Raw genomic sequence first — 55646 nt, 5'->3', positions numbered from 1 at the left:
TGGCGGCGCTCGCCGCGGTGAGCGCCTGCACCGTCCAGGCGGTGGGTACGCCCGCCGAGACGCCGGCCCGTACGTCGCCGGCGCCGAGCCGCGCCCCGGACGACGCCAAGCCCTCGGCGCCCGCGGTGCCCTCGAAGCCCGCCGAGACGCGCGCGCCCGTACCCACGCCCAAGGTGCTGTGGTCGAAGGGCGACAAAGGCAGGGACGTACGCGAGGTGCAGGCCCGGCTGCGTCAGGTCGCCTGGCTCTTCGAGGGGCCGACCGGGACGTACGACTCCTCGACGGTCACCGCGGTCAAGGGCTTTCAGGGGAAGCGGGGGCTGCCGAAGACCGGGAGAACGGACTCCGTGACCTGGCAGCGGCTGCTGAGGATGACGCGCGAACCGGGCAAGTGGGAGCTGTACGCGTCGGGCGGCCAGCAGGCAGCGAAGCCGGACCCGCGTTGTATGACGGGCCGGGTGCTGTGCGTCAGCAAGACGAGCCGCACCCTGCGCTGGATGGTCGACGGCCGGACGGTCTCGACGATGGACGTGCGCTTCGGCTCGCAGTACACGCCCACCCGGGAGGGTGTCTTCAACGTCAGCTTCAAGTCGCGCCACCATGTGTCGACGCTCTACGACACGCCCATGCCGTACGCGATGTTCTTCAGCGGCGGCCAGGCGGTCCACTACTCATCGGACTTCGCGGCCACGGGGTACAACGGCGCCTCGCACGGCTGCGTGAACGTACGGGACGAGGGGAAGATCGCGGCGCTGTTCTCCCAGGTGCGCAGCGGCGACAAGGTCGTCGTCTACTGGTGACGGCCGTGCGGCGCGGAGAGTTCGTGGGCGCGGGCGGGACCGGGGGAACGTGTCCCGCCCGCGCCACTGTGCACAGAGCCGCGAGTACGGGGGGAACCCCGGCTCCGTGCGTCGGCCGATGACCAGTCGGCTCGCTTAGTACTGCGTTGGGACGGCTGAAAACGTCACACCCGGACGGCAGGAGCTGAGCGACGGGCCGAACGATGGCACGAAGTCGCAGGTCAGGCAGGTGACGAAGACGTGGACTCGGCGGGCCGGGCGTTGGCGTCCGGGCCCGGTGCCGGAGCAGATGCCGGGGCTGGAGCAGGCGCCGGTGTCGCCCATGGCCGGGCCGGGGTGAAGGTCGTGCGGTCGGCACGCCCGCCGCCGTTGTGGCCCTTGCCGTCGCCGCCCCGGTGTGTGCCCGGGCCCGGGCGGACGTGGTGGCTGTCGCCGTCCTCGTCGTCGTTGCCCTGGCCGTCCTTGGCGGTGTTGTCCTGGCCGAACCCGTCCTGACCGGAGGAACCGTTCTGGCCGGTTCCCTGGCCCTCCCGGGCGTCCGCGGAGCCGCTGCCGCCCCCGTTCCCCAGGATGGCCGTGCAGTACTTGCTCATGTCGGCGCCGTTCGCCGCGTCCTCCAGATTGCGCCTGCGGCCGGAGTCCAGGTTCTTGCCGTCGCGGTAGTCGCGGCAGGCGGAGGTGACCCCGTTCCACCACTGCTCGGAGCGCTTCTGCGGCCGGGCGCCGTCGGAGCCGGGGCGCTTGCCCGGGCCCGTGCCGCCGCGCGCCTCGTCGCGTGAGGAGGAACCCTCGCCGCTCTGGCCTCCGGTGCCGCCGTCGGGCGTCGGAGCGTCGGCGCCGCCGTCCGGCGTCTCCTTGGGAGACGGCGAGAGGAGCGGGCGGTCCGGCGTGACGGCGGCCGTCGCGGTGGAGCCGGATTCCGGTTCGTCGCCTCCGAACGGCAGTACGCCGGAGGTCCCGGCCACGGAGACCCCGCCGATCATCCCGGCGGCCAGCGCGGCGGCCAGCCCGTAGCGCACCGGGCGGGCCCAGCGGGAGAGGCGGCGACGGCCCGCGGGGGAACGGCCGAGGTGGATGAGGTCCGCTTCGGAGGAGGAGGACACGGAGGACACGGAAGACGGGGAGGACGTGGCCGCGGAGCGCGTACGGGCCCGGCGGCCGACGTCGGCCTGCTCGCCGTACCCGCCGGTGCGCGCCTTGCGGAAGGCGGCCAAAGCGGCGGCCTCACCAGGGAGTTCGTCGTTGGTCGGCGTGGGTTCGCCGGTCAGCGCGCCCAGTACTTCGGCGAGTCGGTCGGCCTGGTCGCGGGTGTCGGCGTCGGCGGTTTCGAGCGCCTCACCTCGCAGCAGTCGTTCCGCCGCGTCGCGGTCCAACCACTTGTACTGCTCATCGGCCATCACATGTCCTTCTGCGTCCGCGAACACGTATGCGTCACACCGGCGGACGACACCGCGCGGGTGCGCGGTTCTCTGTGCGGGGGGCGTTGTGGGGGTACCGAGCTCAGGGAGCCGACTGATTCCGGATCCGCGCCGAGCAGCTCCGCGAGCCGCTTCAGACCGCGGTGCGCCGCCGTGCGGACGGCGCCCGGGCGCTTGCCCAGGGTCTCCGCGGCGGTCTTCGCGTCGAGGCCGACGACGACGCGCAGCACCACGGCCTCCGCCTGATCCTGCGGGAGCTGGGCGATGAGGGAGAGCGTGTCGCCGGTGGAGAGGGCCTCGATGGCCTCACCGGCGGTGTCGGACTCGGCCGCCTTGCCGGTGAGCTCGGCCTCGTCGCCGCCTATCGCCGGGCGGCGGCCGCGCATCCGTATGTGGTCGAGCGCGCGGTTGCGGGCGATCCGGGCGGCCCAGCCGCGGAACCGGTCGGCGTCCCCGCTGAACCGTTCGAGATCCCGGGCTATCTGCAGCCACGCCTCGGACGTGACGTCCTCGGCGTCCGGGTCGCCGACCAGCGTCCGTACGTACCCCAGAAGCCGTGGATGCACGGCTCGGTACACAGTCCGGAACGCGGTCTCGTCTCCGTCCTGCGCCGCAAGCACCGCGGTGGTCAGCTCCGCGTCGTCCCCCAGCACCGCGCCCCTCTTTGCGCCTAAACCGGCACCGCTCTCGCGGACCGGGTTCTCGCCGTCGTGGTTGCTCAATTGATGGTTGCGGTCGTGGAGCGTGGGTGTAGCGCTCCGCCGCAGTCCGGCGCGAATGGCACGTTACGGCCTGAAAGCGCTCCCCGTCCATGTCAGTAGAGCGGGCAACCATCTCGTTCCGGCCCCGGAAGCGGCGTGGGGTGTGACACAAAACGCACGCGTGACGCTGTAGGAAGTACGGGCCGCCGCGCGGCCCGTGCCGCGCGACGGCCGGGGCCTCTCCTGTGGGGGGTGGCGGCCTCGGCCGTTGCCATCGGCGGAGGTCAGCGGGATCAGCAGGGTCGGAGCGGCCGATGCCGCCGGCGCCGCCGGACTCGTCAACAGACGTTGTCAACAGGTGTTGCCAACGCGTGTTGTCAACGGGCGTTGTTCTGCGTGGAGCCCATGCCGGGAGCCTCCGACGGCTTGGCCGAAGCACTCGGCCTGGCAGACGCACTCGGCTTGGCCGAAGTGCTCGGCTTACCCACCTCGGGGTTACCTGCCTCGGGGTTACCCACCTCCGGGTTTCCCACCTCGGGGTCGGTCTGGCCCGGCTTCTCGGTCAACTGCTCGGCGCAGTACTTCTCGACGTTCTCCTCGCCGCCCGCGGCCCGCACCAGGCGCTGCCAGGCGGTCGCGTCGAGAGCCTGGCCGCGGCCCTTGACGGAGTCGTACGCGCGGCACTGCGCCTCGGTGTCCTGCGCGGACGAGGGCCGGTCGGAGGGGCCCTCACCCCGGCCCGAAGCGGACGAACCGGGCGCCGAGGTGGCCACGGCGTCCCGCGGGGCCCGATCCGGAGCACTGCTCGTCTGCTGCGGGCCTCGCCGCTCGTCCTCCGCCCCTCCGCCCGACCCGATGGCCGCGACCGCGACCCCGCCGAGCGTCACGCTGGCCAGCAACGCGGCCAGCGTCGCCCGCAACGACCACGCACTCCGCCGTGCCTTCTCCGGCCGCCAGTCGTCCCGCCGCCGGGTATGCGCCTGGGCCCCGAGCAGCCCTTCGTCCCGAGCCGCCCGAAAGGCGGCGAGGGCACGCCCTTCGGCCTCGGGGTCGATCGCGTCGGCACGTACGGCGGCGGCGAGGAGGGCGTCGAGGGCGGTCGGCTGCGGCGCACGACCGGAAGAAGCACCAGAAGGAGCACCAGGAGAGGCACCCGGGGCATGGCCGTTCGGCCGGCCGTCGGGGCCGTGTCGTTCAGGCATGTCCGAATCCACTCTCGCCGCCGCCCAGAGACTGCTTGCCGTTCATCTCGACTCCCCCAGCGTCCGGGGGCCGTCATCCGTCACACCCTCCACGCCGAGCTCGCGGGCCAGGCGCTTCAGACCCCGGTACGCGGCGGTACGTACCGCGCCGGGGCGCTTGCCGAGAACACGCGCGGCGGCGGGGCCGTCGAGGCCCACGACGACGCGCAGCAGCACGGCTTCGGCCTGGTCACGCGGGAGCCGTGCGACCAGTTCGAGGGCGTACTCCGTGGAGAGGGCCTCCAGGGCCTGTTCGTGCGTGTTGTGCGTGCCGGGCAGTTCGAGCATGTCCTGCTCGAGCGCCGACGCGCGCGGCCGTACTTTCTGCCGCCGCAGATGATCGAGCGCCCGGTGGCGGGCGATGGTCGCGGTCCAGCCGCGAAACCCCGCTCCGTCACCGCGGAACCGCCCCAGGTCCCGGGAGATCTCCAGCCACGCGTCCGACGCCACGTCCTCCGCCTCGTCGCCGACCAGCCCGCGCAGATACCCGAGCAACCCGGGCTGCACGATCCGGTACGCGACCGCGAAGGCGACCTCGTCCCCCTCCTGGGCCCGTCCGACGGCCACGCCCAGTTCGCCGTCGGACGCCTGTCCGCGGCGGGGTTCCCCTCGCTGGCCCAACACTGTCCTCGTTCGCACCGAGTTAGTTACCGAATCCGCACCACGCGCCACAGATTGCCGTGCACGCGTGTCCTCAAGCCGCTCTGCGCCGGACGCCACAGAAGTGTCACAGGCCGTCAGGGGTGACACCTTTCTCCGCACCCCCCGGCAGGCCCGCCCGCGCCCGCCCGTGCAGCTGCAGATAGAACGTCCGCAGGGACTCCCGCTCCCCCGCCTCGAACCGCTTCACGACCTTGCCCAACGGATTCCACACCCGACCGTCCGGCATCCGTACGCCCACCGGCTGCCCGAACAACTCACGCTGGCCCTCGTCGCATTCGACCCACACGGCACCGGCCCGCCGGACGAGCACCTCACCGGCGTAGACCCCGAGTCCGAACAGCGCGTGCCGTACGGTCGCGCGGTCCCGGCCGCCCTTGCGCAGGCCGTCGACGATGAAGTCGACGACCCGCAGGCTCGCGACGGAGTAGTCCAGCGGCAGTCGGTTGCGCGCCGTGACGTCCCGTACGAACTCCGCCGCGTGCCGCCGCATACGCAGTTCGGTCGCAGTTCGCAGTTCGGCGGGCGTCCCCAGCTGGGCAGGCATCCCCGGTTCGGCGGGCAAGCGCAGTTCGGTCCGCGGTCGTGATTCGGTCAGCGTTCGTGATTCGGCCCGCGCGGGAACCGTCCTGGCCGGGGCCGTCACACCCGCCCTCACACCCGCCCTCGCACTCGTCCTCGCCACCGCTTCCGCCCCCTCGTTCGGTCACGTCCGGACCGCGAGAGCACGGCCCGTCCGCTAGACCAAGCGGAGAGAGGGGCCGGAACATCACACGGCACCCGAGTGACAAAGGTCATGCACCGAGCCGCCGAAACCCGTACAACCATCTACGCTTCCCGCTCGTCTGACCGGCCCTGAAGTGACGTACAGCACACCTCTGTTGGGTGATGTTTGAATCCACCATGACGCTGAATTAGAAGCCACCCTGTGACGGGTGGGTTTTTTGTGAGGCTTTCCTAGGGGTGGGGTATTTGAGTCGCCGGACAACCCATGCGTACAAGCCGCTGAGTCTGAAGCGGAGAGCGTGGCTGACGATTGGGGCCGTGGTTCTGGGCGGGGCGGGCGCGGTGACGTACGCCGTCGCGAACCCGAGTGCGGACCCGGCCGTGGACACCGCGCGGAGCAAGCGGCCCGTGAAGGTGCACGAGCTCACGATGAAGAGCGACGGCACGGGCAGGCGTGAGGTCGAGCGGACCGGCACCGAGCCGTTCTCGCTGCTCGGCGTCTCCTGGACCGGCTCGAAGACCGTGCTGGACGGCACCGCCCAGGTGCGGACGCGCGACAGCGAGACGGGCAAGTGGACCGGCTGGCAGAACCTGGACCTGGAGGCGGAACCGGTCGACAAGGCCGAGCCGGACGCCAAGGAGGCCCGTGGCGCGTCCGATCCGCTGTGGGTGGGGCCGAGCGACGGCGTCGAGGCACGCGTCGTCGCCGCCGACGGTTCCGCGAGTGCCGGTCTGCCCAAGGGACTCGAGCTCAGCCTCGTCGACCCGGGCGTGACCGCCGCCGAGGCGAAGAACAAGGCGCTCGGTACGGTCACGGGCACCTCGATGGAGAACGCCGCCTTCGTCGCCGAGGACCCGACCGGTTCCGCGACTCCGACGGACTCCACGACCCCGGCCTCGGGTTCCCCTTCCCCGACGGAGTCCACGAGCACGGCCCCCGCGTCCAGCCCTCCGGCGGCCCCCACCGAGAGCACGTCGACATCCGCCTCCCCGCCGGCGCCGCCGGAACCGGACCCGGTCCCGACCGCGCCGCCGTCCACCGTGACGAAGCCGCCCGTCATCACCCGCGCCCAGTGGGGCGCCGCCGAGTCGACGGTCGAGGACCCGCCGGAGTACATCGAGAAGGTCAGCGCGGTCTTCGTCCACCACACGGTCGGTACGAACGACTACAGCTGCGCGGAGTCCCCGGCGCTGGTGCGCGGCATCATGGCGTTCCACGTGCAGTCCAAGGAGTGGAACGACCTCGGCTACAACTTCCTGGTCGACAAGTGCGGCCGGATCTTCGAGGGTCGCGCGGGCGGCATGGACCTGCCGGTGCGCGGCGCCCACACGTACGGCTTCAACGGCGACTCGGCGGGCATCGCCGTCCTCGGTGACTTCGAAGGCGCCGCCGCCACCGCCACCACTCCGGCGAAGCCCGCGGGCAGGCCGACCCGGGCCGCCCTGGAGTCCGTGGCGCGTGTCGCCGCGTGGAAGCTGGGCCAGTACGGGGGCGACCCGAGCGGCCAGGTCACGCTGACCGCCGGCGCCGACACGGGTGTGTGGAAGGCGGGCGAGCAGGCCACGCTCAACACGATCTCCGGCCACCGCGACGGCTTCGCCACCGTGTGCCCCGGCAAGAACCTCTACTCGAAGCTGAGCGAGGTCCGCCGGTACGCCTCCAGTCCCGGCAAGAACGCCGCGATCCCGACGGCCGACTTCAACCGTGACGGCATCGGCGACGTCGTCGCCGGCGTGCCCAAGGCGTCGAGCGGCGTCGGAAACGTCGTCATCGTGCCCGGCGGCCTGAACGGCCCCGTCTCGACGGGCAAGGTGCGGCTCACCCAGTCCAGCGCGGGCGTCCCGGGAGTCTCCGAGACGGGCGACAGCTGGGGCGCGGCCACGGCGTGGGGCGACATCAACGCCGACGGTTACGCGGACCTCGCGGTCGGCGCGCCCGGCGAGGACGACGGCTCCGGTCACGCGGACCGCGGCGCGGTGACGATCCTGTACGGCCCGAAGTTCGACGCCGACGCCGACACCATGGCGCTCGGTGACGACTACACCATGAGCGGCGCGAGGTTCGGCGCGACGGTCACGGTGGGCGACTTCAACGCCGACGGCAAGGCGGACGTCTTCACCGCCGCCACCGGAACCGGCGGCAACTGGGCGGCCCGATTCAACGACGGCCACGAGGTCGCGGGCGACATCACCACCACCTCCGGGGGCCTCGCGTACGCGGACGCCACGACCGGTGACTTCAACCGGGACGGCTACGCGGACGTGGCCCTCAACTACCGAGACCAGTCCGGCGTCGGCAAGGTCACCTGGTTCAAGGGCTCAAAGGCGCTGGGCCTGTCGAAGGTGTCCACGATCTCCGTGAAGGGCGGCCGCTCCATCGCCGCGGGCGACGTGAACGGCAACGGCTACGACGACATCGTCATCGGCCAGCCCTACACCTCGGAGTCCGGTGCCAAGGCGGGCGGTCAGGTCACCATGGTGCCGGGCACGTCGACCGGCTTCACCACCGCCGGGATGACGACCATCCACCAGGACACCACGGGTGTCGCCGGCGCCGCCGAGTCGGGCGACGCGCTGGGCTGGTCGGTCTCCGCCGGCGACCACAACGCCGACGGATACGCGGACGTCCTCGCCGGCGCTCCGAACGAGGACATCACCCGCAGCGGCGCCAACCAGGCCAACGCGGGCTCGGTCTGGCTCTTCAAGGGCACCTCGACCGGCCTCACCGGTACCGGTTCGCTGTCCTACTCCCAGGACACGACCGGCATCGCCGGCTCCACGGAGAAGGACGACAAGCTGGGCTCCGCCGTCTCCCTGGCGGACTACTCCGGCCATGGCCGCGCCCACCTGCTCATCGGCGCCGAGGGCGAGGACACGGGCAACGGCACGCTGCTGTATCTGCCGAGCACCGCCACGGGCGTCGCGGTCGCCAAGTCGGCGTACTACGGCGTCACCCAGCTGGGTACGCCGACCCGCGCGGGCCTGGGCCAGTTCCTGGCCCCGTAGCCACCGCAGCACGCTGTACGAAGGAGGCCGGGGCCCTGTGAGAACAGGGCCCCGGCCTCCTTCGTACTACCTTTCCCGCCTTTTCTGCCTTTCCCACCCTTCATGCCTCCGCGTCCGGACCGCCTCACCTCATCGCTTCGCGGCACAGCAGCCGCAGCGACCCGTCCCCCTCGAAGCAGCGCCGTGCCTCCGCCCGCGGGTCCCAGAGCCGGCCGTCGGGCGTACGCAGCACCAGTTCGCCGCCCGTCTCCAGCCACTCGGCGCCGGTGTGACGGGCGATCACCTCACCCGCGTACGCCCCGAAGCCGCGCAGCACGGTCTCGACGGCGGCGTACGGGGCTCCGTCCCGGCGTATCTGCTCGATCGTCCGGTCGACGCTCCACAGACTCTGCACCGAGTGGTCGAGCCGGAGCCGGGCTCCTTCCCGCATCGTCGTGATCGCGTCCGCCGCCCACCGGAGGGGCTTCGCCGCAGCCGGGGGCCTGGTTGTCCACTGTGCGTTCACACTCGCAAGAGCGCCGCCCTGACGGGATTCGTCACGCCGAAGCGGGTGGGTACGCCGGACCGGCGCAAGACTGTCGCAGGGCCCGCGCAGCGCACCCGCGGGACGCTCACCGCACGGTCACAGGGAAACGCTCAGACCCGCCCGCGCGCCCGTCGCGACACGACCGCGCGCAGGACGCGCCGCCCCTCGGTCGACAGGTCCAGTGCCTGGCGCAGGCCGGCCGGACCGTGGGCCGACAGCAGTTCCAGGATGGCGACCTGGCGACGCAACTCGGCGGCGACGAGGGGCGACATGTCCTGCGTACGGCCCTCGCGGCGGGACGTCACCGAGGAGGCGCCGTCGGCGGCGGCGTCGAGGAGCCGGTGGATCTGGAGCGCGGCGACCGAGCAGGCGTCGGCCCACTCGCGGAGCTTCGCGGCGGACCGCTCCACGGGGACCGCGCCGAGCATGCGGTGCGCGAGCACGGCGGCCTCGCCCTCGGCGGACGCGTCCCCCTCCGGAATCTCCGGCGTGGCGACCTTCGCGCGCGCCTGCTCGACGCGCTCGCCCCAGTCCGCGCCCCACTCGCCGTCTCTGTCGTCCTCGGCGAGGCTCGCCCACAGCGGCCGCAGGATCTCGTCGTCACCGCCCAACAGGGGCACGCACCGGTCCAGGCACGCCAGACCGCTGGCCGCCAGACCGCGCTCGTCGGCCTGAGCGATCAGTTCCACCAGGCTCATCACGCCTCCTTCGGTGGGGCTCCTCTGAATACGGAGCCCGCACTTCCCCTTACTGCGTGCACTGTGGCCGGAACGTCACACTGCGAGATGGCCGAAATCTACACGGGTACCTACCCGGGCGTCTCCGTGGTCATCTGACTGCCCTTCTGAGTGACTCTCTGTCTGGGCCTGCCTGGGCCCTCTGCATGGATCTCCGCCCGGGCCTCCGCGTGGATCCCCGCCCGGGCCTCTGCATGGATCTCCGCCCGGGCCTCCGCATGGATCTCGGTCCGGCCCTCTGCATGGACTTCTGCCTGACCCTCTACATGGGCACGACCCCGATCCGGTCCAGCAACCGGAAGAACAGCATCTCGGCGGAAGGGTCCGCGTCGGCGGTGAGCACTTCCAAAAGTGGTTCCTCGGTCACGGTGCGGCCCGACTCGGCGGCCCAGGCGATGGCCCGCTTGACGGCGTCGTGCGGCTCCAGGAAGAAGTCGTCGACGGTCAGCCCGTCCTCGTTCCCGCCGAGGTATCCAGCCATCGCGTCCCGTGCCAGGCACGTCGTCCACGCGCCGCTCTCCGGCGCGGCCGCCTCGACGACCACGCATTCGCTGTCCATGACGTACCCGAAGAGTGCCGGCGCGCCCGTCTCCTCCGCCAGGGCATTCATGTTCCCGACGTCACCCGTGGCGCCGTCGGGGGAGTTGGGGTACTCCCACACCTGCCAGCCGTCGTCCGCCCGCTCGTGCAGGGTCATGCCCGACGCTCCGGACAGCGCCTCCAGTTCCGCGAGAGGCAATTCGCTTTTCCCCACAACGAAATATCCCCAGTAGCCCATCCCGCTCCCCCCTGTGTATCGGTTCGGCCCGCGGCGAATACATCACAGTCGCACGGCAGTTCGCCACCGAAATGGTCAAGCCGCCCCAACTACGCGGGAACGGCGGGGGGCCCGCGACGGGCTTTTTCGTCCCGCCCGTCCTGCCCGCCCTGCCCGCCTGCCCGTCGTCACGCGGGAAACGTTCTGGCCCCGTCGGCGGCGCCCACCGTGTTCTCATTGATGACCTCGACGGCGCACTTCGCCCCGGCGACCCGGGCACCGTCCTTGATCCGGCCGTCACTGGTGACCAGCGGGACCGCGAACCCCTCGGCGACGGCCACGTACGTCGCGTCGTACGCGGTCAGGTTCGGCCTCAGCTCCCGGACCCGCGCCAGGAACGGGACGTGCTCCGACCGCCGGATCGGCAGTGCCGCGAACTCGGCGAGGGCATCATCCAGCTGGGCGTCGCTCAGCTTCCCTCCCCGGTGCCTGCCGAGCAGCGCCGAGGCGACCTCCACGTCGACCAGGTACGGAGCCAGAAGCCGCTCTCCGGTGACGCGTTCACGCACCCGTTCGCCGACCGGTCCCGCGTCGGCCACGAGCATGACCAGCGCTCCGGCATCGACGACGATCACTCGTGGCGCCGCCCTTCGTCGATGTCCCGCAGCACCTCAGCGGTGGACAGACGCGCGGTGGCACGCTCACGGATACGCTCCAGCACGTCCTCCAGCGACGGCGTGGCGGCCTCCTGCTCCAGCAGGGTTCGCGCATACGCCTGCAAGGACTGCCTGTTTCTGGCCGCCCTTATCTTCAGCTCGGTCAGCGCTTCCTCGGACAGATCCCTCACGTACAGAGTCGCCATGCAGCCATTTTAGTCGCAACGCCAGCATTCTGCTAGCACTCGCCTCAGCCCAGCCGCCCCGCAAGCTCCCTGAACTCGGCCCACGACGAGCCCGGCTTCCGCGGATCCCACAGCTTCTGCGTCAGCGCCCGCAGCGGCATCCGGATGCCCGCCGCCACCTGGTCCTGGGTCTGCGAGCCCGCGAGGTCGCACCAGACGGCGAAGGAGCCGCCGAGGATCTGGTCGTCGTACTCCCGGGACACCGGCGTCGTACCGCGGACGACGAGCGGGGTCCACTGCTCGTAGATGCGCTGCCCGGTCGGGTAGAAGAACTGGTTGGGCTGCCCGAGCACGTAGTAGAGGTACTCGTCGTTGTAGTTGACCAGCTCACGCCCCGACCGCAGATACTCGTCCGGCTGCCGCGCGCCGATCTCCTTGCCCGTCCAGTACGCGACCTCGATGTCGTCGTCGGCCTGGACGACACCTCCGCGGAAGAACCCGTCGTTCCAGGCCCGCAGCGTCCGGTCGGACCGGCGCAACACGTCGGCCCGGTCATTGAGCCACCCCGTCGCCAGATCAGCGATCCCGGCACCCGGTCCGTACGCGTTCGTCGCGGCGGTGGCCAGCTGCGGATACGAGGCCTCGGGGTTCGACACCGTAAGCGCCTGGTACTCGTCGCCACCGAGATGCCAGTGGCGCCCGGGGAAGAGGCCCGCGTACTCCTTCAGCAGGTCGTCCACGATGTCCGCCGCCGCGGGCTTGGAGATGTCGATCGCGCCCCTCGTGGCGACGCCCTGCGTGTTGCGCAGTTGGAGCTCCGGGTGCGCGGCGATCACCGCGCCGAGGTGGCCCGGCGAGTCGATCTCGGGCACGACGGTGATGTGCCGGCTCGCCGCGAGGTGGAGGATGCGGCGCACCTGTGCCTTTGTCAGCCGTTCCTTCGACACGACCTCGGGATGCGAGTCCGAGGCGATCCGGAAGCCCTGGTCGTCGGAGAAGTGCAGCCCGAGCTCGTTGAACTTCAGATCCCCCAGCTCGCGGATCCGGTCCTCGATCCACCCGGCCGTGAAGTGCTTGCGCGCGATGTCCAGCATGAACCCGCGCCGCGGCTTGGCGGGCGAGTCGCGTACGACTCCCTCGGGCGCCGTGTCGTCCCCGCGCACCTCCTGCTTGAGCGTGCGCGTCCCGTAGAAGACGCCCGCCTCGGCGGTACCGCTGATCCGCACCCGCCCGTCCTTCACGGTCAGCGTGTACGACTCCGCGTTCGCGTCCTCGCCGGTGAGGTCCAGCCGTACGTCACCGGCGCGCGCGTCGCCCGAGCCCGCGTACGTCAGCCCCAGTTCCCCGGCGAGCAGCCGCCCTTCGTCCGCCAGCTCCGCGTCGTCCACGAGCACGCGCCCGCCCTTCTGGGGGCGCCAGCCCGGCCCGCGGGCCGGCGTGTGGTCACGTACGGCCGGGATCGTCCGAGGCGCCTTCGACAGCGGGTACGTACGACTGGGTGACGGACTCGGGGACGGGGACACCCTCGATGACGCGGCGGTCGTCCCGTCCGAGGACCGACGGCCCGCCGGCGCGCCGTCGTCACCGCTCGGCCAGAGCCCGACCGCCAGCCCGACCCCCGCCGCGACCGCCAGACCCGCGCCGACCAGCAGGGACCGTCGGCCCGACCACCGCGGTTCCGACTCCGGCGCCCGGCGCCTACGTCCGTTCACCACAGACCACCCACCTGCATACGCTGCACCTCCGCTGTGAACCTACGGCCGCAGCGAACCTACGGCCCCGACGCTCCCTCCGCCGTCCACCACACGCTCCGAAACTCTCCCTTGCGGGTGAAATTCGGGCATCCGTCGGACAGGTCACGTCAAGTCTCGATAGCGTGACGACGCATCTTTCACTTGACCCCCCACCGAACCACGCGTGGCGCCCACTCGAGGCGTCACCGAACCGCCGAGGAACCCACGCTGCCAGCGCACCGCCCTTTCCGCCTCCCCGGCCAGGTCGTCGCCCTGCCGGAGCAGCCTGAGCCACCGGCACAGACCCGATCGGCATCGCGTCCCGCCGAATCCCGTCCCACCGGCCTGGAGCGGTTCAACACCCTGCCCGCCGACGAGGCCGAGCGCGCCCTGCTCACCTGCTGCGGCAGCTACCGCTGGGCCCGCCGGGTCGCCGCGCACCGCCCCTACCCGGACCTGGACTCACTCATCGCCGCGGCCGACGAGGCGGCGTACGACCTGACGTCCGGCGACCTCGCCGAGGCGCTGGCCTGCGAGTCCCTCACCCTCCTCCCGGACGGCGCGTACTCCGCGGCCCACACGGCCCTCAGCGCCGCCCACGCCGCGTACGAGAGTCGCTTCGGCCATGTATTCGTGATCTGCGTGGACGACTTCGCCCCGGCAGAGGCCCTGGACCAGGTCCTGGCAGGCATCCGATCACGATTGACAAACGATCCGGAGGAGGAGCGCGTCCTCACGGCGGAGGAACTCCGCCGCCTGGCAAGGGGCCGCCTGACCCGCCTGACCCACTCGGGCACCCCATAGGGGCGCGGGGAACCGCGCGACCAGCCACCGACAAACCCGCACCCGGCATACCAGACAAACCCTCACCCCAGTAGCCGCTCCCCTATAGCCCGTCCGAGCCTCATTGATTGCCTGTTTGATCACATCGGGTAGGCCCCCTGTAAACGTTCCGACAGCACGTCGCTACGATGGCCAGGGCCGGTGGACCGTACCCGGCCGGGCCCGACCGACACAGAAGCCGGCGCGGCCCCAATCCCCGCTCCCGGAGGGTTCTTCCGTGCCGGCTGGAACGCTGTACCGCGGCCGGGAAGGAATGTGGTCATGGGTGGCTCATCGAGTCACCGGCGTCCTCATCTTCTTCTTCCTGTTCGTACACGTGCTGGACACCGCTCTCGTGCGTGTCTCTCCCGAGGACTACGACGACGTCGTAGCCACCTACAAGACGCCGCTCGTCGCGCTGCTGGAGTACGGCCTCGTCGCCGCCATCCTCTTCCACGCGCTCAACGGGCTGCGTGTGATCGCCGTCGACTTCTGGTCGAAGGGCCCGCGCTACCAGAAGCAGATGCTCTGGACCGTGGTCGGCATCTGGGTCGTGCTGATGATCGGGGCCCTGTACCCCGTCCTCGGCCACGCCGCTCGTGAAGTATTCGGGAGCTGACGCAGATGTCCACCACTGAGAAGACCGCCGCCGGCATCGGCCCCGTCGAGGGCGAGTCCCTCTACGACGTCGACAACCCGGCGCCCCTGATCGAGGCCCCCCGGCAGCGGACGAAGAAGACCCCGAAGTCCACCCGCGGCAACTTCGAGCTGTACGGCTGGGTGTTCATGCGCCTGTCCGGCATCGTCCTGGTCGTCCTGGTCATCGGCCACCTGCTGATCCAGCTCGTCCTCGACGGCGGCGTCTCCAAGATCGGCTTCGCCTTCGTGGCGGGCCGCTGGGCGTCCCCGTTCTGGCAGACCTGGGACCTCGCCATGCTGTGGCTGGCGATGCTGCACGGCGCCAACGGACTGCGCACGGTCATCAACGACTACGCGGAGCGCGCGAACACCCGGCTGTGGCTCAAGGGCCTGCTCTACACGGCCACCGTGTTCACCATCCTGCTGGGCACGCTGGTGATCTTCACCTTCGACCCGAACATCCGCTAGATCCGGGGCTACGAGACTCATGAAGATCCACAAGTACGACACCGTCATCGTCGGCGCGGGCGGCGCCGGCATGCGCGCGGCCATCGAGTCGACGAAGCGCAGCCGTACCGCCGTACTGACGAAGCTCTACCCCACCCGCTCCCACACGGGCGCCGCGCAGGGCGGTATGGCCGCCGCGCTGGCCAACGTGGAGGAGGACAACTGGGAGTGGCACACCTTCGACACCGTCAAGGGCGGTGACTACCTGGTCGACCAGGACGCCGCCGAGATCCTGGCGAAGGAGGCCATCGACTCGGTCCTCGACCTGGAGAAGATGGGCCTTCCCTTCAACCGGACACCCAACGGGACGATCGACCAGCGCCGCTTCGGCGGTCACAGCCGGAACCACGGCGAGGCGCCCGTCCGCCGCTCCTGCTACGCGGCCGACCGCACCGGCCACATGATCCTCCAGACGCTGTACCAGAACTGCGTCAAGGAGGGCGTGGAGTTCTTCAACGAGTTCTACGTCCTCGACCAGCTGATCACCGAGGTCGACGGCGTCAAGCACTCGGCGGGCGTGGTCGCGTACGAGCTGGCGACCGGCGAGATCCACGTCTTCCAGGCGAAGGCCGTGATCTACGCGTCCGGCGGCACCGGCAAGTTCTTCAAGGTGACGTCCAACGCGCACACGCTGACGGGTGACGGCCAGGCGGCTGTCTACCGGCGCGGGCTGCCGCTGGAGGACATGGAGTTCTTCCAGTTCCACCCGACCGGCATCTGGCGCATGGGCATCCTGCTGACGGAGGGCGCCCGCGGTGAGGGCGGCATCCTCCGCAACAAGGACGGCGAGCGCTTCATGGAGAAGTACGCGCCGGTCATGAAGGACCTCGCGTCGCGAGACGTGGTGTCCCGCTCCATCTACACGGAGATCCGCGAGGGCCGTGGCTGCGGCCCCGAGGGCGACCACGTCTACCTCGACCTCACGCACCTCCCGCCGGAGCAGCTCGACGCCAAGCTCCCGGACATCACCGAGTTCGCCCGTACGTACCTCGGCATCGAGCCGTACACGGACCCGATCCCGATCCAGCCCACCGCGCACTACGCCATGGGCGGCATTCCGACGAACGTCCAGGGTGAGGTGCTGCGCGACAACACGACGGTCGTCCCGGGCCTGTACGCGGCCGGCGAGGTCGCCTGCGTGTCCGTGCACGGCGCGAACCGTCTCGGCACCAACTCGCTCCTCGACATCAACGTGTTCGGAAAGCGCGCGGGTATCGCCGCCGCGGAGTACTCGGCGACGGTCGCCTCGCATGTCGAGCTGCCCGAGGACCCGGCCTCGCTGGTCGTGGCCCAGGTCGAGCGGCTGCGCAGCTCCACGGGCAACGAGCGGGTGGCCGACATCCGCCGGGAACTGCAGGAGTGCATGGACGCCAACGTGATGGTGTTCCGCACCGAGCAGACGATCAAGACGGCGGTCGAGAAGATCGCCGAGCTGCGCGAGCGCTACCTGAACGTGTCCATCCAGGACAAGGGCCGGCGGTTCAACACCGACCTCCTGGAGGCCGTCGAGCTGGGCAACCTGCTCGACCTGGCCGAGGTCATGGCCGTGTCGGCGCTCGCCCGCAAGGAGTCGCGGGGCGGTCACTACCGCGAGGACTACCCGAACCGCGACGACATCAACTTCATGCGCCACACCATGGCGTACCGCGAGGTCGGCGACGACGGCACCGAGTCCATCCGACTCGACTACAAGCCGGTCGTCCAGACCCGCTACCAGCCGATGGAGCGTAAGTACTGATGGCAACTCCCACCCTGGACAAGGCGGACAGCGCCGGCGAGCCGGAGGCCGGCTTCGCCGACTCGCCGTACATCACCGCCACGTTCCGCATCCGCCGCTTCAACTCCGAGGTCTCGGCCGAGGCGACCTGGGAAGACTTCCAGCTGGAGATCGACCCCAAGGAGCGTGTCCTCGACGCCCTGCACAAGATCAAGTGGGACATGGACGGCTCGTTGACGTTCCGCCGGTCCTGCGCGCACGGCATCTGCGGCTCGGACGCCATGCGGATCAACGGCAGGAACCGTCTCGCCTGCAAGACGCTGATCAAGGACATCAACCCTGAGAAGCCCATCACGGTCGAGCCCATCAAGGGCCTGACGGTCCTGAAGGACCTGGTCGTGGACATGGAGCCGTTCTTCCAGGCGTACCGCGACGTGATGCCCTTCCTCATCACGAAGGACACCAACGAGCCGACGCGCGAGCGCTTCCAGACCGCCGAGGACCGCGAGCGCTTCGACGACACGACGAAGTGCATCCTCTGCGCCGCCTGCACGTCCTCGTGCCCGGTGTTCTGGAACGACGGCCAGTACTTCGGCCCGGCCGCGATCGTGAACGCCCACCGCTTCATCTTCGACTCGCGTGACGAGGCGGGCGAGCAGCGGCTGGAGATCCTCAACGACAAGGACGGCGTGTGGCGTTGCCGCACCACGTTCAACTGCACGGACGCCTGCCCGCGCGGTATCGAGGTCACGAAGGCGATCCAGGAAGTGAAGCGGGCGCTGATCACGCGCCGTTTCTGACGGACGTCTGGCGGGCTTCTGACGGACTTCCGGCGCACTTCCGGCGGACGTCTGACGGAAGGCACGAGGCTGTGTGAGAGGCCGTTCCTCCCGGTGGCGGGAGGGGCGGCCTCTCGCCATGAGGAGGCGGCCGCGGATTCGTCACCACCGACTCATCGCCACGTGTTCATCACCACGGGCCACTCACCACGGATCACCCTCACGGATCACCCTCATGGATCCTTCACACCGGCCGACGCGAGAGCTGGCAGGATGAGGTGCCTGATCCAACACAGGCGGCAAACGGGGGACGACAGCATGACCGAGCCGAATCCGTACGCGAGCGGAGCCGGGGGCCCGGAGAACCATTGGGGCCCCACGCAGCCCTCGGGGGCGCCGGGAGCCTCCGGCTACGGATACCCCAACTCCGGCCAGGGATACGGCTTCCCGCAACAGCCGGGAGCTCCGGCCCCCATTGGCGGGGCCCCGCTGATAGCCATCGGGGACATCATGGTGATGAACGACCAGATCATCACCCCGGCCGGCAACCTCCCCCTGCGCGGCGCGGTGTGGAACGCCACCGATATGTCGCACACCGAGGAGAAGATGCCGACGCATGCCATCGTGCTCGCGATCGTCTTCTTCATCTTCTGCCTTCTCGGCCTGCTCTTCCTCCTGATGAAGGAGAAGAAGACCACGGGCTATATCCAGGTCACCGTGACGAGCGCGGGCCGACACCACCAGACGATGATCCCGGCCCACGGCCCGCAGACATTCCCTGCAGTCATGGGTCAGATCAACTACGCACGGTCGCTGAGCAGCATGTGACGAAGAGTCACTGTGCAGGGCTCCCGGTCGTCCGCTTTACCGGCGGCACTGGCGTGCCCGGCCATCGGTGCCGTCGTGACTGACTCAACTCGGGCTGATCGAGACATGGTTGAGGAGTTGATCAGCCCAGATGGTGTGTGACCACTGTGACTGATGGGACTCACGTTGCAGACTGATCGCATGCCCCTCCTGAGGAAAGCCGCCGCCGCACTGTCCGCCACGGCGGCCGTGCTGCTCGCGATACCCCCCACCGCCTCGGCGACGCCCGCCCCGCAGGGAACGGCGCCCCACGGAACGGCGCCCTACGGAACCGCCCCACACGGAACGTTCGTACGAGAGAGCTTCGACCGGCTCCCCCTCGGTGCGATCAGCGCGGGCCGCGGCTGGACCACCGACACCTCCAACGGCACGCTGACCGTCGAGCCCAGCACCTCCGGCGAACCCGGCCGCGAACTCCGCGTCCACACCGAGGGCAACGGCCGCGCCTTCCTCGCCTTCTCGGACCTCGCGCCGCCCGGCAACAGCTACTGGGCCCGTATGCGCCTGCGCGTCGACGCCTTCCCGACCGCCCCCGACTGGGCACACTGGACCATCGCGGAGGCCTCCGGCTCCGACTCCCCCACGCTGGTCCGTCCGCTGGGCGGCCAGTACGCCCCGACCGACAAGGGCAACTTCTGGGGCGTCGGCTCCGACCTGGGCCCCACCGGCGACTGGACCGCCTGGAAGACCTCCGCCCCGGCCGCCGCCGCGAAGTGGCAGTGCGTCGAGTTCCACCTCGACGCCACCGACAACCGGGTCACCGTCTACCTGGACGGCGTCGAGCAGTCCGACCTGACCGTCTCCACGAAGCAGCACGGCGGCACGGCGGACGACTTCGTCTTCCCCACCTTCGACAAGCTCAAGCTGGGCTGGCAGCTCTACCAGTCCGACCCCACCCCTTCCTCCTACGACATGCGGCTGGACGACATCGCTCTGAGCACCCGGCGGGTGGGCGGCTGCGAGTCCTGACACCCTGACGTCCCCTACAGCTGGCTGAGGATCGTCGGGTCCGTGATCTCCGTGTCCTTGGCGAGCATCGTCGCCTTGCTCAGGATGACCGCGAGGGTGCGGTCGCCCTCGTAGGGGAGGTAGCCGCTCTGCGGGGTGGCGGGGTTCGCCTTCGGGACGATGCACAGGTACTGGTCGTTCGGGCTCATGAGGATGTTGCCCGAGCCGAGGTGGATCTTGTACGTGTGGCGCTCGCCCTTCACGTGCAGGAAGCGGCCCTCCAGGGTGCAGCGGTCGGCTATCGCCAGCCGAGGGATCAGCCGGTCGAGCAGCACCCGGCGGGTCTCGGCGCTCTGGTTCAGCTCCCCGAATCCGTACGACGTCCAGTACTCCTGGAAGCGGCCGCCGGGGCCTCCGTCCTGCCAGGTCGGGTCGTTGCCGACACTCGCGACGCCCACGAACAGGTCGACGTCACGCAGGACTTCGGAGAGGACGAGGGGCGGGATCTCGGTGAGGGGCAGCGGCTCGACGGGGTCCTCTCCATTCCGCAGCCACATTCTGTACTCGCCGCCGCAGCAGTGCGCGGAGTTCGGCGGGGCGTCGATCGGGTAGAAGCGGACCTGATCGGTGCGCAGCCGCAGATAGCTGCCGGAGTCGGTGGTGTCCTCGCCGTAGGCCTCCCCGTCGCCCTCGATCCAGTACTCGGCGCGCAACCCCCACCGCGGCAGCTCGCGGCTCGCGGGCGGGGCCTCGTCGTCGACGCACAGGCGAAGCTTGTTGCGCCAACCTCTGTTTGCGGCAAGGGAGTTGAACTGATGCTGGCGCAGGATGTGCGCCGCGAATCGGTTCGAGTACGTGCCAGTGGTGCGCTCGGCGTCGGTCAGCAGGTACACCTCGCGGTGGGCCTGCTTGAACGGCTGGGTGATCGCGTGCCGCTCCAGCCAGTCGCGCCAGGCCACGATCTCGGCGGGTTCGCGTCCGACGGGGTGCCAGAGCTCGACTTCGGAGCTGGTGCCCGTGTCGACCCGGTCGTCGCTGAGGGTGCGCAGCTCGCCGTCGGCGAACCCCACGGGCGTACCGCCGACGGTCCAGAGGAGCCGTCGAGCGAGGGTCCCCACCAGTGGGTGGTCGAGGTAGCGCTCGCGCCAGGCGTCGTACGTCCAGCTGCGCCGGGCGAGGAACTGCCGGTCGAGCCGCTCGCTCTGGGCCGACAGCATCTTGTCGATGTCCTTGGCCGCCGCCTTGAGCTCTCTGAGCTCGTCGGCGTGGTCCCGCTTCACGACGGCCGGCACGCTCTTGACGGCTGCGCCGGTTGCATTGCGCCAGCTCAGCACTGCTCTTGAGCCCTGAACGTCGAGGAGGGCGGTGACCTCGCCGAGCTGGTGGCGGGCGTGGCCGACCTCGGTGAGCCCGTACGCCGGGACGGCGAGCTCCTCGATCTCCTCGCGGCCCAGGCCGAGGGCGGTGGCGCGCGCCTCCAGCGCACCGTCCAGCAGCTTCGCCGTGTTCTTGTACGTGACCCGGGTGGCCAGCCGGGCGAGTTCGGCGAGGGCTGCCCCACTCTCGACCCTGGAGAGCGCGACGACTCCCGCGTTGGCGACTTTCGGGTTGCGGGGGCCAAGTCCCGAGACCTTCTTGAGGGAGGTCTCGACGAGCGCACCGAGTGCCCTGGCCGTGTCGGGGTGGGCCGGCAGAAGGGAGAGCAGCCAGGTGAGGCCGCGCAGGGCGTTGGCGTTGTAGGGGTCGTAGGCGTGGTTCACGTCCGGCTCGTACTCCCCCTGCTCCAACGGGAACGTACGGTCGCGGCCGACGAGGGCGAGCCAGGGCAGCACCGTGCCCCGGACCCGGTCCGCACCGATGGTGTCGATCAGGGCGCGGCCGGCCTTGTCCCACTTGGCCGTGGGTTTGGAGGCCGTGGCCGTCGTGGCGTGGGCGAGCAGGGCGCGCCAAGCACCGTCAGGACCGGTGGTCTCCGCGATGGCGCGCTCGGCCCACTCCTCGCCGACGTTGAGGACGGGTTCGGTGAGCTTCTTGGCCAGCGCGCTGAGGGAGTTGGAGCGGGAGACTTCCATGGCCGCTCGGCGGAAGACGGCCACGACGGGCGGCGCGAGAGGGCGGCCCGCCGCGAGTTCGGCCTCGGCCAGGACGTCGAACCGCGCCGCGTACCAGTAGGAGTGCTGTCTGCCGAGGGCGTCGAGCTCCTTCAGCCGCTCCTCGGCGAGCGGGTCGCCAGGGAGGTCCCGGGAAATGATGCCGATCAGCGTCAGCACATGGCGCCGGGTGACCGGCCCCGCCCCGGCGGAGTGATACCGCCCGGCCAGGGCATCCGCGAGGCGCCCGCGATCCTCCAGGGGAAGTTCGCTCAGGAAATCGACGATCCCGACCCAGGCACCGCCCCAGTAGTGATGATTGGTCGCGGCGGCCTTCAGCACCGGACCGGCGATCTCCGCCGCATCGCCTTCGGCGGCCAGGCGCCGGATCCGGTCCGCGAACGCGTAGATGTCCGGCACCGTCATCCCCCCACCAGCGCGACGAGCTTCAGAAACGTGACCTCGGTGCCCAGCACCAACTCGATCTCCTCGTCGGGATCGGTGACCTGCCGGTCCCCCACGAGCACCAGAAACCCGTTCCCGGCAAAGGCCTTGAGCGCCAGTTCGCTCTGCACCTCGGGATCTATCCGCCGCGGCGTCCGCAGCGCGTACCCGTTCAGCACCCGCTCGGCGTCCTCCGGCTGCACCAGCCCCTGGAACACCCGCGGCGTACGCGCGTTGTACTCGGCGACCTCCTGAAAGACCCGCCGCCGGATCAACTCACGCAACGCGAGCCGCTCCTCGGCGATCTCCAGCCCCCAGCCCGCACCGCGGTTCCCGCTTGTCGTCTCGTCGACGAACGTCACCATTCCCATGCCGTCGACAGTACGAGCCACCACTGACAATCAGTCATCGCACGAGACTCGACCGCGGCGCGGCCGCGACTCGACCTGACCGGCTCGGCAGGCTCCTCAAGGCCGGTCCGGAACCCGCCATTCCGCCCAGGCCTCCTTGCCACCGGTCGCACGCCGCCCGTTGACGAGGAGATAGTGCCCCCACTCGTCGGCACACCCACGCATGAGCCAGAGCCCACGTCCGTGCTCCTGGTCGACATCGGGGCCCTGGCCCTGACCTGACCCCAGCCACGGCCCCAGCCGTTCGGGCGGCATGTACGGGCTGCTGTCCCACACGCTGAGCCGCAGGCGGCCGTTGATTCGCGCGATCCGCACGGACACGGGATCCCGCGTACAGACAAGGGAGTTGGTTACCAGCTCGGAGGCGACGAGTTCGACGTTGTCCAGGACGGCATCGCGGACGCGGTATCTGGTGAGCACCGTGCGCACACCCTACTGACTTGAACATGTTCAAAAACAGGTCTACATTCCTCCTCAACAGCGTTTTGAACGCGTTCAAGAAGTTCGAGAAAGGGTGGGGACATGGACCTCACGGTGGTCGCGTACGTCATCTATCTGCTGGTCAGCGTCGCGCTGACGATCTGGGTGGCACGGACGCTCAGCCACAACGGGCGGATCTTTCTGGCCGATGTGCTGCAGGGGAACGAGAAGCTCGCCGACGCCGTCAACCACCTCCTGGTGGTGGGCTTCTACCTGGTCAACCTGGGCTTCGTGGCGCTCTATCTGAGCCAGGACGACGAGATCGCCGACGCCCGTGGGGTGTTCGAGGCCCTGTCGACGAAGATCGGTGTGGTGCTGCTGGTACTCGGCGCCATGCACCTGGGCAACGTGTACGTGCTCAACAAGATCCGGCGCCGGGGCATCATGGAGCGCGAGCAGCAGCCGCCCGTGGCGCCGCAGGACTGGGTCGCTCCGGCGGTCGGGGCGTGACGCCGATGGCCACCGCCACGGCCCAGGGCCGGGACGCCGTGCGCGTCCCGGTCCGACGGCTCACCGTCCTGTACGACGCGCGGTGCTCGCTCTGCGTCTTCCTGCGCGACTGGCTCGTACGGCAGCGGCAGTTGGTGCCCCTGGAGCTGGTGCCGGCCGGGTCGGAGGCGGCCCGGCACCACTTCCCCGGACTCGACCACGCGGCGACGCTCGACGAGATCACCGTGGTCGGCGACTCAGGCCAGGTCTACCGGGGCACCGCCGCCTGGATCGTCACCCTGTGGGCGCTCGCCGAGCACCGCCCGATGGCCCACCGGCTCAGCACCCCGGCCGGGGCCCGCCTCGCGCGGGGTGCGGTCCTCGCCGCCGCCAAGTTGCGCGAGGGGCAGTCAGCGTGGCAGCAGGGGCGTTGGCGTCGGGACGGGAATGCCTATTACGGAGCTCACGGGTGGGCGTACGACCCGGTCGCGGGCTGGACGTACAACGCGCCCGCCTGCGACGGCGACGCCTGCGCGCCTCGTTAGGCTCTGTCCCGTGCCAGCAGCGAAAGACAGTGCCAGTGGTCCGGCAGGCCCTGCGGAGTCCGAGGGCCCCGGACCCTCCCGTCCGCCCGCCAAGAGCGAGCAGACCCGGGCCCTGATCCTGGAGACGGCGATGCGCCTGTTCCAGGAACGGGGTTACGACAAGACGACGATGCGGGCCATCGCCAAGGAGGCCGGGGTCTCGGTCGGGAACGCGTACTACTACTTCGCCGGCAAGGAACACCTGATCCAGGGCTTCTACGACCGGATGGCCGCCGACCACCGGGTGGCCGTGCGGGAGGTCCTGGACCGGGAGACGGATCTGGAGGCCCGGATCGCCGGGGTCCTCAAGGCGTGGCTGGACGTGGCGACGCCGTACCACGAGTTCGCGGTGCAGTTCTTCAAGAACGCCGCCGACCCGGACAGCCCGCTCAGCCCGTTCTCGCCCGAGTCGGAGCACGCGCGCGTGGAGGCCATCGGCGTCTGCCGGGAGGTGCTCGCGGGCTCCAAGGCGAAGGTCCCGGCGGAACTGCGGGACGTACTCCCCGAACTGCTGTGGCTCTCCCAGATGGGCCTCGTCCTGTACTGGATCTTCGACCGCACGGAGGGCCGCGAGCGCAGCTACCGCCTCGCCGAACGCGGCGCCCGCCTCACCTCCCTGGGCGTCTCACTGGCCCGCTTCCGGGTGCTCCGGCCGCTGGTCCGTGAGGTGCACGGCCTGTTTACGGACTTCCTGCCGGGGATGACGAGGGCGATGCCCGATCCGGCGGTCAAGCGGCGCGCGGAATGATCACTATCGGGTGAAGCGGCTCGAACGGGACACCCTGCGGCCGGACCTGCCTACGATGATGCTCTCGACACCAGCCCACAGGAGGCACCTGATGTCCGCAGCAGCTGTCGAGCGGCCCCACGGGGATCGGCCGCAGATCGCCGAGGCGAACCTCATCATGGAGAGTCTTCCGGGCCGGCGCGTCGAGATCATCGGAGGCCAGCTTCTCGTGAGTCAAGTGCCGGACGGCCCTCACTCCGAGGCCCTGATGCTCTTCGCGGCCCCGTTCTTGCAGGTGGGATTGGTGCGGGCGCTGCCGGGCATCGGCCTCTGGCTGCCCAGCGGCCCAGAGGACTACGTGATCCCCGATCTGTCCGTGGTCGACGACGACTACCGCGATCACCTGGTGGAGAACAGCTGCTACGACCCGGCGTGCTTCCGGCTCGTCATGGAGGTCACGTCTTCCAACTGGAAGACGGATCTGCGTACCAAGGTCGGCTGCTACGCCAAAGCCAAGATCCCCGTCTACGTCATCATCGACCGTCAACACCAACGCCTCCACGTCCTCACCGACCCCGCCGGAGACGAGTACGCCAGCCACCGCGTCCACGCCCCCGGCGAGATCGTCACGCTGCCCGACTCCATCGGTGCCAAGGTCTCCCTCGACGTGGAGCAGATCCTCAAAGCCGGGCAGCCGCGGACTAGTTGACCGCGTCCACCTCGTCCTCCGTGAGCTCCACGTCATACACCAGCGGCTGCCCGTCAACGCTCACGTGCCGGGCGCGGGACGGGTGTCCGTCGGCCGTCACGGACAGCAGGTACGTCCCCGGAGCAGGCGCGGAGACGATGTACGAGCCGTCGGCGAGGGACGTGACCCGGTCCAGCTGACGGCCGCCGCCCGTGGAGAGCAGCGTCAGCGCGGCACCTTCGACGGGTTCGCCGTCCGGGGTGCGGACGAAGCCGTGGACGACCGTGGCACCGCCGTCACCATCCGGCACGCGCGCGTGGGGCACGTCCGGCTCCGACTCCTCCCTCGGCTCCACCGCCAGGTGCGGCAGCCGCTTCTCAAGGCCGGCCGGGAGCCACCAGTTGGAGTTCCCGAGCAGATGCATCGCGGCCGGCACCAGGGCCGTACGCAGGATGAACGCGTCGAGCGCGACCGCCGCGGCGAGGCCGATGCCCGCCATCGCGCCCTCCATGTCGCCACTGAGTACGAACGCGGAGAACACGCAGATCATGATCAGGGCCGCGGAGTTGATGACCCGGCTGGTCTCGGCGAGGCCCACTCGGACCGCCCGCGCGTTGTCCTTCGTGTGCACCCACTCCTCGTGCATCCGGCTCACCAGGAACACCTGGTAGTCCATCGAGAGCCCGAAGAGCAGGGACAGCATGATGACCGGCAGGAAGGCGGTGATCGGCCCCTCCTTGCCGATGCCGAGGAGTTCCGTCCCCCAGCCCCACTGGAAGATCGCGACCAGTACGCCGAAGGACGCGGCCGCCGCGATGAGGTTCATCAGGGCGGCTGTCAGCGGCACCACGATCGAGCGGAAGGCCACGAGGAGCAGCAGGAAGCCGAGCGAGATGATCGCCGCGACGAAGTACGGCAGCCGGTCGGCGGTCACGGCCGCGAAGTCCTTGAAGACGGCTGTCACCCCGCCCACATGGGCTTCCGTCCCGGAGGCCGGGATCACGTCGTCCCGCAGGCGGTCGATGAGCTGGTCCGTCTGCTCGGACTGCGGTGACGTGGTCGGCACGACCTGGATCACCGTGACGCCTTGGGAGGGCGGTGCGGCCGCGACCTGTGCGACTCCCTCGGTGGACCGGATGCTCGACACGAGGGCATCCGTTTCGCCGCCTTCCACGACCACCTGGAGCGGGCCGTTGAAGCCGGGCCCGAAGCCCTCGGCGAGCAGGTCGTACGCCTGTCGTGTGGTCGTCGACTCCTGGTGGTTGCCCTGGTCGGTGGCACCGAGCCGGAGCGACAGGACGGGCAGAGCCAGGACCGCCATCACGACCAGCGCCATGACGGCGACCGAGCGCGGGCGCTTCTCGACGTACACGGACCAGCGCGCGGCGAGCCCGCTCTCCTCCTGCGGCAGCGGCCCCGTCGCGGCGAGCCGTCGCCGCTGCCGGCGGCTGAGGACGCGCATGCCGAGCAGCCCGAGAAGCGCGGGCAGCAGCGTGGTAGCGGCGAGCACGCTCAGTACGACGGTCAGCGAGGTCGCGATGACCACGCCGTCCAGGAAGCGCATGTTCATCACCAGCATTCCGGCGAGCGCGATGCACACCGTGCCGCCCGCGAACAGCACCGCCCTGCCCGAGGTGTTGAGGGCCGTGACGGCCGCATCCTCGGGCTTCATCCCGCGCAGGATGCCCTTCCGGTGCCGCGTGACGATGAACAGCGCGTAGTCGATGCCGACGCCGAGGCCGATCAACGAGCCGAGCAGCGGGGCGACTTCCGGCACGCTGGTGACATGGCTGAGGAGCGAGGTCGCCATCAGGCCGGTGCCGAGGGCCGCGATCGCGACGACGAGCGGCAGCAGCATCGCGAAGACCGAGCCGAAGGCGAGGAAGAGGACGACCGCCGCGGCCACGATGCCGACCAGTTCGGCTATGCCGGTGGGCGGCTCCTGGGTGCGGGTGATCGCCTGGCCGCCCAGTTCCACCTGGAGGCCTTCGCGTTCGGCGGCCTGCGCCGTGTCGACGACGTCCTCGACGAGCTCCTTCGGGACGCCGTTCGCCTGTTCGGTGAAGGTGACCTGGGCGTAGGCGATCCGCCCGTTCTCACTGATCTGCGAGCCGCCTTGGGAGACGTAGGGGCTGCTGACCTCGCCGACCCCCTTCATCTGCCCGATCTCCTCGAGGGCGGGCTCGATCCGGGAGCGTACGGACGAATCCCGTACCGTGCCGTCGTCGACCTTCCACACCACCGTGTCGGTGTCGCCGGAACTCTCCGGGAAGGCCTTCTCCATCAGGTCGTACGCGCGCGTGGAGTCCGTGTTCGGGAGGGAGAAGGTATCCGCGTAGTCCGTGCCCGCGGCGGAACCCGCGAAGCCCACGCCGAACAGTGCCCCCAACCACAAAAACAGGACCACCAGCCGGTGCCGATAGCACCACCGTGCCAATGTCGTCACGCTTCAACGCTCCTTCGTCGGTCGGTTGGTCCCCCAGGTCCTGCGGCTCAGCATCGGGGCGCGGCGCGTGCGTGGACACGGCGGCGCCATGACTCACAAGGAACTCCAAGGCGCGACCCGGCCCGGATGTCAGTGCCCGCGCCGATACTGGGGACATGACCGCTCACGAGGGGGCCACCGTCCTGGTCGTCGAGGACGAGCCGAGCATCGCGGACGTCCTGGCCATCGCCCTGCGCTACCACCGTTTCGAGGTGATGACGGCGGGGACCGTCCGCCAGGCGCTGACGCTCGCCGAGCGCACGCGCCCGGACGCCGCGCTCCTCGACGTGATGCTGCCGGACGGCGACGGCCGGGCACTGGGCCGCGAACTGCGCGTGCGGCAGCCGGACCTGGCGCTGGTGTTCCTCACCGCGCGGGACGCGCCCACCGAGATCGTCGGCGCGCTCGGCTTCGGCGACGACTACATCACCAAGCCGTTCAACATCGACGAGGTCGTCGCCCGGATCACCGCGGTCCTGCGCCGCACCCGCCCGGCCGACGTCCTGCCCGAGCGCCCGCCCCTGCGGTACGGGGACCTGGAGCTGGACGAGACGACGTACTCGGTGCACCGCGCGGGCTGCACGGTCGAGCTCACCCCCACCGAGTACGCGCTGCTGCGTTTCCTGGTGCGCAACGGAGGGCGGATCGTGACCAAGGAGCAACTCCTGCGCCACGTCTGGCAGTACGAGCACTCGGCCGAGTCGACGGTCGTGGAGACCTACATCAGCTATCTGCGGCGCAAGCTCGACGCTCTCGGCGCCCCCGTGATCACGACGCGGCGGGGCGTCGGATACGGGCTCGCGTGATCGTGGGCCGCCGCTGCCACCGGGGCATCCACTCGTTGCGCGGCAAGCTGACGCTGGCGAACGTGGCGTTGCTGGCGCTTGGCATCGTCATGGCGACCGCGGTGAGCCTGATGGGCATGCGGCACTATCTGCTCGACCAGATCGACGCGCAGTTGTTCAGGACACGGGACTCCTTGGGGAGTACGCAGCTCACGGCGCGCCAGATCGACTCGCTGAGCGCGCTGGCGTTCATCCGTGAGGGGAGGGTGCCGGAATCGGAGGGCCCGCCGGATTCGGACTCCCTTTTCGCGGCGGTCGACGACGACGGGCGGCCCCTCACGATCGGTAGCTTCGAGCCGACCGACAACCAGCGTGCCCTCGCCTCCGCCCTGGACGACCCCCGGGCGCTCGTCGGCGACACCGAGCCGCGCGACGTGCGGGTGAACGGCACCCCGTACCGGGTCACCGCGGTCTCCCTCACGGACGGCACCGTGATATTGCTGGCGACCTCGACCGACGCGCTGCACCAGGGCATCGCGAAGGCACTCAAGCTCGATCTCGCCTTCGGAAGCCTGCTGTTGGCGCTGCTCGCCGTGCTGACCATGCTCAGCGTGAGCCGCCGACTTCGCCCGCTGGAGGACATGGTGGAGACCTCGTCGGCGATCGCCGAGGGGGATCTGACCCGCCGTGTGCCCTCCAGCCACCACCCGACCCAGGAGGTCGAGCAGCTGCGGCTCGCCCTCAACTCGATGCTCCACCAGGTCGAGTCGGCGTACCGCACGCGCGAGCGCAGCGCCACCCAGCTGCGCCGCTTCGTCGCGGACGCCTCGCACGAGCTGCGTACACCCCTGTCGGCGATCCGCGGCTACCTCCAGCTGTACGACAAGGGGATGCTGCGCGAGCCGGTGGAGCGCAAGCGGGCCTGGGACCGGATGACCGGCGAGGCCGACCGCATGGGCCGCCTGGTCGACGAGCTGCTCACCCTGGCCCGCCTCGACCAGCAGCCCGAACTGCGGTTCAGGAACGTCGACCTGAGCCGTCTCGTCCGGGACGCGGCCGAGGACCTACGGGCCCAGCAGCCCGACCGGCCGGTCTCCGTGGGCGCCGAGGGCAGCCTCCTCGTGCACGCCGACGAGTCGGGCCTGCGACAGATCCTCGGCAACCTCGTGGCGAACGTACGCACGCACACGCCCTCCGAGGTCCCGGTCACACTCGACCTGGAGCGGGTGGACGGCGTCGTACGCCTGTGTGTCGCGGACGAGGGACCGGGCCTCGACCAGGAAGACGCCGCCCGAATATTCGACCGCTTCTTCCGCGCGAGCGGCGGTGTCGGCAGCGGCCTGGGAATGGCCATCGTCCAGGGCGTGGTCACAGCCCACGGCGGCGAGGTATCGGTGCGAACGGCACCGGGCAAGGGCTTGGCGGTAACGGTGACCCTGCCGACAAAGCCATGCGCCTGAGCACGGCGTGCGCGGGGAACTGCGCGACCAGCCCCCGTCGACCCGCACATCACCAACAAACCGCGCCCACCCACCGCCGCCACGCGGAGCGCTACGGCGCCGACACCAACGCCCAAACCGTCTTCCCGTACCTCCCGCGGCTCCACACTCCCCACGCCGTCGTGAGGCTCTCCACGAGATGTAATCCCCGCCCCGACTCCTCGTCATAGTCCTTGATCACCCGAAGTCGCGGCTGCACAGGACTCTCATCAGACACCTCGACAAGACAGGAGCCATCCGCGAGAGCAGTCACCGCGACCTCGAACTCCCGCTCCAGAAGCGGCCCGTGCCGCACCACATTGGTGGCCAGCTCGGAGACGAGCAGCACCACGTCCTCGAACGCCGGTTCCCCCGCGCTGTGCCCCCAGTTCGACAGATGGTCGCGTACCCGGCGCCGGGCAAGCCCCACCGAGGCCGGATGCCGAGGCAGCCGAAAGGAGTTGCGTCTCAACACGTTTGCTCCTCACCCCGCGCACACCTCGGACACATGGTGCTGCGTGCGGTGAGCCCATCGCGTCACTATCGCCAACGTCAACCCCGCGAGAACGCGTCAGATCCGGCCGGGCTCCAAAGCCGGAAGATGCCGGGCCGTCCGTCCGACCCCGGCCGCGTCCCACGCCCCCGCCGCTGAGCACGCACTCCCCGCGCTGCCACGGCGCAACGAGCGGAACTTCGCACGCAACGACCTCCCGCATCCCACGGAAGTCACATGCTGTACGACGGCGGTCCACGTACTACTGACTGTCCTGAATCAGCCCATCAGTCTCGGTGGTGCTGTAGCCGTCCTTCACGCCTGCTGCGAAGCCAGCTCCACCACGGTGATGTCGGACGGCGCCCCCACTCGGGTGGGCGGCCCCCACGCGCCCGCGCCCCGGGAGACGTACAACTGCGTGTCCCCGTAACGCTCAAGACCGGAAAGGGTCGGATTGGCGAGATCCGCTATGAAGTTGCCGGGCCACAACTGCCCACCATGGGTGTGACCGGAAAGCTGAAGATCCACTCCGTGGTCCACGGCGTCATGGATCTGCACCGGCTGATGAGCGAGCAGCACACACGCGCGTGCCCGGTCCCGGTCCCCGAGCGCCTTCGCGAAGTCGGGCCCCTGGCCTTCGTCCTCACCCGCCACGTCGTTGACCCCGGCGAGGTCGAAGGCGCCCAACTCCGTACGCGCGTTCTCCAGCGGCCGCAGTCCCAATTCCCGTACGTGCTCGACCCACTGCTCGGCACCGGAGATGTACTCGTGGTTCCCCGTGACGAAGAAGGATCCGTGCCGCGCCCTGAGCTGTGCGAGCGGCGCGGCCGCGGGACCAAGATCCTTCACGTCGCCATCGACGAGATCGCCCACAACCGCGATGAGGTCGGGCTGAGTCGAGTTGATGGTGTCGACGACCTTCTGAGCGAACCCGCGCCCCAGCACAGGGCTGAGGTGAATGTCACTGACAACCGCGATCCGATAGCCATGAGCGGCCCGCGGCAACTTGGCCAGGGGCACGGTGACCCGCTTCACCTTCGGCCCACGAAGGACGCCGTACGTCCCGTACCCGACCGCCCCCACGGCGGCGGCCGCGGCAGCTCCGCCCACCACACGGGAGACGAAGAGTCGACGGGAGGGACCACGCCCCGCACCCCCGGAACCGTCCGAAGGGGTCGCGGCGGCCTGTCCGCCCAAAGCGGTCGGCGCGTCCTCGCCGGTCTCCACCGAATCCAACTCGATCGCGCCGGACCGAGGGCGGACCTGTTGCCGCGGCCCCGCCCCCACCACCTCAGCAGGCGCGGAAACCGCCACAGCCGCGAGCCCTTCGCCGTCCTCGGGCGCCGCTCGCCGCTCCAGCACCCGCCGCAGCAGCGGCCCTACGACCTCCCCCACCAGCAGCGCCACCAAGAGATAGATCGTCAACGCCAGCCACAGGAACCCCGGCCAGGCCAGCACCTGCTGGAGCCAGAACGGCGCCCCCGTCCGCTCGGTCGTGACCGCCCCGACCAGGACGACCGGCCCGGCGACGACCGCGACCGTGCCCAGGCGCCGGACGAGTCCGGGTCCGCCCGTCGTGTCGCGCACCAGACGGCGCCACAAGTACCAGTGCAGTCCTCCGAAGGCCGCCAGGGCCAGGACCAGAAAGACGATGACCACGCGGAGGCTCCCCCGTTATGACGTATGACGCAAGGCTCGAACACTGCGCAACCCGATGCCCCCGACAACCGTCCCAAGGGCGAAGGAGACAACGGCGAGCGTCAGGTGCACCCAGAAGTACCCGGTCGGATCGCCCGCGTCGTCGAAGGCGAGCCCGCTGCCGTCCTTCCAGAGGTTCTTGACGAAAGTGATCCAGATGACCCAGCTCCACACTCCGAAGGCGAGCAGGAACCAGGAGACGGGACGGCTGAGCTTCATGCCTTCAGTATCGCCGCCGTCGAACGGGACCGGCGCACGGGGTGGGGAGACCGACCAGGGGGAGCACATCGGCCACGACAGCGGCGACGGCCGGGAGAGCGGCGCGACTTCCCGCCCAACGCCATGTACGTTCTCGACCGTGCCCGCCTCGAAAAAGACCGCCAAGTCATGCTTGCTGGTCACTTCCGCCACCCTGTTGTCCTTGTCTCTCACCGCGACCGCTACGGCGCCCGCCTTCGCGGATGAGGAGCCGACAGCGGCACCGACGACGTCTTCGTCCGCCACTCCGACGGCCTCTTCGTCCCCTTCGTCCTCTTCGTCGGCCTCACCGACGACCACTCCGTCGGTCACTCCCCCGGCGAACATGTCGACCGTGGGCGGCGCCCGGCTCGGCCAGGCCGGGACCCAGGTGAACCTGGGCAGTGGCGCCCCGGTCCTCCCGAAGGACCTGAGCGCACGCTCCTGGATCGTCGCGGACGCCGAGTCGGGTGACGTCCTGGCCGCGCACAACTCGCACTGGCGGCTGCCCCCGGCGAGCACCCTGAAGATGCTGTTCGCCGACACCCTGCTGCCCAGGTTCCCGAAGACGATGAAGCACAAGGTCGTGTCGTCCGACCTGGCGAACATCGGCTCGGGTTCCAGCATGGTGGGGGTCAAGGAGGACGAGACGTACACGGTCCACGACCTGTGGCTCGGTGTCTTCCTTCGCTCCGGCAACGACGCGGTGCACGTGCTGTCCTCGATGAACGGCGGCGTCGACCGGACCGTCGAGGACATGAACAAGCACGCCGAGGAGCTCCAGGCCCTCGACACGAACGTGCTCAGTCCCGACGGCTACGACGAGCGGGGGCAGGTCTCGTCGGCGTACGACCTGACCCTGATCGCCCGCTCCGGCCTGCAGAAGAAGGACTTCCGGGAGTACTGCTCGACGGTCCGCGCACAGTTCCCGGGCGAGACGAAGAAGAACAAGAAGGGCAAGACGACCCGTAAGTCCTTCGAGATTCAGAACACCAACCGGCTCCTCACCGGCGACTACGGACTCGACTCCTACCAAGGCATCGCGGGTGTGAAGAACGGCAACACCACGAACGCCGGCTCGACCTTCACCGGTGTCGCCGAACGCGACGGCAAGGTGTTGCTCGTCACGGTCATGAACCCGGAGAAGGACGAGCAGGACGAGGTCTACAAGGAGACCGCGAAGCTCCTCGACTGGGGCTTCCAGGCGTCCGGCAAGGTCGACCCCGTGGGCGAACTGGTGCCGCCGAAGAGCGCGGACACGGACGCGCAGGCGGGTGCGAAGCCCTCCGGGGAGCCCTCCGGCGAGGCCGGAGGATCGGGTGATGGCAAGCCCGTCGCAGCGTCGGCGCAGGCGGAGGGGTCGAGCGGCGTCGAAATCGCGCTGGCGATCACCGGCGGCCTCCTCGTGCTCCTCGCGGTCGGCGCCTTCCTGATCAACCGCCGGTGGCCGCTGCCCGACCTGATGCGCCGCCGCCGCTGACCTGGGCGGACTGATCGGAACCGGCCGACTCATCCGACTCGGTGGACTCATCCGACTCGGCGGACTCATCCGACTCGTCAGACGCGGCGGACTCAGGAGCGTCCTCATGTTGCGTCGCCGTCCAGGCGGCGCAGTACAGCAGCAGCTTCGCGGTGAAGTTGATCCACAGCAGCAGCGCGATGGGCACCCCGAAGGCGCCGTACATGCTCCTCGAAGCGACGCCCTGCATATAGCCGCTGAGCAGCAGTTTCAGCAGCTCGAACCCGGCGGCGCCGATCACCGCGGCGACGATCAGACGGCGGCGCGGCGGCTGGACGCCGGGGAGCAGCGTCAGGACGTACAGGAGCAGCAGGAAGTCGGCGAGTACGGCCACGGCGAACGCGGCGGTCCGCAGCAGCACCCCGCCCCAGCCGCCCTCGTCGATCCCCAGCTGCCGGGCCGTCCAGCCCACCATGGTCGCCGCGACGGTGGAGGCGGCGATCGTGACGAGCACGGCGCCGCCGAGCCCGACGAGTACGCCGCCGTCCTTGGCCTTGCGCAGGAAGGGGTTCTCCTCGTCGTCCGGCAGCTCCCAGACGGCGCGCAGGCATTCGCGCATGGAACCGACCCAGCCGATGCCGGTGAACAGCAGCACCGCGCCCGCGATGAGGCCGACCGTGCCGGCGTTGTCGACGAGACCGCCGATGTCGAGCTGGTCGGAGATGCCCGGCACCTGTTCGGCGATCTTGTCCTCGAGCTTCCGCTGCCCGGCCTCGTCGAGCGTCGCGGCGGCGACCGCGGCGGCGACGGTGAGCAGCGGGAAGAGCGCGATGAAGCTGATGAAGGTCATCGCAGCGGCGAGCCGCGTCCACTTCACCCGGTCCAGACGCTCGTACGACCGCCACGCGTGCGTGGCCATCAGGCGGGTGACCAACGGGCCCACGCCGGGGAGCTTTTTCAGCCAGTCCATGATCCGACTCTGCCCTCCCCTCGGAAGACAAATGTCCGGGTACCCCAAAAGCGCAGGACAGTGGCGAGCGCCATGCCGATTCCGGCGCCCGACACGGCGTCCGCGCGCGGGGAGGTGAACCCGAGGCCGTAGTGGCTGACGAGGAGGCACAGGAGCTGGACGAGGGCGCCGGCGATGTTCACGGCGAAGAAGATCGCGTACTGGCGCGGGCCTCTCGTCGTGTGCCGGTACGTGCCGAGCGCGTTGCCCGCGTACGCGACCGAGCAGCCCGCCACGAACGACAGGGTCTTGGCGGTCAGCGGGTCCAGGCCCGCGCGGCCGCGCAGCCAGACGAAGAGGGCGAGATCGGCGGCGTACGCGAGGAGCCCGACGCCGGCGAAGCCCAGCAGCTCCAGAACCCGCGGCCGTCGCGCGCCCGGACTCCGTTTCCATGGCCACAGCGCGCTCAACCGCTGTGTCCGGCTCACCAGTTGGCCACCGCCAGGCCGTACATCGCGACCCATGCCAGGCCGATCAGGGCGAGCGCGCGGTCGCGGAGGACCACGTCCTCGGGTTCGCCGGCCGTGCCGCGGTCGGCGAAGACCGCGTACCGCAGGACCGCGAGGATGAAGGCGACCATCGACAGCTGCCGCCAGGGCAGCACGCCGGTGTGCGGTACGCCGCCCTCCTCAAGGGCCCACAGGCAGTAGCCCAGGACGGCGCCCGACGCGGCGAGCTGCCAGACGAAGCGCAGATAGCCGGTGGTGTACTCGGTGAGCAACGCGCGCGTGGCGCCCTCTTTCCCGGCCATCCGCACGGCTTCGGAGTAGCGCTTGGCGGAGACCATGAACAGCGCGCCGAAGCCGGTCGTGATCAGGAACCAGCGCGACAGCGGAATGCCGAGCGCGAGCCCGCCGATCATCGCCCGCAGCAGGAACCCGGTGGTCACCACGGCGAGGTCGATGACGAGGACGTGCTTGAGGCTGACGCAGTACGCGAACTGCATGCCCAGGTAGGCGGTCAGCAGGGCGGAGGTGAGCGGGGAGCACAGGAACAGGGCCGCGGTCGGGGCGACGACGGCGAGGACGATCCCTACGGAGTAGGCGACCGGGACGGGCACCTGTCCTGCGGCGACCGGGCGGTGGCGCTTGACCGGGTGTGCGCGGTCGGCGTCGACGTCCCGGGCGTCGTTGACCAGGTACACGGCGGCGGCGCAGGCCGTGAACAGCAGGAAGACGTACGCGACTTGGGTGAGCGCGTGGCGTGAGAAGAGCTCGCCCGCCGCTGCCGGAGCGGCGACCACGAGGACGTTTTTGACCCACTGTTTTGGACGGGCTGTTCTGATCAGCCCTCTTAGGAGGCCGTTTTTCTCCGGGGCGGGCTGTTTCGTTGGCGTTCTCTCCAGGAGGGTCGTTTCAGCCATGGTCGCGGCCTCCCGTCATCCAACGGGCCCCGAGCCTGGCCGTCACCGCGCCGAGGGCCGCGCCCGCCGCCACGTCCGAGGGGTAGTGGACGCCGACGACCAGCCGCGAGACGCACATCGCGGCGGCGACCGGGGGCACCACGCGCGCGCCCAGAGCTCCGTAGGCGACGGCGGCCGCCGCCGCGGACGTGGCGTGCGAGCTCGGGAAGGAGTGCCGGCCCGCGGTGCGGACCAGCGGCTCGACGTGCCCGGGGCGCGGGCGGCGTACGAGCCGTTTCGTGCCCATGCTGGCTAGGTGCGCGCCCGCGGTCAGGGCCGTACCGCGCAGCCAGGCGCGGCGCCGCTCCCGGTCGACCGCGGCGCCCGCGAGACCGGCGGCGAGCCACAGCGCTCCGTGCTCTCCCGCCCAGGACAGGGCACGCGCGGCGGCCGCGACGCGTGGGTCCCTACCGCAGTCGTGGAGGGCCGACAGGAGCCGGCGGTCCATGTCGTCGAGGTCATCCATGTGGACTCACTGTTCACGGCGACCGGTCCAGAACTCCGGCAATATTGAGCGACATCCCATTAATCACCCATTTCGGGGAGAGCTCCGACGTTTCATAACTGAACACCCGTATAAGGGCGATACGGTCGCCGGTATGTCTGCCGACTCCACGTCCACCGCCGTTTCCGGCACCCACCCCGTGGCCGTCACGGGGTGGGGCCGTACCGCCCCCACCGCCGCCCGTCTCGTCCGCCCACGGACGTACGAGGAGGCCGCGGCGGCCGTCCGGGGGTGCGGGGCCCGCGGGGGCATCGCGCGGGGCCTGGGGCGGGCTTACGGGGACGCGGCGCAGAACGCGGGCGGCGCCGTGTTCGACATGACGGGCCTGGACCGCGTCCACGCGATCGACGCGGACGGAGGGACCGTGTTGTGCGACGCCGGTGTCTCGCTGCACCGCCTCATGGAGGTGCTGCTGCCGCTGGGCTGGTTCGTGCCGGTGACGCCCGGGACCCGCTATGTGACCGTCGGCGGGGCGATCGGCGCGGACATCCACGGCAAGAACCACCATGTGTCGGGCTCGTTCGCCCGCCATGTGCTCTCCTTCGAGCTGCTGACCGCGGACGGCGGGATCCGTACGGTGAGCCGCGGCACGCCCCTCTTCGACGCCACGGCCGGCGGCATGGGCCTGACCGGTGTGATCCTCACGGCCACCGTCCAACTGCAGCCCGTGGAGACGTCGTTGATGTCGGTCGACACGGAACGCGCCACGGACCTCGACGACTTGATGGCCCGGCTCACGGCCACCGACCACCGCTACCGCTACTCGGTCGCCTGGATCGATCTGCTGGCCCGCGGTGCGTCGATGGGGCGCTCGGTGCTGACCCGGGGCGACCACGCTTCCCTGGAGGCGCTGCCGATGGGCACGCGCGCGCGTAGAGCCCCACTCGAGTTCCGTCCCGGCCGCCTTCCCGCCGCCCCCGCCTTCGTACCCGAGGGCCTGCTCGGCCGCACGACGGTCGGCCTCTTCAATGAGCTCTGGTACCGGAAGGCGCCACGCGCGCGTGCCGGTGAACTGCAGAAGATCTCCGCCTTCTTCCACCCGCTCGACGGGGTGCCGCACTGGAACCGCCTCTACGGGCGCGGCGGTTTCGTGCAGTACCAGTTCGTCGTCGGGTACGGCCAGGAGGACGCCCTGCGCCGGATCGTGCACCGGATCTCGCAGCGCCGCTGCCCCTCCTTCCTCGCCGTCCTGAAACGGTTCGGGGACGGCGACCCGGGCTGGCTGTCCTTCCCGATGCCCGGCTGGACGCTCGCCCTGGACATCCCCGCGAACCTGCCGGGACTCGGCGGCCTCCTCGACGAGCTGGACGAGGAGGTGGCGGCGGCCGACGGGCGTGTCTATCTCGCCAAGGACTCCCGGCTGCGGCCCGAACTGCTCGCCGCGATGTATCCGCGGCTCGGTGAGTTCCGCGAACTGCGGGAGGAGTTGGACCCGCACTCCGTCTTCACCTCGGACCTCGCCCGCCGTCTCGGCCTCTGAGAGCCGATCGCCAGGAGCCGATCTCCAGCGATCTCCAGCGATCTCTAGGAGCCGATATGGCTCCAGGAACCCAGGAGTTGTCATGAAGGACGCCTTCGGCGCCCCCCAGTCCCTGCTCGTCCTCGGCGGCACGTCCGAGATCGCGCTCGCCACCGCGCGGCGCCTCATCGCCCGCCGCACCCGCACGGTGTGGCTCGCGGGCCGCCCCTCGCCCGCCCTGGAGACGGCCGCCTCCGGGCTGCGCGAACTCGGCGCCGACGTCCGCACCGTCGCCTTCGACGCGCTCGACTCCGACTCCCACGAGACCGCGCTGGGCAAGGTCTTCGCCTCGGAGGGGCCCGCCGGAGACATCGACATGGTGCTGCTCGCCTTCGGCGTGCTCGGCGACCAGTCGCGCGACGAGAACGAGCCCGTCTCGGCGGTACGTGTGGCGCAGACCAACTACACGGGCGCGGTGTCGTCGGGTCTGGTGTGCGCGCGAGCGCTCCAGGAGCAGGGGCACGGCTCCCTGGTGGTGCTCTCCTCGGCGGCCGGCGAGCGCGCCCGCCGCGCCAACTTCATCTACGGGTCCAGCAAGGCGGGCCTCGACGCCTTCGCCCAGGGCCTGGGCGACGCGCTGCACGGCACGGGCGTCCACGTGATGGTCGTACGCCCCGGCTTCGTCCGCTCGAAGATGACGGCAGGGCTTCCTGAGGCGCCGCTGGCGACGACTCCGGAGGCGGTGGCCACGGCCATCGAGACGGGGCTGCGACGGCGCTCGGAGACGGTGTGGGTGCCGGGGTCACTGCGGGTGGTCATGTCGGCGCTGCGGCATGTGCCGCGGGCGGTGTTCCGGCGGTTGCCGGTGTAGGGCCTAGCGTTTCAGGCTGACGATCACGGACTTGCCCATGGGGTCGCCGCTCTGGTTGACCTGGACGTGGCCCACGCCGAGGACCTTGTCGGTGCCCGGGACCGCCTCGATCGCGTTCAGCCAGAGCGACTGCCGGGAAGTGGGCCTGACCCCGCCCTTGTTGGGCAGCCGGGGGCGCTTGATCTTCGTGCAGGCGCCGTCGTCGGTGACGTACCGATTGCCGTCCAGGAAGAATCCCCGGGTGCCGTCACGTGCGACGGGAACGCGCCCGGCGCACTGCCCCTCCGCGTCGGGCTGCTTGCTCCAGCGGGAGCCGTCCCAGCGGAGTCGTACGGCCTCGTCCTGGGGTTCTTCGCCCACGCCCTCACCGTGGTTGAAGCTGTGCGTGCCGTACGCGCGGACGTCGTCGGTGGCCCGGGCGAGGACCTGGGCGATCGAGGCGCCCGGCTCGGCAGGAACGGGCTCGGGGAAGCGGTAGGCGGGGGTCTCGGTCAGCTTCCAGGAGCGGCCGTCCCAGTGCACGGCCGCGGGCTGGGTGTACTCCGTCTCCGGGCCGTTTCCCTCATCCACACCCGTGCTGCGGTAACCCACCGCCCACAGGTCGTCGGGCGCGACGCCGTCGAGTGCGGTGACGGTGACGGTGGCGGGCAGGACGGATGTGGTCCACCTGGTGCCGTCCCAGTGGTGAGCCTTTGACTCGCCGTCCAGGACCCAGATGTCGTCGGCGCTGAAGCCCTTCACGGCGGCGACCCGGCCACCGATAGGTACCTCCGGCAGCGCGGTCCAGCCCGTGCCGTCCCAGTGGGCCATCCGCGGTGCGAGCCGGTTCTGGAGAGAGCCGGTCAGCAGGAACTCGCCGGGACCCAGAGAGTCGAAGCGGGCCTCGTGGACGCTGCTGCCGAGCGCGCCGGGCATCGGCTGCCGCTGCCAGCGCGTGCCGTCGTAGTGGAGCAGGTAGCCGTCCCTGGCCGAGGCGTCCGCACTCACCATGACGCTGCCCGCCACCCAGATGTCGTCGACGGCGGTCGCGACCACGTCCGACAGGCGGCCGCCGTCATCGAAGATCTCCTCGTACGCCCAGCTCGGCCCGGAGCCGGGGTCGCTTGTCGACCCGCGCCCGTCTGCTCCGCCCCGCGTACCGCCGTCTCCGCCCTGTGCACCGCATCCGGTCAGGGTGAGGCCGAGCACGGCGAGTGCCGCCGCGATCCTGCGCATGGTCCCCCCAGTGGTCGTTCAGCGGGCGCAGTGGCCCGTCACCGGCACCGTCACCGGGCCGGGAGCGAGCCCCGCTCCACATGGCCCGCCTGCGGCGGCACGACCGAGGCGCCGAAGACGAAGTCGCGCAGCCTGCGCCACACCCCGTCGGCCCCCTGCTCGTACAGCGCGAAACCGGTGCACGGCCACTCGGCCTCGTAGTCGGCGAGTGCCTCGAAGGCGCGGTCCATGGCCGCGTCGTCGATGCCGTGCGCCACCGTCACATGCGGGTGGTACGGGAACTGCAGTTCGCGCGCGACGGGCCCGGACGCGTCCCGGACCTGCTTCTGCAGCCACGTGCAGGCCTCGGCCCCCTCGACGACCTGCACATACACAACAGGCGACAGCGGACGGAAGGTTCCCGTGCCGAACAGCCTCATCGGGAAGGGACGCCCGGCGGCGGCGACCTCGACGAGATGCGCCTCGATCGCGGGCAGCGCCGACTGGTCGACCTCGGTCGGCGGAAGCAGCGTGACGTGGGTGGGGATGCCGGAAGCCGCGGGGTCGCCGAAGCCCGCGCGCCGCTCCTGGAGCAGGCTGCCGTGTGGCTCCGGGACCGCGATCGACACGCCGATCGTTACGGTCCCCACGTCGTCTCCTGTCGTTGTCGTGATGGTGTGGTGTGGTGTTCTGAGCGGGCAGGCGTTTCGGCTTCGGCTTCGGCTTCGGCTTCGGCTTCGGCTTCGGCTTCGGCTTCGGCTTCGGCTTCGGCTTCGGCTTCGGCTTCGGCTTCGGCTTCGGCTTCGGCTATTGACTGTACGGCGGTTCGGCCCGAATCCGGCTGTCGCACCGGTGTTGTCCTGGTCTCGTACTGGCGTCCTGGTACTGGCATCTCGTACCGGCACCTCGTACTGGTCGGCGTACCTGCAGTCAGTGCTTGGCCGGCAGGAAGCCCACCTTGTCGTACGCCTGGGAGAGCGTCTCAGCGGCGACGGCACGAGCCTTCTCCGCGCCCTTGGCCAGGATCGAGTCGAGCGTCTCCGGGTCGTCCAGATACTGCTGGGTGCGCTCCCGGAACGGCGTCACGAAGTCGACCATGACCTCGGCGAGGTCCGTCTTGAGCGCACCGTAGCCCTTGCCGACGTACGTCTGCTCCAGTTCCGCGATACCGGTTCCGGTGAGGGTGGAGTAGATGCTCAGCAGGTTGCTGACGCCCGGCTTGTTCTCGGCGTCGTACCTGATCACGGTGTCGGTGTCGGTGACCGCGCTCTTGACCTTCTTGGCGGTGGCCTTCGGGTCGTCGAGGAGGTTGATGAGGCCCTTCGGAGTCGACGCCGACTTGCTCATCTTGATCGACGGATCCTGAAGATCGAAGATCTTCGCCGTCTCCTTGAGGATGTACGGCTTCGGAACGGTGAACGTCGCCCCGAAGCGGCCGTTGAAACGCTCGGCGAGGTCACGCGTGAGCTCGATGTGCTGGCGCTGGTCCTCACCCACGGGGACCTCGTTGGCCTTGTACAGCAGGATGTCCGCGACCTGCAGAATCGGGTACGTGAACAGACCGACGGAGGCGCGGTCGGCGCCCTGCCTGGCGGACTTGTCCTTGAACTGGGTCATCCGGGACGCCTCACCGAAGCCGGTGAGGCAGTTCATGATCCAGGCGAGCTGCGCGTGCTCGGGAACATGGCTCTGGACGAAGAGCGTGCAGCGCTCCGGGTCGAGGCCGGCGGCCAGCAGCTGGGCGGCGGCGAGCCGGGTGTTGGCGCGCAGGTCCGCGGGGTCCTGCGGCAGGGTGATCGCGTGCAGGTCGACGACCATGTAGAACGCGTCGTGAGACTCCTGCAGAGCAACCCACTGACGGACGGCGCCGAGGTAGTTGCCGAGGTGGAACGAGCCTGCGGTGGGCTGGATCCCGGAGAGCACGCGGGGACGGTCTGAAGCCATAACCCTCATTCTCTCAGGTGCGGCCGGGAGGTCTGGAACAGGTGGGAACCGATTGGCCTCCGGCGGTGTAACAAGAGTGTGAGAACGCGGGAGGGGGGCCGCATCGTCGATGAGGCCGCGGTGATCGCACGCGTACGCGCCGGAGAGCCGGAGGCGTATGCGGAGCTGGTGCGTGCCCATACGGGCCTCGCACTCAGGGCGGCCGTGGCACTGGGGGCGGGTGCGGACGCGGAGGACGTGGTGCAGCAGGCCTTCTTCAAGGCGTACTGCTCCTTGGGGCGCTTTCGGGACGGCGCGGCGTTCAAGCCGTGGCTGCTGTCGATCGTCGCCAATGAGACGAGGAACACAGTGCGGACGGCGGTGCGGCAGCGGACGCTGGCCGGCCGGGAGGCCGCACTCGTTGAGGCAGAGCCGCTGATACCGGACTCGGCGGACCCCGCGGTCGCGGCGCTGGAGGTCGAGCGCAGGACGGCCCTGCTGTCCGCCTTGGAAAGACTGAGCGAGGAGCACCGCCTGGTCGTCACCTACCGCTACCTGCTGGAGATGGACGAGCCGGAGACGGCCCAGGCCCTGGGCTGGCCACGCGGGACGGTTAAGTCACGGCTCAACCGAGCACTGCGCAAGCTCGGCCGACTACTGCCGGATTTCGAGCCGCAGGAGCGCCCGGAGCATCAGGAGACTCGCACTCGGAGAGGGAGAGGGAACGGGAGAGGAGGTGATGAGCATGAATGATTCGTACGGGGACGGGGGCCCGGAGTCCTCCGGTGACCGGAGTCGGCATGGGCATGAGGCTGGGCATGAGGGCGTCTCGCGGTTGCCCGAGGAGTTGCGGGAGCTCGGGCGGTCGTTGGATCCGCCGAGTGCGCGTGGAACCGAGTCGATGGTCGAGCGGGTGCTGGAGCAGATACTCGCCGAGCGGGTGCCGGTTCCGGTGGCCGAGCCGCCGGGGCTCGGCGAGCGGCTGAGGTGGGTGCGCCGCTGGGCGCGGGCACGCCGGCGCGCGCTGACCGCGGGGCTGTGCGGCCTGCTGACGGTCCTCGTGCTCACCCCTCCGGTGCGCGCCGCGGTCGTCGACTGGTTCGGCTTCGGGGGTGTCGAGGTGCGGTACGACCCGTCGGCGACGCCCTCGTCGGGAGCCGAGGTGCCCGGGTGCGGCGGCCCTTCCCTGACACTCGCCGAGGCCGAGCGACGGGCGGGGTTCGCGCCTCTCTCGCCCCCTGCCCTCGGGACTCCGGACGCGGTGACGGTGACCCGCGAGCCGAAGGGGCGGTTCCTGATGAGCCTGTGCTGGCGCGAGGAGAGGCACACGATCCGGCTGGACGAGTTCCCGGCGCGGCTGGACCCCGGCTTCATCAAGACCGTGGGGGGACAGCCGGAGTACGTGCCGCTGCGCGAGGGCACGGGCTTCGCGGACACGGCCCTGTGGTTCCCCGAGCCCCATTTCCTGAGCCTCTGGCTGGTGGACGAGGACGGCGACGACTTCACCCGCTCCGAGCGGACCGCGGGGCCCACGCTGCTTTGGATGCAAGGGGACGACACGACTCTCCGGCTGGAGGGCGTGGCATCCCGGACGCGGGCGGTGGAGATCGCGAAGTCGCTGGGCTGACCGAGCCGACAGAGCCGGCGGAAATTTTGGTCCGTGCCGAGTGGGAACCCCGACGGGTCGGGCGGTGTACCAGAAGTGACACGCAGGTGCGGGTGGACCGCACCGGGACCGGTTGGGGGTGTCGGATGCGCAGGGTTCGTGAACTGGCGGCGGGAATCCCGGGATTGGGGATCTCGGTATTGGTGGTGGCGCTCGGCTTGGTGCTGCTGGGCGCACCCAGCGCGACGGCCGGCGGCCCGACGAGTGTGCTGGTGGTCTCGCCGGAGAGCGCCCAGGGCGCGGGGCTGTACTACTCGGAGAAGGAGTACGGGGAATTGGAGCGCCTGCTCGGCCCGCCGGGCGGCGGCACGGGCGAGGAGCCGCCGGGCCTGGCCGTGGGCAGCGGTCGTCAGATCAATGTCACGTGGATGCTCCACGACGTGTCGCCCTGGCGGGTAGACCGCGTCTATCTGGACTCACCGCGCGGCAAGGATGTCTGGATACACACGGCGACCCAGGTGCCGGAGTCCATGAACGGCTACTGGCACAAGGCCGAGCAACCGTCCGAGGTGCGCGCCCTGTTCAAGAAGCTCGACGTGCTCGGCGAGCCGTCCGGCGACGGCGCCGGGGCTATCTATCCGGCGCCGTGGGAGCAGACGGGGGACGCCGCCTCGGCAGCACCCGCGGCGCCCGCCGAGCCGCCCCGCGCGACGGCCACTGCGACGGCGGACGACGGCACCGACTGGTGGTGGGCGATACCGGGGCTGGCAACCGGGGCTGTGCTGGCGCTGGTAGTGCGGCCGTTCGTCGTTCGGTTGCGGGGGGTGCCGGGAGTGCTGGGGGTGTCGGGAGTGCTGGGGGTGCTGTCACTGGGCCGGTGGAGGGAGCGGGAGAAGGGGCCTCGGCAGGAGCTGCGGGACCTCTGAGGGACCTCCGGACCTCTCTGGGGGTCCGCTGAGGGGACGCGTGGGGGGCTTTACGAGGGGCGGAGCTTGTGAGGGGGACTAATGAAAGTGCGCGGCCGAAGAGCTTGGGCGGTACGTGGTCTGGGGATCAGGGGATTGGGTCGGCTGGTGGCGTGACGGCCAGGCCGGCAGGGTCGGCTCGTAGCGTGCGGGGCGGACCGGCAGGGTCGACCCGTGGCGAGACGGCGAGGTCGACCCGTGGCATGCCGACCGGCAGGCACCCTGTTGGTGCGGCGCGCGACGGCCCGGCGTGAGCCGGGGCCGCCGCGAGAGTCAGGACAGGAGTTGACCGACCTGTGAGGCCTGAGCATCCGGCCCGGCTGGGCCGGGCCGGATGCTGATCGAGCCCGAGCCCGAGCCCGGGCCACAGCCAGAGCCGAGATCGGTTCGGGGCCTCAGCCGAGGTCGATCTCCGGGTACAGCGGGAAGCCGGTCAGGAGGTCGGTGGCCCGGTGGGAGATCTCGTCCGCGATCTTCGGGTCCAGGACGTGCTGGGCCTTGGAGGGGGCGCCCTTCTTGGTGGTGCCCTGTTCGGTGGTGGTCAGGACCCGGTCGATCAGGCCGGCGATCTCCTCCATCTCGGTGGCGCCGAGGCCACGCGTGGTGAGTGCGGGCGTGCCGATGCGGATGCCGGAGGTGTACCAGGCGCCGTTCGGGTCGGCGGGGATGGCGTTGCGGTTGGTGACGATGCCCGAGTCGAGCAGGGCGGTCTCTGCCTGGCGGCCGGTGAGGCCGTAGGAGGAGGCGACGTCGATGAGGTTGATGTGGTTGTCGGTGCCGCCGGTGACGAGCGTGGCGCCACGTCGCATCAGGCCCTCGGCGAGGGCGCGGGAGTTGTCGACGACGGCCTGGGCGTAGTCGCGGAACTCGGGGCGGCGGGCCTCGGCGAGTGCGACGGCCTTGGCGGCCATGACGTGTGGAAGGGGGCCGCCGAGGACCATCGGGCAGCCGCGGTCGACCTGTTCGGCGAGCGACTCGTCGCACAGGACCATGCCGCCGCGCGGGCCGCGCAGCGACTTGTGGGTGGTCGTGGTGACGATCTGGGCGTGCGGTACCGGGTCGAAGTCGCCGGTGAGGACCTTGCCGGCGACCAGGCCCGCGAAGTGCGCCATGTCGACCATGAGCGTGGCGCCGACTTCGTCGGCGATCTCGCGCATGATCCGGAAGTTCACGAGACGGGGGTAGGCGGAGTAGCCGGCGACGATGATCAGGGGCTTGAACTCACGGGCGGAGGTGCGCAGGGCCTCGTAGTCGATGAGGCCGGTGGCGGGGTCGGTGCCGTAGGAGCGCTGGTCGAACATCTTGCCGGAGATGTTCGGGCGGAAGCCGTGGGTGAGGTGGCCGCCGGCGTCCAGGGACATGCCGAGCATGCGCTGGTTGCCGAAGGCCTGGCGCAGTTCGGCCCAGCCGGCCTCGGAGAGGTCGTTGACGTTGCGGACGCCGGCCTGCTGAAGGGCGGGGGCCTCGACACGGGCGGCGAGGACGGCCCAGAAGGCGACGAGGTTGGCGTCGATGCCGGAGTGCGGCTGGGCGTAGGCGTGCTCGGCGCCGAAGAGCTCGCGGGCGTGCTCGGCGGCGAGGGCCTCGACGGTGTCGACGTTGCGGCAGCCGGCGTAGAAGCGGCGGCCGACGGTGCCTTCGGCGTACTTGTCGCTGAACCAGTTGCCCATGGCCAGCAGGGTGGCCGGGGAGGCGTAGTTCTCCGAGGCGATCAGCTTGAGCATGTCGCGCTGGTCGGCGACTTCCTGCCCGATGGCGTCGGCGACGCGGGGCTCGACGGCGCGGATCACTTCGAGGGCACTGCGGAAGGCGGTGGATTCGGTGGAGAGGGGCTCTGGCATGACGGCCTCCGGACGTGGCGTACGGCGTTCACGGTTCGGCCCAGGCGCACGGCACTCGGTCGCCGCAGCTCCTCGCACGGGACACTCCGGGCCCCTCGGCCGACCTGTCTGTCCGGCCGGGGGTCCGGGGGGTGTCCCCCGGGAAAGCACAGCGTGGGCCGCTCCCCGATGGTCGGTCCCATCCCAGCGCGCCAGTCACGGCCCGTGGATCAGCGTACCGGGCGTGCCGGATCACCGGCCACGCGGCGCTAGCCGCGGATCGATACCGTCCCGTCCACCATGCGAGCGAGGATGGGAAATGGGCCACAAGCCCGCCCGGCGCCCTGTGGGACCCGTATGAACGGAGATGCCGTGACCGCTACGGAAGACCTCATCGCCTCGGCCGAAGCGCACAGCGCGCACACCTACCATCCGCTGCCGGTGGTCGTGGCCACGGCGGACGGGGCCTGGATGACGGATGTCGAGGGGCGGCGCTATCTCGACCTGCTGGCCGGATACTCGGCGCTGAATTTCGGGCATGGCAACAGGCGGCTGATCGAGGCGGCCAAGGCGCAGCTGGAGCGGGTGACGCTGACGTCGCGGGCGTTTCATCACGACCGGTTCGCGGAGTTCTGTGCGCGGCTGGCCGAGCTGTGCGGCATGGAGATGGTGCTGCCGATGAACACGGGTGCGGAGGCGGTCGAGTCGGCCGTGAAGACCGCTCGGAAGTGGGGGTACCGGGTCAAGGGCGTGCCCGACGGGATGGCGAAGGTCGTCGTGGCGGGCAACAACTTCCATGGGCGTACGACGACGATCATCAGCTTCTCCACGGATCCCGAGGCGCGGGCTGACTTCGGGCCGTACACGCCGGGTTTCGAGATCGTGCCGTACGGAGACCTGACGGCGATGCGCGAGGCGGTCACGGAGAACACGGTCGCCGTGCTGCTGGAGCCGATTCAGGGCGAGGCGGGGGTGTTGGTGCCGCCGGCCGGATATCTCGCGGGCGTGCGGGAGTTGACGCGCGAACGGAACGTGCTGTTCGTGGCGGACGAGATCCAGTCGGGCCTCGGGCGGACGGGGCGGACCTTCGCGTGTGAGCACGAGGGGGTCGTGCCGGATGTGTACGTCCTGGGGAAGGCGCTCGGCGGCGGAGTCGTCCCGGTGTCGGCGGTGGTGTCCTCGGCCGAGGTCCTCGGGGTGTTCCGGCCGGGTGAGCACGGGTCGACGTTCGGCGGGAATCCGCTGGCCTGTGCGGTGGCGCTGGAGGTGATCGCGATGCTGCGGTCGGGCGAGTACCAGCGGCGGGCCGCCGAGTTGGGGGAGCATCTGCACCGCGAGCTGGGATTGCTGGCGGACACGGGGCGGGTGACCGAGGTACGCGGGCGGGGGCTGTGGGCGGGAGTCGACATCGATCCGGTGTACGGGACGGGCCGGGAGATCTCCGAGAAGCTGATGGACCGGGGTGTGCTGGTGAAGGACACCCACGGCTCCACGGTCCGGATCGCGCCGCCGCTGGTGATCAGTAAGGAGGACCTGGACTGGGGGCTGGCTCAACTGCGGGGTGTGCTGGGCGCGCTGGGCTCATGAAGGAACTAGAGGATCAGGCTGGGCGGCCGTATGCGCGAAGGCCGGGCCGGCTGGCGGCCGTAAGGGCGAGGGGCTGGCCCGGCCTGGTCGGCGGCCGTAAGCGCGAGGGCCTGGCCTGGCCAGCCGTTCTCGGCTTCGACGTCGCGGTGGTGGGGGCGTGGGCGTTGGCGTGGGCGTTGGCGCTGACACGATTCGGGAGGTGTCGGCGGAAGTCCCGGAGCAGGTTGCTCCCTGGACTTCATGAGGCTTCATGGGGGCTTCATTTCATGGGGCTTCTTGGGGTTGACCAAGTTGTTGACCAAGTTGGGGCAACACCCTGCACAGCGCGTCCAGTGTTCCCGGCCAGGCGCTGTCCGAGGGGGTCCCGTAGCCCACGACCAGCGCGTCCAAGGGGGGCGCGAGGGACGTCGGGTGGCGGTAGCGGGTCAGGCCGTGGACCGCCAGGCCCTGCCATGCCGCCCCTCTCACGACCGACTGCTCGGTGCCCGGCGGGAGTTGGAGTACGGCGTGCAGGCCGGCCGCGATGCCGGTGGCCGTGACCAAGGGCGCGCGGGAGGCCAGGGCCGAGACGAGTTGGTCGCGGCGGCGTCGGTACCGTAGGCGCACGGCGCGGACGTGGCGGTCGTACGCACCCGAGGTGATGAGCTCCGCCAGCGTCAGCTGGTCCAGAACTCCGCACGACCAGTCAACCCGTCCCTTGGCCGCCGTGACCGCCGAGGCCAGGTCCGGTGGAAGGACCAGCCAGCCGAGTCGCAAGCCGGGGGCCAGGGACTTGCTGGTGGTGCCCAGGTACACCACGCGATCCGGGTCGAGGCCTTGGAGTGCGCCCACAGGCTGCCGGTCGTATCGGAACTCCCCGTCGTAGTCGTCCTCCAGGATCAGTCCGCCCGTCCGCCGCGCCCAGTCGACGACGGCGGCGCGGCGATCGGGGTGCAGGGGTACGCCCATGGGGAACTGGTGGGCGGGCGTCAGCAGCACCGCCCGTGCGCCGCTTGAACCCCCATCATCACCACCTTCAGCGCCATCGCCGCCTCCAGCGCCGTCGCCACCTCCAGCGCTGTCACCACCTCCAGCACCATTCCTGCCTTCGCCCGTCGCCCCGCTCCCTCTCCCGCCGTCCTCGGTCAACTCGTCCGTACGCGTCCCCAGTTCGTCGAACGGCAACGCCACCGTCCGCAGCCCCGCCCGTTCCACCAGTCCCCAGTGCGCATCGAGCCCGTACGACTCCACCGCCAGCGCCCCCACCCCGCGCTCCTCCAGCACCGCCCCGAGCAGCATGAGCCCATGCGCGAACCCCGAGCAGATGACGATGCGTTCGGGGTCGGCGCGTACGCCGCGCGCCCGGGCGAGGTAGGCCGCGAGGGCGGTGCGGAGTTCGACGCGGCCCCGCGGATCGCCGTACCCGAGAGCGTCGTGCGGTGCTGCCGCGAGGGCTCGGCGGGACGCCTTGAGCCACTCGGCGCGCGGGAAGGAGGCGAGGTCGGGGGTGCCCGGCACGAGGTCGTACGCGGGGCCCTGGGCCGAGCGCGGACTGGGGGACGCCGAGGCCGGTGCCACCACCGCCCGTTCCGCCACCCTCGTGCCCGAGCCCTGGCGCGCGGTGAGCCAGCCCTCGGCGACGAGGTCGGCGTACGCGTCGGCGACGGTGTTGCGCGCGATGCCCAGATCGGCGGCGAGCGACCGCGACGACGGCAGCCGGGTCCCCGGCGCGAGCCGCCCGCCACGCACCGCCTCCCGCAATGCGTCCGTGAGGCCTTTGCGCAGGCCGGAGCCGGTATCCGTCACGTCGACATGCAGGTCCACACCCAAAGTGGCCCAGTATTCCGCCATGGAAATGGACCATACCCCTGGGCTACTCCGACCGTAGGGTCGAAGCCATGACGACGAAGACGACGAACGCCACCACCGAAAACGACACGCCGTACGCCCCCGAGCAGGCCCCCCGCCTCCAGTGGACCAAGCTCGCCCCTGAGGTCTACAAGGCCATGGTCCAGCTCGACGCGGCGGCCCGGCAGGGCGTCGATCCGGTGCTCCTCGAACTGGTGAAGCTCCGCGCGTCACAGCTCAACCACTGCGCCTTCTGCCTCGACATGCACACGAAGGACGCGCTCGCGGCGGGTGAGAGCGTCGAGCGGATCGTCCAGCTCGGCGCGTGGGAGGAATCGCGGCACTTCTACACGGAGAAGGAGCTCGCGGCGCTGGCGCTCACCGAGGCCGTCACGGTCCTCACGGACGGGTTCGTCCCGGACGAGGTGTACGACACGGCCGCCAAGCACTTCGACGAGGCCGAGCTGACCCACCTGATCGCTTCGATCACGGTGATCAACTCGTGGAACCGGCTCGGCGTGACCTGCCGCCTCACTCCCGGCCACTACACGGCGGGGCAGTTCAAGTGACGGCGCTCACGGATCAAGGGGACGACAGGGACTACCCGTGGTGAGCGAGGTCGAAGCCTTTCGCGCGCTGCACCAGAACCGTGTCCCCGGCGACCCGTTGGTCCTCCCCGGCCCCTGGGACGCCGCCAGCGCGCGGGTCTTCGCGGAGGCGGGGTTCCCGGCGCTCTCGACGCCCAGCGCCGGGGTCGCCGCCTCGCTCGGGTACGAGGACGGGGAGACCCCGGCGGACGAGATGTTCGCTGCGGTCGCCCGGATCGTACGGGCCGTCGAAGTGCCCGTCTCCGCGGACGTGGAGGGCGGGTACGGGCTCGCGCCCAAGGAGTTGGTGGAGCGGCTGCTGGAGACGGGTGCGGTCGGCTGCAACCTCGAGGATTCCCACCAGGGTGTCCTCAAGGATCCCGCCCGGCACGCTGACTGGCTTGCCGAGGTGCGGGCCGTCGCGGGCGAGCGGCTCTTTCTCAACGCCCGCGTGGACACTTTCGTACGAGGGGTCGCGGATCCGGAGCGGGCGATCGAGCGGGCCGCGTTGTACGTGGGCGCCGGTGCGGACTGCGTATATCCGATCGACGCCCCCGTCGGCGTACTGCCGCTGTTGCGCGCGGGGATTCAAGGGCCGATCAACGCGTTCGGCCGGCCCGACGGCCCCTCGCTCGCCGAACTCGGTGAGCGAGGGGCCACACGGATCACGTTCGGGCCGGGGTTGCAGCGCCGCTCCACGGAAGCGTTGACGGAGATCGCCGCGAACCTGAAGCAGCACACCGACTCGATGCAGCACACCGACTCGAGGCAGCACACCGACTCGAGGCAGGACACCGACTCCAGGCAGGACGCGAGCCTGCGGTAGCAGTGGTTACGGCAGCCACGCGCGCCATGTCGACTCGTGGCTGTCCACCCACTTCTCCGCCGCCTCCTCAGGCGTCAGCTTCTGGTCGGCGATCAGCAGGGAGACCTCGTTCTGGTCCTCGGTCGTCCACTTGAAGTTCTTCAGGAAGGCCGCCGCCTTGCCCCCGCTCTTCGCGAAGTCCGCGTTCAGGTACTTCTGGAGCGGGGTGTGCGGATACGCGCAGGCGACCGCGTCCGGGTCGGCGTCGCAGCCCTCCTTGTAGGCGGGCAGCTTCACCTCCGTCATGGGGACCTTCTCGAAGAGCCACTGGGGTGTGTACCAGTAGGTGAGGAAGGGCTTCTTCTCCTTGGCGAACTGCCGCATCTGGGTGATCTGGGCCGCCTCGGAACCGGCGAACACCACCTGGTAGTCGAGATTCAGGTTCTTCACCAGCGCCTTGTCGTTCGTCACGTACGAAGGCGAACCGTCGAGCAGTTGGCCCTTGCCGCCGCTCTCGGCGGTGCGGAGCTGGTCGGCGTACTTGTTCAGGTTCTTCCAGTCGGTCACGTCCGGGTGCTGCTTCGCGAAGTACGTCGGCACGAACCACCCGATGTGCCCGGTGACTCCGAGCTCGCCGCCGCGCGCGATCGTCTCCTTGTCGGTGACGTACCGCTGCTCCTGCTCGGGGTGCCCCCAGTCCTCCAGGATCGCGTCGACCCGTCCCTGGCTGAGCGCGTCCCACGCGGGAACCTCGTCGACCTGGACGGTGTCGACGCGATAGCCCAGCTCGTGATCCAGCAGGTACTGCGCGACGGCCACGTTGGCCTGCGCGCCCACCCAGGACTGCACGGAGAGGGTGACCGTCTTCGCGCCCTGCGCGTTGGCGAAGGGCGAGGCCTGCTTGGTCATGTCGGCGGCTCCGCAGCCGGTGAGCACGAGCAGGGCGGAGACACCCGCGAGGGCCGACATCATGCGCGTACGAGTAGTCATGTCACGCTCCCTTCTTCGTGCGGCGTTCCGTCGGCTGCGTCACCCGGTCGAGCATCAGGCCGAGGCAGACGATCGCCGCGCCCGCGACGAGGCCGGTGGCCAGGTCGCCCTGGGCGAGGCCGAACACGACGTCGTAGCCGAGCGCGCCACCGCCGACCAGGCCGCCGATGATGACCACGGCGAGGACGAGGACGACGCCCTGGTTGAGGGCGAGCAGCAGCGCCGGGCGGGCCAACGGCAGTTGCACCTGGCGGAGTTGCTGCCAGGCCGTGGCACCGAGTGAGCGCGAGGACTCCATGGCCGCCGGGTCGACCTGGCGCAGGCCCTGTGTGGTGATGCGGACGACCGCGGGGAGGGCGTAGACGACTGCGGCGGCGACGGCCGGGGCGCGGCCGACGCCGAAGAGGGCCACGACGGGGATGAGGTACACGAACTGCGGCATCGTCTGGAACACGTCCAGGACGGGGCGCAGGAGCCGTTCGCAGCGCTCGCTCCGGGCCGCCGCGACGCCGGCCGCGAAGCCCAGGACCAGCGTGACCGCCACGGCCGCGAGTACCTGCGACAGCGTGTCGAGGGACGGTTCCCACACGCCGAGTACGCCGATCGCGGCCATCGCGAGGACGGCGGTGAGCGCGGTGCGCCAGGTGCCGATCAGCCAGGCGAGCGCGGCGACGATCAGCAGGACCGACCACCAGGGCAGCCATTGCAGGCCGTCCCGGAGCGGGTCCAGGACCCAGGTGGTGAAGTGGCCCGCCCAGTCGGCGGTGCCGCCCACATAGGGGACGCCGGAGTAGAGGTGGTCGGTCATCCAGTCGACGGCGCGGTTCACGGGCTCGGCGATGTTCACGAGCCAGGCCTCGGGCCAGTCGAGCCGGTCGGTCAGGCGTCCGGCGACCGCGACGGCCACGGCGACGGCGACGGCGACGGCGACGACAGCCGCGTACCCCCACGGCGTCCAGCCGGAGTCGGACTGCCCGAGCCGTTCGCCCGCCGCTGCCGTCACCCGGTCCAGGACGACCGCGAGCAACACGATCGGGATGCCGGCGGCGAGGGCGGCGCCGACGTCGACCGAGGCGAGTGCCTGGTAGACGCGGTCGCCGAGGCCGCCCGCGCCGATGACGGACGCGATGACGGCCATGGACAGGGCCATCATGATCGTCTGGTTGAGGCCGAGGAGGAGTTCCTTGCGGGCGAGCGGGAGGCGGGCCGTGAGGAGCCGCTGCCGTGCCGTCGTGCCCAGGGACTCGACGGCCTCCATCACCCCGGCGTCCGCGCCGCGCAGGCCGAGCGCGGTGAGCCGGGCCATGGGCGGGGCCGCGTACACGACGGTGGCGAGCACCGCGGCCGGGACGCCGATGCCGAAGACGAGGACGACCGGGAGGAGGTACGCGAAGGCGGGGAGTACCTGCATGGTGTCGAGGACGGGGCGCAGTGCGCGGAACGTGCGGTCGGAGAGCCCGGCCGCGAGGCCGAGGAGTGCGCCGAGCACGACGGACGCCAGGACCGCGGCCACCATGAGCGCGAGCGTCTGCATGGTGGGAACCCACATGCCGAGCAGCCCGCAGGCCAGGAACGAGACGGCCGTACCGACCGCAAGGCGCACCCCGGCGACCCGCCAGGCGACCAGTGCCGCGGCGGCCGTGACGCCCGCCCAGCCGGCGGCGAGCAGGACCAGGTAGACGGCGCGTACGGAGAGGACGACCCCGTTGGAGACGTACCCGAAGAAGTAGAGGAACAGCGGGTGGCTGTCGCGGTTGTCGATGATCCAGTCGCTGGCCTTGCCGAGGGGTTCGGAGAGGTCGACAGTGAGGGCTTCCGGCCAAGTTCCGCTGGACCAGCGGGAGTTGACGAGGGGGACGAGGACCGCTGCCGCCACGGCGAGCAGGAGGAGCTTGCCGAGGGCTCGGTGCCTGAGGAGTGCGGCGACGCCGGTGTGGGGGACGGGTGCGGTGGTGCCCGCGGTGGCGGTAGCCATCAGGCCACCTCCTCGCGGGCGGACTCGGCGCCGCCGACGGGCTCGGCGCCGCCGACGGGCTCGGCGCCGCCGACGGGCTCGGCGCCGCCGACGGGCTCGGCGCCGCCGACGGGCTCGGCGCCGCCGACGGGCTCGGCGTCGCGGGCGGACTCGGCGCCGCCGACGGGCTCGGCATCGCGAGAGGGCTCGGCATCGCGAGAGGGCTCGGCGTCGTGTGAGGGCTCGGCGTCGTGTGAGGGCTCGGCGTCGCCGACGGCCTCCGAGGGTCCAGCCGACCCGGTGGTCCCCGCCACCACCTTCAGCAGCGCCGCCGAGTCCACGACCCCGAGACACCGCCCCCGGTCCACCACCCGCGCCGGCCGGCCCGAGCGCGCGACCGCCTCGATGGCCTCCGAGACGGTGGCGTCCGGCGCGACGGCAGGACCCTCGCCGGCCTCCTCCACGGACGCGGCCCGCATGGCCGTCCGTACCGTCATGACCTGCTCGCGCGGCACGTCCCGCACGAACTCGCGTACGTAGTCGTCGGCGGGCGAGCCCACGATCTCCTCGGGCGTGCCGAGCTGGACGATGCGGCCGTCGCGCATGAGCGCGATCCGGTCGCCCAGCCTGAGCGCCTCGTTCAGGTCGTGGGTGATGAAGACCATCGTGCGGCCCTCCTCGCGGTGCAGCCGGATGACCTCCTCCTGCATGTCGCGCCTGATCAGCGGGTCGAGCGCGCTGAACGGCTCGTCGAACAGCAGGACCTGGGGGTCCACGGCCAGCGCCCGGGCGAGCCCGACACGCTGCTGCTGACCGCCGGACAGTTGCCTGGGCCGCCGGTGCTCCATGCCCTCCAGGCCGACCTTCGCGACGACTTCCTGGGCCTTCTCCCGGCGCTCGCGCTTCGGGACTCCCTGGACCTCGAGGCCGTAGGCGACGTTGTCGAGCACGGACCGGTGCGGCAGCAGGCCGAAGTGCTGGAAGACCATCGCGGCACGGTGGCGGCGCAGTTCGCGCAGCCGGGCCTTGTCCATGGCGCGGACGTCCTCGCCGTCGATGGCGAGCGTGCCGGCCGTCGGCTCGATGAGCCGGGTCAGACAGCGTACGAGGGTGGACTTGCCCGAGCCGGACAGGCCCATGACGACGAAGACCTCGCCCTTGCGCACGTCGAAGCTCACGTCCCGGACGGCGGCCGTGCAGCCGGTGCGGGAACGGAGTTCGGCGGCGGTG

Annotated in this window: 55 protein-coding genes (2 of these 55 running past the window's edge); 24 read left to right on the top strand and 31 right to left on the bottom strand. The window is 70.5% G+C overall.

Features of this window, described 5'->3' with window-relative positions; translation table 11 throughout:
- Positions 1 to 800: the 3' portion of a L,D-transpeptidase family protein gene (locus ACTWQR_RS12120; RefSeq protein ID WP_443226999.1), read on the top strand. 37 nt of this gene lie to the left of the window's left edge; only the last 800 of its 837 coding nucleotides appear in the window; its start codon lies off the left edge, out of view; it ends in the stop codon at positions 798 to 800.
- Between the two features lie 221 nt (positions 801 to 1021).
- On the opposite strand, the gene ACTWQR_RS12115 is transcribed toward ACTWQR_RS12120, so the two are convergent.
- From ACTWQR_RS12115 to ACTWQR_RS12095, 5 genes are all read right to left on the bottom strand, one after another.
- Positions 1022 to 2197, bottom strand: a complete 1176-nt coding sequence (locus tag ACTWQR_RS12115; RefSeq protein ID WP_443226998.1) for a hypothetical protein — start codon at positions 2195 to 2197, stop codon at positions 1022 to 1024.
- Positions 2197 to 2871, bottom strand: a complete 675-nt coding sequence (locus ACTWQR_RS12110; protein WP_443226997.1) for an RNA polymerase sigma factor — start codon at positions 2869 to 2871, stop codon at positions 2197 to 2199. The genes ACTWQR_RS12115 and ACTWQR_RS12110 overlap by 1 nt, the downstream gene beginning before the upstream one ends.
- A 425-nt stretch (positions 2872 to 3296) precedes the next feature.
- On the bottom strand, positions 3297 to 4121 hold the full coding sequence (locus tag ACTWQR_RS12105) for a hypothetical protein (protein ID WP_443226996.1): 825 nt from the start codon (positions 4119 to 4121) through the stop codon (positions 3297 to 3299).
- A gap of 42 nt (positions 4122 to 4163) precedes the next feature.
- The gene (locus ACTWQR_RS12100; RefSeq protein WP_443226995.1) at positions 4164 to 4781 is read right to left on the bottom strand and encodes an RNA polymerase sigma factor; all 618 of its coding nucleotides are present in this window, start codon (positions 4779 to 4781) and stop codon (positions 4164 to 4166) included.
- 106 nt (positions 4782 to 4887) lie between these two features.
- A complete protein-coding gene (locus tag ACTWQR_RS12095; protein WP_443227026.1) occupies positions 4888 to 5367 on the bottom strand; it encodes a hypothetical protein in 480 nt (159 codons plus the stop codon).
- A gap of 497 nt (positions 5368 to 5864) precedes the next feature.
- Between ACTWQR_RS12095 and ACTWQR_RS12090 the strand changes: the two genes are divergently transcribed.
- On the top strand, positions 5865 to 8552 hold the full coding sequence (locus tag ACTWQR_RS12090; RefSeq protein WP_443226994.1) for an FG-GAP-like repeat-containing protein: 2688 nt from the start codon (positions 5865 to 5867) through the stop codon (positions 8550 to 8552).
- A gap of 124 nt (positions 8553 to 8676) precedes the next feature.
- On the opposite strand, the gene ACTWQR_RS12085 is transcribed toward ACTWQR_RS12090, so the two are convergent.
- From ACTWQR_RS12085 to ACTWQR_RS12060, 6 genes are all read right to left on the bottom strand, one after another.
- A complete protein-coding gene (locus ACTWQR_RS12085; protein ID WP_443226993.1) occupies positions 8677 to 9057 on the bottom strand; it encodes a hypothetical protein in 381 nt (126 codons plus the stop codon).
- A 131-nt stretch (positions 9058 to 9188) separates the two neighbouring features.
- The gene (locus ACTWQR_RS12080) at positions 9189 to 9776 is read right to left on the bottom strand and encodes a hypothetical protein (RefSeq protein ID WP_443226992.1); all 588 of its coding nucleotides are present in this window, start codon (positions 9774 to 9776) and stop codon (positions 9189 to 9191) included.
- A 301-nt stretch (positions 9777 to 10077) separates the two neighbouring features.
- Complete coding sequence (locus ACTWQR_RS12075) at positions 10078 to 10593, bottom strand: hypothetical protein (protein WP_443226991.1); 516 nt, start codon at positions 10591 to 10593, stop codon at positions 10078 to 10080.
- 167 nt (positions 10594 to 10760) lie between these two features.
- The gene (locus ACTWQR_RS12070; protein WP_443226990.1) at positions 10761 to 11207 is read right to left on the bottom strand and encodes a type II toxin-antitoxin system VapC family toxin; all 447 of its coding nucleotides are present in this window, start codon (positions 11205 to 11207) and stop codon (positions 10761 to 10763) included.
- Positions 11204 to 11434 carry a FitA-like ribbon-helix-helix domain-containing protein gene (locus tag ACTWQR_RS12065; protein WP_443226989.1) on the bottom strand — a complete coding sequence of 77 codons (231 nt, stop codon included), beginning with the start codon at positions 11432 to 11434 and terminating at the stop codon, positions 11204 to 11206. Before ACTWQR_RS12065 ends, ACTWQR_RS12070 begins: the two co-directional genes overlap by 4 nt.
- 44 nt (positions 11435 to 11478) lie before the next feature.
- Entirely contained in the window at positions 11479 to 13125 is a 1647-nt protein-coding gene (locus ACTWQR_RS12060) for a beta-N-acetylhexosaminidase (protein WP_443226988.1), read from the bottom strand.
- Positions 13126 to 13308: 183 nt separating this feature from the next.
- On the opposite strand from ACTWQR_RS12060, the gene ACTWQR_RS12055 reads away from it, so the two are divergent.
- The 7 genes from ACTWQR_RS12055 to ACTWQR_RS12025 all read left to right on the top strand — a co-directional run bounded on the left by ACTWQR_RS12055 (position 13309) and on the right by ACTWQR_RS12025 (position 19446).
- Positions 13309 to 13950 (top strand): 2-oxo-4-hydroxy-4-carboxy-5-ureidoimidazoline decarboxylase, encoded by a 642-nt coding sequence (locus ACTWQR_RS12055; protein ID WP_443226987.1) that lies wholly within the window; start codon positions 13309 to 13311, stop codon positions 13948 to 13950.
- Between the two features lie 256 nt (positions 13951 to 14206).
- Entirely contained in the window at positions 14207 to 14587 is a 381-nt protein-coding gene (gene sdhC / locus ACTWQR_RS12050) for a succinate dehydrogenase, cytochrome b556 subunit (RefSeq protein ID WP_443226986.1), read from the top strand.
- Between the two features lie 5 nt (positions 14588 to 14592).
- A complete protein-coding gene (locus ACTWQR_RS12045; protein WP_443226985.1) occupies positions 14593 to 15075 on the top strand; it encodes a succinate dehydrogenase hydrophobic membrane anchor subunit in 483 nt (160 codons plus the stop codon).
- 19 nt (positions 15076 to 15094) lie between these two features.
- Entirely contained in the window at positions 15095 to 16852 is a 1758-nt protein-coding gene (sdhA, locus tag ACTWQR_RS12040) for a succinate dehydrogenase flavoprotein subunit (protein ID WP_443226984.1), read from the top strand.
- A complete protein-coding gene (locus tag ACTWQR_RS12035; protein ID WP_443226983.1) occupies positions 16852 to 17631 on the top strand; it encodes a succinate dehydrogenase iron-sulfur subunit in 780 nt (259 codons plus the stop codon). The genes sdhA and ACTWQR_RS12035 overlap by 1 nt, the downstream gene beginning before the upstream one ends.
- Positions 17632 to 17928: 297 nt before the next feature.
- On the top strand, positions 17929 to 18438 hold the full coding sequence (locus ACTWQR_RS12030; RefSeq protein ID WP_443226982.1) for a hypothetical protein: 510 nt from the start codon (positions 17929 to 17931) through the stop codon (positions 18436 to 18438).
- A 180-nt stretch (positions 18439 to 18618) separates the two neighbouring features.
- Entirely contained in the window at positions 18619 to 19446 is an 828-nt protein-coding gene (locus tag ACTWQR_RS12025; RefSeq protein ID WP_443226981.1) for a hypothetical protein, read from the top strand.
- A gap of 14 nt (positions 19447 to 19460) precedes the next feature.
- Here ACTWQR_RS12025 and ACTWQR_RS12020 read toward each other — a convergent pair whose 3' ends face one another.
- The 3 genes from ACTWQR_RS12020 to ACTWQR_RS12010 form a co-directional block, all read right to left on the bottom strand.
- Entirely contained in the window at positions 19461 to 21941 is a 2481-nt protein-coding gene (locus ACTWQR_RS12020) for a DUF4132 domain-containing protein (protein ID WP_443226980.1), read from the bottom strand.
- The gene (locus ACTWQR_RS12015; RefSeq protein ID WP_443226979.1) at positions 21938 to 22330 is read right to left on the bottom strand and encodes a hypothetical protein; all 393 of its coding nucleotides are present in this window, start codon (positions 22328 to 22330) and stop codon (positions 21938 to 21940) included. The genes ACTWQR_RS12020 and ACTWQR_RS12015 overlap by 4 nt, the downstream gene beginning before the upstream one ends.
- A gap of 96 nt (positions 22331 to 22426) precedes the next feature.
- Positions 22427 to 22789: an ATP-binding protein gene (locus ACTWQR_RS12010; RefSeq protein WP_443226978.1), complete on the bottom strand. Its 363-nt coding sequence runs from the start codon at positions 22787 to 22789 to the stop codon at positions 22427 to 22429.
- Positions 22790 to 22891: 102 nt separating this feature from the next.
- On the opposite strand from ACTWQR_RS12010, the gene ACTWQR_RS12005 reads away from it, so the two are divergent.
- The 4 genes from ACTWQR_RS12005 (at position 22892) to ACTWQR_RS11990 (ending at position 25298) form a co-directional block, all read left to right on the top strand.
- On the top strand, positions 22892 to 23299 hold the full coding sequence (locus ACTWQR_RS12005; RefSeq protein WP_443226977.1) for a hypothetical protein: 408 nt from the start codon (positions 22892 to 22894) through the stop codon (positions 23297 to 23299).
- Positions 23300 to 23304: 5 nt separating this feature from the next.
- A complete protein-coding gene (locus ACTWQR_RS12000; protein ID WP_443226976.1) occupies positions 23305 to 23823 on the top strand; it encodes a thiol-disulfide oxidoreductase DCC family protein in 519 nt (172 codons plus the stop codon).
- 10 nt (positions 23824 to 23833) lie between these two features.
- On the top strand, positions 23834 to 24610 hold the full coding sequence (locus tag ACTWQR_RS11995; RefSeq protein WP_443226975.1) for a TetR/AcrR family transcriptional regulator: 777 nt from the start codon (positions 23834 to 23836) through the stop codon (positions 24608 to 24610).
- A gap of 91 nt (positions 24611 to 24701) precedes the next feature.
- The gene (locus ACTWQR_RS11990; protein ID WP_443226974.1) at positions 24702 to 25298 is read left to right on the top strand and encodes a Uma2 family endonuclease; all 597 of its coding nucleotides are present in this window, start codon (positions 24702 to 24704) and stop codon (positions 25296 to 25298) included.
- Here the strand turns inward: ACTWQR_RS11990 and ACTWQR_RS11985 are convergent.
- Positions 25291 to 27714, bottom strand: a complete 2424-nt coding sequence (locus ACTWQR_RS11985) for an MMPL family transporter (protein ID WP_443227025.1) — start codon at positions 27712 to 27714, stop codon at positions 25291 to 25293. The two genes, ACTWQR_RS11990 and ACTWQR_RS11985, sit on opposite strands and share 8 nt — an antisense overlap.
- A gap of 164 nt (positions 27715 to 27878) precedes the next feature.
- Between ACTWQR_RS11985 and ACTWQR_RS11980 the strand changes: the two genes are divergently transcribed.
- Both ACTWQR_RS11980 and ACTWQR_RS11975 read left to right on the top strand, forming a co-directional pair.
- Positions 27879 to 28568 carry a response regulator transcription factor gene (locus ACTWQR_RS11980; RefSeq protein WP_443226973.1) on the top strand — a complete coding sequence of 230 codons (690 nt, stop codon included), beginning with the start codon at positions 27879 to 27881 and terminating at the stop codon, positions 28566 to 28568.
- The gene (locus ACTWQR_RS11975; RefSeq protein ID WP_443226972.1) at positions 28565 to 30007 is read left to right on the top strand and encodes an ATP-binding protein; all 1443 of its coding nucleotides are present in this window, start codon (positions 28565 to 28567) and stop codon (positions 30005 to 30007) included. Before ACTWQR_RS11980 ends, ACTWQR_RS11975 begins: the two co-directional genes overlap by 4 nt.
- Before the next feature lie 91 nt (positions 30008 to 30098).
- On the opposite strand, the gene ACTWQR_RS11970 is transcribed toward ACTWQR_RS11975, so the two are convergent.
- From ACTWQR_RS11970 to ACTWQR_RS11960, 3 genes are all read right to left on the bottom strand, one after another.
- Positions 30099 to 30500 (bottom strand): ATP-binding protein, encoded by a 402-nt coding sequence (locus tag ACTWQR_RS11970; RefSeq protein ID WP_443226971.1) that lies wholly within the window; start codon positions 30498 to 30500, stop codon positions 30099 to 30101.
- Positions 30501 to 30833: 333 nt separating this feature from the next.
- Positions 30834 to 32177 carry a metallophosphoesterase gene (locus ACTWQR_RS11965; protein WP_443226970.1) on the bottom strand — a complete coding sequence of 448 codons (1344 nt, stop codon included), beginning with the start codon at positions 32175 to 32177 and terminating at the stop codon, positions 30834 to 30836.
- A 15-nt stretch (positions 32178 to 32192) separates the two neighbouring features.
- The gene (locus tag ACTWQR_RS11960; RefSeq protein ID WP_443226969.1) at positions 32193 to 32435 is read right to left on the bottom strand and encodes an SCO4848 family membrane protein; all 243 of its coding nucleotides are present in this window, start codon (positions 32433 to 32435) and stop codon (positions 32193 to 32195) included.
- 139 nt (positions 32436 to 32574) lie between these two features.
- On the opposite strand from ACTWQR_RS11960, the gene ACTWQR_RS11955 reads away from it, so the two are divergent.
- Positions 32575 to 33933 carry a D-alanyl-D-alanine carboxypeptidase family protein gene (locus ACTWQR_RS11955; RefSeq protein ID WP_443226968.1) on the top strand — a complete coding sequence of 453 codons (1359 nt, stop codon included), beginning with the start codon at positions 32575 to 32577 and terminating at the stop codon, positions 33931 to 33933.
- Here the strand turns inward: ACTWQR_RS11955 and ACTWQR_RS11950 are convergent.
- Genes ACTWQR_RS11950 through ACTWQR_RS11935 form a run of 4 tightly spaced genes read right to left on the bottom strand, consistent with a single transcriptional unit; the run spans position 33887 to position 36789 of the window.
- Positions 33887 to 34882: a YihY/virulence factor BrkB family protein gene (locus ACTWQR_RS11950; RefSeq protein WP_443226967.1), complete on the bottom strand. Its 996-nt coding sequence runs from the start codon at positions 34880 to 34882 to the stop codon at positions 33887 to 33889. The two genes, ACTWQR_RS11955 and ACTWQR_RS11950, sit on opposite strands and share 47 nt — an antisense overlap.
- On the bottom strand, positions 34870 to 35349 hold the full coding sequence (locus ACTWQR_RS11945) for a GtrA family protein (RefSeq protein WP_443226966.1): 480 nt from the start codon (positions 35347 to 35349) through the stop codon (positions 34870 to 34872). Before ACTWQR_RS11945 ends, ACTWQR_RS11950 begins: the two co-directional genes overlap by 13 nt.
- Positions 35346 to 36284, bottom strand: coding sequence for a decaprenyl-phosphate phosphoribosyltransferase (locus ACTWQR_RS11940; protein WP_443226965.1), 939 nt, complete (start codon positions 36282 to 36284; stop codon positions 35346 to 35348). Before ACTWQR_RS11940 ends, ACTWQR_RS11945 begins: the two co-directional genes overlap by 4 nt.
- On the bottom strand, positions 36277 to 36789 hold the full coding sequence (locus ACTWQR_RS11935; protein WP_443226964.1) for a phosphatase PAP2 family protein: 513 nt from the start codon (positions 36787 to 36789) through the stop codon (positions 36277 to 36279). The genes ACTWQR_RS11940 and ACTWQR_RS11935 overlap by 8 nt, the downstream gene beginning before the upstream one ends.
- Positions 36790 to 36922: 133 nt before the next feature.
- Here ACTWQR_RS11935 and ACTWQR_RS11930 point away from each other — a divergent pair, with 133 nt between their 5' ends.
- Both ACTWQR_RS11930 and ACTWQR_RS11925 read left to right on the top strand, forming a co-directional pair.
- Positions 36923 to 38308: an FAD-binding protein gene (locus ACTWQR_RS11930; protein WP_443226963.1), complete on the top strand. Its 1386-nt coding sequence runs from the start codon at positions 36923 to 36925 to the stop codon at positions 38306 to 38308.
- Between the two features lie 82 nt (positions 38309 to 38390).
- Positions 38391 to 39158, top strand: a complete 768-nt coding sequence (locus tag ACTWQR_RS11925; protein ID WP_443226962.1) for a decaprenylphospho-beta-D-erythro-pentofuranosid-2-ulose 2-reductase — start codon at positions 38391 to 38393, stop codon at positions 39156 to 39158.
- A gap of 3 nt (positions 39159 to 39161) precedes the next feature.
- On the opposite strand, the gene ACTWQR_RS11920 is transcribed toward ACTWQR_RS11925, so the two are convergent.
- The 4 genes from ACTWQR_RS11920 to trpS form a co-directional block, all read right to left on the bottom strand.
- The gene (locus ACTWQR_RS11920) at positions 39162 to 40373 is read right to left on the bottom strand and encodes a hypothetical protein (RefSeq protein ID WP_443226961.1); all 1212 of its coding nucleotides are present in this window, start codon (positions 40371 to 40373) and stop codon (positions 39162 to 39164) included.
- A gap of 50 nt (positions 40374 to 40423) precedes the next feature.
- Positions 40424 to 41002: a 2'-5' RNA ligase family protein gene (locus ACTWQR_RS11915; protein WP_443226960.1), complete on the bottom strand. Its 579-nt coding sequence runs from the start codon at positions 41000 to 41002 to the stop codon at positions 40424 to 40426.
- On the bottom strand, positions 40990 to 41202 hold the full coding sequence (locus ACTWQR_RS11910) for a hypothetical protein (RefSeq protein WP_443226959.1): 213 nt from the start codon (positions 41200 to 41202) through the stop codon (positions 40990 to 40992). Before ACTWQR_RS11910 ends, ACTWQR_RS11915 begins: the two co-directional genes overlap by 13 nt.
- 80 nt (positions 41203 to 41282) lie before the next feature.
- The gene (trpS, locus tag ACTWQR_RS11905) at positions 41283 to 42296 is read right to left on the bottom strand and encodes a tryptophan--tRNA ligase (RefSeq protein ID WP_443226958.1); all 1014 of its coding nucleotides are present in this window, start codon (positions 42294 to 42296) and stop codon (positions 41283 to 41285) included.
- Positions 42297 to 42374: 78 nt separating this feature from the next.
- Between trpS and ACTWQR_RS11900 the strand changes: the two genes are divergently transcribed.
- From ACTWQR_RS11900 to ACTWQR_RS11890, 3 genes are all read left to right on the top strand, one after another.
- Entirely contained in the window at positions 42375 to 43028 is a 654-nt protein-coding gene (locus ACTWQR_RS11900) for an RNA polymerase sigma factor (protein ID WP_443226957.1), read from the top strand.
- Entirely contained in the window at positions 43021 to 43902 is an 882-nt protein-coding gene (locus ACTWQR_RS11895) for a hypothetical protein (protein WP_443226956.1), read from the top strand. The genes ACTWQR_RS11900 and ACTWQR_RS11895 overlap by 8 nt, the downstream gene beginning before the upstream one ends.
- A 125-nt stretch (positions 43903 to 44027) precedes the next feature.
- Entirely contained in the window at positions 44028 to 44807 is a 780-nt protein-coding gene (locus ACTWQR_RS11890) for a hypothetical protein (RefSeq protein ID WP_443226955.1), read from the top strand.
- Between the two features lie 434 nt (positions 44808 to 45241).
- Here ACTWQR_RS11890 and ACTWQR_RS11885 read toward each other — a convergent pair whose 3' ends face one another.
- Positions 45242 to 46687: a glycine hydroxymethyltransferase gene (locus tag ACTWQR_RS11885; protein WP_443226954.1), complete on the bottom strand. Its 1446-nt coding sequence runs from the start codon at positions 46685 to 46687 to the stop codon at positions 45242 to 45244.
- A gap of 336 nt (positions 46688 to 47023) precedes the next feature.
- Here ACTWQR_RS11885 and rocD point away from each other — a divergent pair, with 336 nt between their 5' ends.
- Positions 47024 to 48253, top strand: coding sequence for an ornithine--oxo-acid transaminase (gene rocD, locus ACTWQR_RS11880; protein WP_443226953.1), 1230 nt, complete (start codon positions 47024 to 47026; stop codon positions 48251 to 48253).
- A 264-nt stretch (positions 48254 to 48517) separates the two neighbouring features.
- Here rocD and ACTWQR_RS11875 read toward each other — a convergent pair whose 3' ends face one another.
- Entirely contained in the window at positions 48518 to 50083 is a 1566-nt protein-coding gene (locus ACTWQR_RS11875) for an aminotransferase-like domain-containing protein (RefSeq protein ID WP_443226952.1), read from the bottom strand.
- A 47-nt stretch (positions 50084 to 50130) separates the two neighbouring features.
- Between ACTWQR_RS11875 and ACTWQR_RS11870 the strand changes: the two genes are divergently transcribed.
- Complete coding sequence (locus tag ACTWQR_RS11870; protein ID WP_443226951.1) at positions 50131 to 50649, top strand: carboxymuconolactone decarboxylase family protein; 519 nt, start codon at positions 50131 to 50133, stop codon at positions 50647 to 50649.
- A 40-nt stretch (positions 50650 to 50689) separates the two neighbouring features.
- Positions 50690 to 51493, top strand: coding sequence for an isocitrate lyase/PEP mutase family protein (locus ACTWQR_RS11865; RefSeq protein ID WP_443226950.1), 804 nt, complete (start codon positions 50690 to 50692; stop codon positions 51491 to 51493).
- 6 nt (positions 51494 to 51499) lie between these two features.
- On the opposite strand, the gene ACTWQR_RS11860 is transcribed toward ACTWQR_RS11865, so the two are convergent.
- The 3 genes in view from ACTWQR_RS11860 to ACTWQR_RS11850 are tightly spaced (at most 1 nt apart) and all read right to left on the bottom strand, a layout consistent with a single transcriptional unit that may run on beyond the window.
- Positions 51500 to 52462, bottom strand: a complete 963-nt coding sequence (locus ACTWQR_RS11860) for an ABC transporter substrate-binding protein (protein WP_443226949.1) — start codon at positions 52460 to 52462, stop codon at positions 51500 to 51502.
- 1 nt (position 52463) lies between these two features.
- The gene (locus ACTWQR_RS11855; RefSeq protein ID WP_443226948.1) at positions 52464 to 54437 is read right to left on the bottom strand and encodes an ABC transporter permease; all 1974 of its coding nucleotides are present in this window, start codon (positions 54435 to 54437) and stop codon (positions 52464 to 52466) included.
- Positions 54437 to 55646 carry the 3' portion of a betaine/proline/choline family ABC transporter ATP-binding protein gene (locus ACTWQR_RS11850; RefSeq protein WP_443226947.1) on the bottom strand. Its footprint extends 116 nt past the window's final position, so the window shows 1210 of its 1326 coding nt (coding positions 117-1326); the start codon falls outside the window, past its right edge — the gene reads right to left on this strand; the stop codon is at positions 54437 to 54439. The genes ACTWQR_RS11855 and ACTWQR_RS11850 overlap by 1 nt, the downstream gene beginning before the upstream one ends.

The sequence above is a fragment of the Streptomyces sp. 2A115 genome (assembly GCF_052245575.1).
Taxonomy (GTDB): Bacteria; Actinomycetota; Actinomycetes; order Streptomycetales; family Streptomycetaceae; genus Streptomyces.
Note: the sequence above shows the minus strand (reverse complement) of the source record. Positions and strands in the feature narration are given on the sequence as shown.

What these genes read in the sequence shown, in the direction of transcription:
- ACTWQR_RS11895 (WP_443226956.1), top strand. Translation starts at nt 43,021, where the DNA reads ATGAATGATTCGTACGGGGACGGGGGCCCGGAGTCCTCCGGTGACCGG.
- ACTWQR_RS12025 (WP_443226981.1), top strand. Translation starts at nt 18,619, where the DNA reads ATGCCCCTCCTGAGGAAAGCCGCCGCCGCACTGTCCGCCACGGCGGCC.
- sdhA (WP_443226984.1), top strand. Translation starts at nt 15,095, where the DNA reads ATGAAGATCCACAAGTACGACACCGTCATCGTCGGCGCGGGCGGCGCC.
- ACTWQR_RS11930 (WP_443226963.1), top strand. Translation starts at nt 36,923, where the DNA reads ATGTCTGCCGACTCCACGTCCACCGCCGTTTCCGGCACCCACCCCGTG.
- ACTWQR_RS11980 (WP_443226973.1), top strand. Translation starts at nt 27,879, where the DNA reads ATGACCGCTCACGAGGGGGCCACCGTCCTGGTCGTCGAGGACGAGCCG.
- ACTWQR_RS11870 (WP_443226951.1), top strand. Translation starts at nt 50,131, where the DNA reads ATGACGACGAAGACGACGAACGCCACCACCGAAAACGACACGCCGTAC.
- ACTWQR_RS11935 (WP_443226964.1), bottom strand. Translation starts at nt 36,789, where the DNA reads ATGGATGACCTCGACGACATGGACCGCCGGCTCCTGTCGGCCCTCCAC.
- ACTWQR_RS11885 (WP_443226954.1), bottom strand. Translation starts at nt 46,687, where the DNA reads ATGCCAGAGCCCCTCTCCACCGAATCCACCGCCTTCCGCAGTGCCCTC.
- ACTWQR_RS11940 (WP_443226965.1), bottom strand. Translation starts at nt 36,284, where the DNA reads ATGGCTGAAACGACCCTCCTGGAGAGAACGCCAACGAAACAGCCCGCC.
- ACTWQR_RS11950 (WP_443226967.1), bottom strand. Translation starts at nt 34,882, where the DNA reads ATGGACTGGCTGAAAAAGCTCCCCGGCGTGGGCCCGTTGGTCACCCGC.
- ACTWQR_RS11920 (WP_443226961.1), bottom strand. Translation starts at nt 40,373, where the DNA reads ATGCGCAGGATCGCGGCGGCACTCGCCGTGCTCGGCCTCACCCTGACC.
- ACTWQR_RS11890 (WP_443226955.1), top strand. Translation starts at nt 44,028, where the DNA reads ATGCGCAGGGTTCGTGAACTGGCGGCGGGAATCCCGGGATTGGGGATC.
- rocD (WP_443226953.1), top strand. Translation starts at nt 47,024, where the DNA reads ATGAACGGAGATGCCGTGACCGCTACGGAAGACCTCATCGCCTCGGCC.
- ACTWQR_RS11960 (WP_443226969.1), bottom strand. Translation starts at nt 32,435, where the DNA reads ATGAAGCTCAGCCGTCCCGTCTCCTGGTTCCTGCTCGCCTTCGGAGTG.
- ACTWQR_RS12065 (WP_443226989.1), bottom strand. Translation starts at nt 11,434, where the DNA reads ATGGCGACTCTGTACGTGAGGGATCTGTCCGAGGAAGCGCTGACCGAG.
- ACTWQR_RS12075 (WP_443226991.1), bottom strand. Translation starts at nt 10,593, where the DNA reads ATGGGCTACTGGGGATATTTCGTTGTGGGGAAAAGCGAATTGCCTCTC.
- ACTWQR_RS12000 (WP_443226976.1), top strand. Translation starts at nt 23,305, where the DNA reads ATGGCCACCGCCACGGCCCAGGGCCGGGACGCCGTGCGCGTCCCGGTC.
- ACTWQR_RS12035 (WP_443226983.1), top strand. Translation starts at nt 16,852, where the DNA reads ATGGCAACTCCCACCCTGGACAAGGCGGACAGCGCCGGCGAGCCGGAG.
- ACTWQR_RS12105 (WP_443226996.1), bottom strand. Translation starts at nt 4,121, where the DNA reads ATGCCTGAACGACACGGCCCCGACGGCCGGCCGAACGGCCATGCCCCG.
- ACTWQR_RS12080 (WP_443226992.1), bottom strand. Translation starts at nt 9,776, where the DNA reads ATGAGCCTGGTGGAACTGATCGCTCAGGCCGACGAGCGCGGTCTGGCG.
- ACTWQR_RS11990 (WP_443226974.1), top strand. Translation starts at nt 24,702, where the DNA reads ATGTCCGCAGCAGCTGTCGAGCGGCCCCACGGGGATCGGCCGCAGATC.
- ACTWQR_RS11860 (WP_443226949.1), bottom strand. Translation starts at nt 52,462, where the DNA reads ATGACTACTCGTACGCGCATGATGTCGGCCCTCGCGGGTGTCTCCGCC.
- ACTWQR_RS11875 (WP_443226952.1), bottom strand. Translation starts at nt 50,083, where the DNA reads ATGGCGGAATACTGGGCCACTTTGGGTGTGGACCTGCATGTCGACGTG.
- trpS (WP_443226958.1), bottom strand. Translation starts at nt 42,296, where the DNA reads ATGGCTTCAGACCGTCCCCGCGTGCTCTCCGGGATCCAGCCCACCGCA.
- ACTWQR_RS11855 (WP_443226948.1), bottom strand. Translation starts at nt 54,437, where the DNA reads ATGGCTACCGCCACCGCGGGCACCACCGCACCCGTCCCCCACACCGGC.
- ACTWQR_RS12015 (WP_443226979.1), bottom strand. Translation starts at nt 22,330, where the DNA reads ATGGGAATGGTGACGTTCGTCGACGAGACGACAAGCGGGAACCGCGGT.
- ACTWQR_RS12005 (WP_443226977.1), top strand. Translation starts at nt 22,892, where the DNA reads ATGGACCTCACGGTGGTCGCGTACGTCATCTATCTGCTGGTCAGCGTC.
- ACTWQR_RS12095 (WP_443227026.1), bottom strand. Translation starts at nt 5,367, where the DNA reads ATGCCTGCCCAGCTGGGGACGCCCGCCGAACTGCGAACTGCGACCGAA.
- ACTWQR_RS11925 (WP_443226962.1), top strand. Translation starts at nt 38,391, where the DNA reads ATGAAGGACGCCTTCGGCGCCCCCCAGTCCCTGCTCGTCCTCGGCGGC.
- ACTWQR_RS12115 (WP_443226998.1), bottom strand. Translation starts at nt 2,197, where the DNA reads ATGGCCGATGAGCAGTACAAGTGGTTGGACCGCGACGCGGCGGAACGA.
- ACTWQR_RS12030 (WP_443226982.1), top strand. Translation starts at nt 17,929, where the DNA reads ATGACCGAGCCGAATCCGTACGCGAGCGGAGCCGGGGGCCCGGAGAAC.
- ACTWQR_RS12045 (WP_443226985.1), top strand. Translation starts at nt 14,593, where the DNA reads ATGTCCACCACTGAGAAGACCGCCGCCGGCATCGGCCCCGTCGAGGGC.
- ACTWQR_RS12020 (WP_443226980.1), bottom strand. Translation starts at nt 21,941, where the DNA reads ATGACGGTGCCGGACATCTACGCGTTCGCGGACCGGATCCGGCGCCTG.